This is a genomic window from Streptomyces sp. NPDC005492 (assembly GCF_040605995.1).
GTDB lineage: Bacteria > Actinomycetota > Actinomycetes > Streptomycetales > Streptomycetaceae > Streptomyces.
On record NZ_JBEXDX010000002.1, the window covers coordinates 337,308 to 394,978 of the forward strand.

General features: G+C 71.0%; 48 protein-coding genes and 1 tRNA gene (2 of these 49 cut by a window edge). 29 read left to right on the forward strand and 20 right to left on the reverse strand.

What is annotated here, in order from left to right; genetic code table 11:
- On the reverse strand, positions 1–1,474 hold the 5' portion of the coding sequence (locus tag ABZT04_RS04350; RefSeq protein WP_356052776.1) for a transglycosylase domain-containing protein. Its footprint begins 800 nt before the window's first position; 1,474 of the gene's 2,274 nt are visible here — the first part of the coding sequence; its start codon is at positions 1,472–1,474; its stop codon lies beyond the left edge, outside the window.
- 407 nt (positions 1,475–1,881) lie between these two features.
- Here ABZT04_RS04350 and wblA point away from each other — a divergent pair, with 407 nt between their 5' ends.
- On the forward strand, positions 1,882–2,220 hold the full coding sequence (wblA, locus tag ABZT04_RS04355; RefSeq protein WP_355908043.1) for a transcriptional regulator WblA: 339 nt from the start codon (positions 1,882–1,884) through the stop codon (positions 2,218–2,220).
- A 55-nt stretch (positions 2,221–2,275) separates the two neighbouring features.
- Here wblA and ABZT04_RS04360 read toward each other — a convergent pair whose 3' ends face one another.
- Entirely contained in the window at positions 2,276–3,634 is a 1,359-nt protein-coding gene (locus tag ABZT04_RS04360) for an ArsA family ATPase (protein ID WP_356052778.1), read from the reverse strand.
- Positions 3,631–4,608: an ArsA-related P-loop ATPase gene (locus tag ABZT04_RS04365; RefSeq protein WP_356052780.1), complete on the reverse strand. Its 978-nt coding sequence runs from the start codon at positions 4,606–4,608 to the stop codon at positions 3,631–3,633. Before ABZT04_RS04365 ends, ABZT04_RS04360 begins: the two co-directional genes overlap by 4 nt.
- Positions 4,609–4,703: 95 nt before the next feature.
- Here ABZT04_RS04365 and ABZT04_RS04370 point away from each other — a divergent pair, with 95 nt between their 5' ends.
- From ABZT04_RS04370 to ABZT04_RS04385, 4 genes are all read left to right on the forward strand, one after another.
- A complete protein-coding gene (locus ABZT04_RS04370; RefSeq protein ID WP_019063748.1) occupies positions 4,704–4,862 on the forward strand; it encodes a DUF4177 domain-containing protein in 159 nt (52 codons plus the stop codon).
- A complete protein-coding gene (locus ABZT04_RS04375; protein WP_356052782.1) occupies positions 4,859–5,326 on the forward strand; it encodes a RidA family protein in 468 nt (155 codons plus the stop codon). The genes ABZT04_RS04370 and ABZT04_RS04375 overlap by 4 nt, the downstream gene beginning before the upstream one ends.
- A 96-nt stretch (positions 5,327–5,422) precedes the next feature.
- Positions 5,423–6,292, forward strand: coding sequence for an NUDIX hydrolase (locus ABZT04_RS04380; RefSeq protein ID WP_356052784.1), 870 nt, complete (start codon positions 5,423–5,425; stop codon positions 6,290–6,292).
- 169 nt (positions 6,293–6,461) lie between these two features.
- Positions 6,462–7,292, forward strand: a complete 831-nt coding sequence (locus ABZT04_RS04385) for an MBL fold metallo-hydrolase (RefSeq protein ID WP_356052786.1) — start codon at positions 6,462–6,464, stop codon at positions 7,290–7,292.
- Positions 7,293–7,299: 7 nt separating this feature from the next.
- Here ABZT04_RS04385 and ABZT04_RS04390 read toward each other — a convergent pair whose 3' ends face one another.
- Positions 7,300–8,130, reverse strand: a complete 831-nt coding sequence (locus tag ABZT04_RS04390; protein WP_356052788.1) for a nucleotidyltransferase domain-containing protein — start codon at positions 8,128–8,130, stop codon at positions 7,300–7,302.
- 200 nt (positions 8,131–8,330) lie between these two features.
- Positions 8,331–9,005, reverse strand: a complete 675-nt coding sequence (locus ABZT04_RS04395) for a Crp/Fnr family transcriptional regulator (protein ID WP_019063754.1) — start codon at positions 9,003–9,005, stop codon at positions 8,331–8,333.
- 339 nt (positions 9,006–9,344) lie between these two features.
- Between ABZT04_RS04395 and nth the strand changes: the two genes are divergently transcribed.
- From nth to ABZT04_RS04410, 3 genes are read left to right on the forward strand one after another with little or no spacing between them, the layout of a single operon-like run.
- A complete protein-coding gene (gene nth, locus ABZT04_RS04400; RefSeq protein ID WP_356053066.1) occupies positions 9,345–10,124 on the forward strand; it encodes an endonuclease III in 780 nt (259 codons plus the stop codon).
- A gap of 52 nt (positions 10,125–10,176) precedes the next feature.
- On the forward strand, positions 10,177–10,866 hold the full coding sequence (locus tag ABZT04_RS04405; protein ID WP_356052791.1) for a CoA pyrophosphatase: 690 nt from the start codon (positions 10,177–10,179) through the stop codon (positions 10,864–10,866).
- A gap of 13 nt (positions 10,867–10,879) precedes the next feature.
- The gene (locus ABZT04_RS04410; protein WP_356052793.1) at positions 10,880–12,079 is read left to right on the forward strand and encodes a MarP family serine protease; all 1,200 of its coding nucleotides are present in this window, start codon (positions 10,880–10,882) and stop codon (positions 12,077–12,079) included.
- A gap of 14 nt (positions 12,080–12,093) precedes the next feature.
- On the opposite strand, the gene ABZT04_RS04415 is transcribed toward ABZT04_RS04410, so the two are convergent.
- The 6 genes from ABZT04_RS04415 to ABZT04_RS04440 form a co-directional block, all read right to left on the reverse strand.
- Complete coding sequence (locus ABZT04_RS04415; RefSeq protein ID WP_355907576.1) at positions 12,094–12,273, reverse strand: hypothetical protein; 180 nt, start codon at positions 12,271–12,273, stop codon at positions 12,094–12,096.
- 127 nt (positions 12,274–12,400) lie between these two features.
- Positions 12,401–13,351 (reverse strand): alpha/beta hydrolase, encoded by a 951-nt coding sequence (locus tag ABZT04_RS04420; RefSeq protein WP_356052795.1) that lies wholly within the window; start codon positions 13,349–13,351, stop codon positions 12,401–12,403.
- On the reverse strand, positions 13,348–13,836 hold the full coding sequence (locus ABZT04_RS04425; protein ID WP_356052797.1) for a phage holin family protein: 489 nt from the start codon (positions 13,834–13,836) through the stop codon (positions 13,348–13,350). Before ABZT04_RS04425 ends, ABZT04_RS04420 begins: the two co-directional genes overlap by 4 nt.
- Before the next feature lie 57 nt (positions 13,837–13,893).
- Entirely contained in the window at positions 13,894–15,330 is a 1,437-nt protein-coding gene (nhaA, locus tag ABZT04_RS04430) for a Na+/H+ antiporter NhaA (RefSeq protein ID WP_356052799.1), read from the reverse strand.
- Positions 15,331–15,486: 156 nt separating this feature from the next.
- Entirely contained in the window at positions 15,487–17,490 is a 2,004-nt protein-coding gene (gene acs / locus ABZT04_RS04435; protein ID WP_356053068.1) for an acetate--CoA ligase, read from the reverse strand.
- A 92-nt stretch (positions 17,491–17,582) separates the two neighbouring features.
- On the reverse strand, positions 17,583–19,991 hold the full coding sequence (locus ABZT04_RS04440) for a SulP family inorganic anion transporter (RefSeq protein WP_356052801.1): 2,409 nt from the start codon (positions 19,989–19,991) through the stop codon (positions 17,583–17,585).
- Between the two features lie 335 nt (positions 19,992–20,326).
- Between ABZT04_RS04440 and ABZT04_RS04445 the strand changes: the two genes are divergently transcribed.
- Positions 20,327–21,598 carry a hypothetical protein gene (locus ABZT04_RS04445; protein ID WP_356052803.1) on the forward strand — a complete coding sequence of 424 codons (1,272 nt, stop codon included), beginning with the start codon at positions 20,327–20,329 and terminating at the stop codon, positions 21,596–21,598.
- A gap of 21 nt (positions 21,599–21,619) precedes the next feature.
- On the opposite strand, the gene ABZT04_RS04450 is transcribed toward ABZT04_RS04445, so the two are convergent.
- Entirely contained in the window at positions 21,620–22,600 is a 981-nt protein-coding gene (locus ABZT04_RS04450; RefSeq protein ID WP_356052806.1) for an ATP-binding protein, read from the reverse strand.
- Between the two features lie 101 nt (positions 22,601–22,701).
- On the opposite strand from ABZT04_RS04450, the gene ABZT04_RS04455 reads away from it, so the two are divergent.
- Positions 22,702–23,526, forward strand: coding sequence for an oxidoreductase (locus ABZT04_RS04455; protein WP_356052808.1), 825 nt, complete (start codon positions 22,702–22,704; stop codon positions 23,524–23,526).
- 338 nt (positions 23,527–23,864) lie between these two features.
- On the opposite strand, the gene ABZT04_RS04460 is transcribed toward ABZT04_RS04455, so the two are convergent.
- Positions 23,865–24,707: an HAD-IB family hydrolase gene (locus ABZT04_RS04460; protein WP_356052810.1), complete on the reverse strand. Its 843-nt coding sequence runs from the start codon at positions 24,705–24,707 to the stop codon at positions 23,865–23,867.
- A 582-nt stretch (positions 24,708–25,289) separates the two neighbouring features.
- Here ABZT04_RS04460 and ssd point away from each other — a divergent pair.
- The 7 genes from ssd (at position 25,290) to ABZT04_RS04495 (ending at position 30,587) form a co-directional block, all read left to right on the forward strand.
- The gene (gene ssd / locus ABZT04_RS04465) at positions 25,290–26,393 is read left to right on the forward strand and encodes a septum site-determining protein Ssd (protein ID WP_356052812.1); all 1,104 of its coding nucleotides are present in this window, start codon (positions 25,290–25,292) and stop codon (positions 26,391–26,393) included.
- Positions 26,390–27,772: a TadA family conjugal transfer-associated ATPase gene (locus ABZT04_RS04470; RefSeq protein ID WP_356052814.1), complete on the forward strand. Its 1,383-nt coding sequence runs from the start codon at positions 26,390–26,392 to the stop codon at positions 27,770–27,772. Before ssd ends, ABZT04_RS04470 begins: the two co-directional genes overlap by 4 nt.
- A gap of 18 nt (positions 27,773–27,790) precedes the next feature.
- Positions 27,791–28,663, forward strand: a complete 873-nt coding sequence (locus tag ABZT04_RS04475) for a type II secretion system F family protein (RefSeq protein WP_356052816.1) — start codon at positions 27,791–27,793, stop codon at positions 28,661–28,663.
- Positions 28,660–29,472: a type II secretion system F family protein gene (locus tag ABZT04_RS04480; protein WP_356052818.1), complete on the forward strand. Its 813-nt coding sequence runs from the start codon at positions 28,660–28,662 to the stop codon at positions 29,470–29,472. Before ABZT04_RS04475 ends, ABZT04_RS04480 begins: the two co-directional genes overlap by 4 nt.
- A gap of 83 nt (positions 29,473–29,555) precedes the next feature.
- Positions 29,556–29,786 carry a DUF4244 domain-containing protein gene (locus ABZT04_RS04485; protein ID WP_356052820.1) on the forward strand — a complete coding sequence of 77 codons (231 nt, stop codon included), beginning with the start codon at positions 29,556–29,558 and terminating at the stop codon, positions 29,784–29,786.
- Positions 29,773–30,150 carry a TadE family type IV pilus minor pilin gene (locus ABZT04_RS04490; RefSeq protein ID WP_355907617.1) on the forward strand — a complete coding sequence of 126 codons (378 nt, stop codon included), beginning with the start codon at positions 29,773–29,775 and terminating at the stop codon, positions 30,148–30,150. Before ABZT04_RS04485 ends, ABZT04_RS04490 begins: the two co-directional genes overlap by 14 nt.
- An 8-nt stretch (positions 30,151–30,158) precedes the next feature.
- Positions 30,159–30,587, forward strand: a complete 429-nt coding sequence (locus tag ABZT04_RS04495) for an Rv3654c family TadE-like protein (protein ID WP_356053070.1) — start codon at positions 30,159–30,161, stop codon at positions 30,585–30,587.
- Here ABZT04_RS04495 and ABZT04_RS04500 read toward each other — a convergent pair.
- Complete coding sequence (locus ABZT04_RS04500; protein ID WP_356052822.1) at positions 30,487–33,006, reverse strand: DEAD/DEAH box helicase; 2,520 nt, start codon at positions 33,004–33,006, stop codon at positions 30,487–30,489. The genes ABZT04_RS04495 and ABZT04_RS04500 overlap by 101 nt on opposite strands.
- Positions 33,007–33,086: 80 nt before the next feature.
- Between ABZT04_RS04500 and bldG the strand changes: the two genes are divergently transcribed.
- From bldG to ABZT04_RS04560, 12 genes are all read left to right on the forward strand, one after another.
- The gene (gene bldG / locus ABZT04_RS04505; protein ID WP_003975386.1) at positions 33,087–33,428 is read left to right on the forward strand and encodes an anti-sigma factor antagonist BldG; all 342 of its coding nucleotides are present in this window, start codon (positions 33,087–33,089) and stop codon (positions 33,426–33,428) included.
- Positions 33,429–33,547: 119 nt separating this feature from the next.
- Positions 33,548–33,985 carry an ATP-binding protein gene (locus ABZT04_RS04510; RefSeq protein ID WP_356052824.1) on the forward strand — a complete coding sequence of 146 codons (438 nt, stop codon included), beginning with the start codon at positions 33,548–33,550 and terminating at the stop codon, positions 33,983–33,985.
- A 286-nt stretch (positions 33,986–34,271) separates the two neighbouring features.
- Positions 34,272–36,677: a sodium-translocating pyrophosphatase gene (locus ABZT04_RS04515; RefSeq protein ID WP_356052826.1), complete on the forward strand. Its 2,406-nt coding sequence runs from the start codon at positions 34,272–34,274 to the stop codon at positions 36,675–36,677.
- Between the two features lie 195 nt (positions 36,678–36,872).
- A complete protein-coding gene (locus ABZT04_RS04520; RefSeq protein WP_356052829.1) occupies positions 36,873–37,469 on the forward strand; it encodes a small secreted protein in 597 nt (198 codons plus the stop codon).
- Positions 37,470–37,598: 129 nt separating this feature from the next.
- A complete protein-coding gene (locus ABZT04_RS04525) occupies positions 37,599–39,119 on the forward strand; it encodes a class I SAM-dependent methyltransferase (protein WP_356052831.1) in 1,521 nt (506 codons plus the stop codon).
- Positions 39,120–39,301: 182 nt separating this feature from the next.
- The gene (locus ABZT04_RS04530) at positions 39,302–41,743 is read left to right on the forward strand and encodes a protein kinase (RefSeq protein ID WP_356052833.1); all 2,442 of its coding nucleotides are present in this window, start codon (positions 39,302–39,304) and stop codon (positions 41,741–41,743) included.
- 96 nt (positions 41,744–41,839) lie between these two features.
- Entirely contained in the window at positions 41,840–42,037 is a 198-nt protein-coding gene (locus tag ABZT04_RS04535; protein WP_356052835.1) for a hypothetical protein, read from the forward strand.
- Between the two features lie 249 nt (positions 42,038–42,286).
- Positions 42,287–45,109 (forward strand): type I DNA topoisomerase, encoded by a 2,823-nt coding sequence (topA, locus tag ABZT04_RS04540; protein WP_356052837.1) that lies wholly within the window; start codon positions 42,287–42,289, stop codon positions 45,107–45,109.
- A gap of 168 nt (positions 45,110–45,277) precedes the next feature.
- The gene (tmk, locus tag ABZT04_RS04545) at positions 45,278–48,565 is read left to right on the forward strand and encodes a dTMP kinase (RefSeq protein ID WP_356052839.1); all 3,288 of its coding nucleotides are present in this window, start codon (positions 45,278–45,280) and stop codon (positions 48,563–48,565) included.
- A gap of 106 nt (positions 48,566–48,671) precedes the next feature.
- Entirely contained in the window at positions 48,672–49,877 is a 1,206-nt protein-coding gene (locus ABZT04_RS04550; protein ID WP_356052841.1) for a DNA polymerase III subunit delta', read from the forward strand.
- Between the two features lie 118 nt (positions 49,878–49,995).
- A complete protein-coding gene (locus ABZT04_RS04555; RefSeq protein WP_356052843.1) occupies positions 49,996–51,636 on the forward strand; it encodes an alpha/beta hydrolase in 1,641 nt (546 codons plus the stop codon).
- Between the two features lie 128 nt (positions 51,637–51,764).
- A tRNA-Thr gene (locus tag ABZT04_RS04560) sits at positions 51,765–51,838 on the forward strand.
- A gap of 410 nt (positions 51,839–52,248) precedes the next feature.
- On the opposite strand, the gene ABZT04_RS04565 is transcribed toward ABZT04_RS04560, so the two are convergent.
- The 6 genes in view from ABZT04_RS04565 to ABZT04_RS04590 are tightly spaced (at most 19 nt apart) and all read right to left on the reverse strand, a layout consistent with a single transcriptional unit that may run on beyond the window.
- Positions 52,249–53,472, reverse strand: coding sequence for a hypothetical protein (locus tag ABZT04_RS04565; RefSeq protein WP_356052844.1), 1,224 nt, complete (start codon positions 53,470–53,472; stop codon positions 52,249–52,251).
- Between the two features lie 19 nt (positions 53,473–53,491).
- Positions 53,492–54,307: an IclR family transcriptional regulator gene (locus ABZT04_RS04570; protein ID WP_356052845.1), complete on the reverse strand. Its 816-nt coding sequence runs from the start codon at positions 54,305–54,307 to the stop codon at positions 53,492–53,494.
- Positions 54,304–55,017: an MBL fold metallo-hydrolase gene (locus ABZT04_RS04575; RefSeq protein WP_356052848.1), complete on the reverse strand. Its 714-nt coding sequence runs from the start codon at positions 55,015–55,017 to the stop codon at positions 54,304–54,306. Before ABZT04_RS04575 ends, ABZT04_RS04570 begins: the two co-directional genes overlap by 4 nt.
- A complete protein-coding gene (locus ABZT04_RS04580; RefSeq protein WP_356052850.1) occupies positions 55,008–56,156 on the reverse strand; it encodes a M20/M25/M40 family metallo-hydrolase in 1,149 nt (382 codons plus the stop codon). The genes ABZT04_RS04575 and ABZT04_RS04580 overlap by 10 nt, the downstream gene beginning before the upstream one ends.
- Positions 56,153–57,142 (reverse strand): ABC transporter permease, encoded by a 990-nt coding sequence (locus tag ABZT04_RS04585; protein WP_356052852.1) that lies wholly within the window; start codon positions 57,140–57,142, stop codon positions 56,153–56,155. Before ABZT04_RS04585 ends, ABZT04_RS04580 begins: the two co-directional genes overlap by 4 nt.
- Positions 57,139–57,671, reverse strand: the 3' portion of a protein-coding gene (locus ABZT04_RS04590; RefSeq protein WP_356052855.1) for an ABC transporter permease. 421 nt of this gene lie beyond the right edge of the window; the window shows 533 of its 954 coding nt (coding positions 422–954); the start codon falls outside the window, past its right edge; its stop codon occupies positions 57,139–57,141. Before ABZT04_RS04590 ends, ABZT04_RS04585 begins: the two co-directional genes overlap by 4 nt.

Genomic DNA, 57,671 nt, shown 5'->3' on the forward strand with positions numbered 1-57,671 from the left:
CGATGTCGGAGATCATCTGCACGAAGTAGGTGTTGACCGACTTGGCCATCGCCTCCTTCAGCGCGTACGGGCCGTGCTCCGACTCGCTCTCGTTCTCCACCGTCGCGCCGTCCTGGTTGACCCAGTTCTTGCCGCTGCACGTGGAGACGGGGCTCGGGTAGTCCATCGAGTACGGCGCGGGGTACTGCTGGGTGGCCGGCAGGCCCTGCTCCAGTGCGGCGGCCGCGACGAACGGCTTGAACGTCGAACCGGTCGGGAAGCCGAAGTTGGAGCCGCCCATGTCGGCGTTGACCGAGTAGTTGTACTCCGTCTCGTTCTTCCCGTAGCCGTACGGCTTCGACTGGCCCATGCCGAGGATCTTGCCGGTGCCGGGTTCGACGAGGGTGGCCGCCGCGGCGACCGAGTCCGACTTGTAGATGTGCTCCTTGAGCGAGGCCTGCACCGAGTCCTGGGCCTGCGGGTCCAGGGTCGTACGGATCGTCAGGCCGCCCTGGTTCCAGATCTTCGCCCGGGCCTCCTTGGTCTTGCCGAAGACCGGGTCACTCAGGAAGACCTTCTCGACGTACTTGCAGAAGAAGCTGGCGCCCTTGACCGCGGTGATGCAGCCGTTCTTCGGCTGGCTGGGCTTCAGGCCGAGGTCGGTCTGCTCGGCCTTCTGGGCGTCGGCCTTGGAGATGTCGCCGACCTCGGCCATGCGGGCCAGCACGGTGTTGCGGCGCTTCTTGGCCTCGGCCTCGTCGTTGATCGGGTCGTAGCGCGTGGGCGACTGGACGATGCCCGCGAGGAGCGCCGACTGCTGGAGGTTCAGGTCCTTGGCGTGCTTCGAGAAGTAGCGCTCGGACGCAGCCTCGACGCCGTAGGCCTGCTCGCCGAAGAAGGTGATGTTCAGGTAGTTCTCGAGGATCTTCTTCTTGCCGAGCTTCTCCTCGATCTGGATCGCGTACTTCAGCTCGCGGACCTTGCGGCCCAGCGTCTGCTGGGTGGCCTGGGCGACCTTCGTCGGGTCGTCGCCGGCTTCCTCGACGAAGTAGTTCTTCACGAGCTGCTGGGTGAGCGTGGAGGCGCCCTGGGAGACTCCGCCGCTCTGCGCGTTCTTGTTGAGGGCGCGCAGGACGCCCTTGAGGTCGATCGCGCCGTGCTGGTAGAAGCGCGAGTCCTCGATCGCGACGATCGCCTTCTGCATGTACGGCGAGATGTCCTTGAGCTCCACCACCGTGCGGTCACGGGAGTAGACCGAGGCGATCTGGTTGCCCTTGCTGTCCAGGATCGTGGTGCGCTGGCTGAGCTGAGGGCTCTTCAGACTGTCCGGGATGTCGTCGAACCCCTGGACCGAACCCTTGGCGGCGAGCCCCAGCGCGCCGGCCGCGGGCAACGCGATTCCGGCCATGACGGCACCGGCGAGCACACTGACACCGAGGAACTTGGTGGCCTGCTGCAGAGGGGACAGACCACCACCCGAGCGCTTTTTTGGCATGGGGGCAGCCTACGTTCTCATTCGCCGGACACGTGTATAGGCCTTGGCCTAAGCTGCTCTCAACTGTCACAGCAGAGCGGTCACGTATCAATACGTCCGGCGACCCCGAATCGTTCCGGTCGTTCCCTGTTTTTTTGTGGGGGGCGTGTCCGAATCCGCCTCCTGTGTCACCTGGTGCCCGTTGTGGCGCATGACAACTGTCCCGCTTTGCCGGGAAGGTCACGCATGTCGCCACCTCACTCCCCCGGGTGATCTGCCGCTTACCCATAGTCCGTTCGGGCCATTCAAGATTGGGCCCGAAGGGGGTGTTGCGCTGTGCCCACCTTCCGTAACGTCCTCAACTGGCGGCGGTGAATATGCCGCTGCCGCCGTGGGGGAGCCTCGATTCGGGAGAGGACGGCGCCGGTATGGGCTGGGTAACCGACTGGAGTGCGCAGGCGGCCTGCCGCACTACCGATCCGGATGAACTGTTCGTTCAAGGAGCAGCGCAGAACAGGGCGAAGGCAGTGTGCACCGGATGTCCGGTACGCACGGAGTGCCTCGCCGACGCGCTCGACAACCGCGTCGAATTCGGCGTGTGGGGAGGAATGACGGAGCGGGAGCGCCGCGCACTGCTGCGCAGGCGGCCCACTGTCACTTCATGGCGCCGGCTACTGGAGACCGCGCGTATCGAGTACGAGCGAGGGGTCGGCATCATCCCCCTCGACGACGACGAGATCTACGAGAACTACGCGGCGGTGAGCTGACGCCGGTCCCCTTCTGGGGGCCGACCGACCCCGGGCGATCCCCGGGGGATGCGCGTCAGACCTTCGTCTCGGGCAGCTCCGGCCGACCGGCCGCGAGCCGGTTCCCGATGTCCCGCAGCCCCGCGAGGTCGTGTACATCGCCGGGCAGCGCGGCCACTTCGGCCACGGCCACCTCGGGGTGGCGTGCGGTGAAGCGGTCACGCGTGCGCTGCTCGCGGGAGAGCAGCCGCATCCGCTCGGCGTGCAGCTTGAGCAGGCCTGCGGTGAGTTGGTCCACGGATCGCTCGTCGGCGGCGGGCTCGTCGTCCGTGGCGGCGGGGGAGCCTTCGTCACGAGCTGCTGCCTGTGGATCGGGAGACGGGGAACCGGGAGATTCTGAACTGCCGTACGTGTCGGGAGAGTTACGAAGTCCAACCTTCCCGCCCACCTGATCGACAATGCGGGGCTCCTCAAGATTTTCCGCGGCGGCGAGTGCCCGCTCGGCCGACAGCCGGGCGGCTCCGCTGCCGTGGACCCTGTTGAGCACCAGACCGGCCAGCGGCATCTCCTCGGCCGCCAGCCGCTCCACGAAGTACGCGGCCTCGCGCAACGCGTCCCGCTCGGGGGCCGCGACCACCAGGAACGCCGTACCGGGCGCCTGAAGCAGCTTGTACGTCGCGTCCGCGCGGGTGCGGAACCCGCCGAACGTGGTGTCCATCGCGGCCACGAACGTCTGGACGTCCTTGAGGAGTTGACCCCCGAGGAGCTTGCCGAGGGTGCCGGTCATCATCGACATGCCGACATTGAGGAACTTCATCCCGGCCCGTCCGCCCAGCTTCGCCGGCGCGGTCAGCAGCCGGATCAGCCGGCCGTCCAGGAACGAGCCGAGTCGTTTCGGCGCGTCCAGGAAGTCGAGGGCCGAGCGGGACGGCGGGGTGTCCACCACGATCAGGTCCCAGTCGTGCTGGGCCCGCAGCTGGCCCAGCTTCTCCATCGCCATGTACTCCTGCGTGCCCGCGAAGCCCGCCGAGAGCGACTGGTAGAAGGGGTTGCTCAGGATCGCGGCCGCCCGCTCGCGGTCCGCGTGCGCCTCGACGATCTCGTCGAAGGTGCGCTTCATGTCGAGCATCATGGCGTGCAGTTCGCCGTCCCCGTCGACGCCCTTCACCCGGCGCGGGGTGTTGTCCAGCGAGTCGATGCCCATGGACTGGGCGAGCCGGCGGGCCGGGTCGATGGTCAGGACGACCACCCTGCGGCCCCGCTCGGCGGCGCGCAGCCCGAGGGCCGCCGCGGTGGTCGTCTTGCCGACCCCGCCCGAGCCGCAGCACACCACGATCCGGGTCTCCGGATCGTCCAGCAGCGGGTCGACGTCGAGCGCGCGCGCCGGGGACAGTCGACGCGCGCTGTCGTGCCCCTGAGCCGGGTCCGGACTCATGAAATCCCCTGCTTCCGCAGCTCGGTGGCGAGTTCGTACAGGCCCGCGAGGTCCATGCCCTCGGCGAGCAACGGCAGTTCGTGCAGCGGCAGGCCCTGCTCGGCGAGCACGGCCCGCTGCTCGTGCTCCAACGTGTACCGCTCGGCGTACTCCGAGGCCTGTGCGAGCAGCGGATCCACCAGCTTCTCGGCATTGCCGCCGCGCCGCGCCCCGCCGAGGCCCGCGGCGGACAGCGACTGCGCCACCGCCGTGCGCGGCACGTCCCGTACGAGATCCAGGTCGGTCGCGTCCAGCACCTCGGGGCGCACCATGTTCACGATGATCCGGCCCACCGGCAGCCGCGCCGCCCGCAGTTCGGCGATGCCGTCCGCGGTCTCCTGGACGGGCATCTCCTCAAGGAGCGTCACCAGGTGCACGGCCGTCTCCGGCGACTTCAGGACCCGCATCACGGCCTGCGCCTGATTGTGTATCGGCCCGATCTTCGCGAGGCCGGCGACCTCGTCGTTGACGTTCAGGAAGCGGGTGATGCGCCCGGTCGGCGGCGCGTCCATCACGACATAGTCGTAGACGAACCGCCCGCTCTTGTCCTTCCGGCGTACGGCTTCGCACGCCTTGCCGGTCAGGAGTACGTCTCTGAGGCCGGGCGCGACCGTGGTGGCGAAGTCGATCGCGCCGAGTTTCTTCAGGGCGCGGCCCGCGCCGCCGAGTTTGTAGAACATCTGGAGGTAGTCCAGCAGGGCCAGTTCGGGGTCGATGGCCAGGGCGTACACCTCCCCGCCCCCGCGAGCGACGGCGATCTTCCGCTCCTCATAGGGCAGCGTCTCCGTTTCGAAGAGCTGCGCGATGCCCTGGCGACCCTCGACCTCGACGAGAAGCGTCCGCTTCCCCTCGGTGGCCAGGGCCAGCGCGAGGGCCGCGGCCACCGTGGTCTTGCCGGTACCGCCCTTGCCACTGACGACCTGGAGCCTGCTCACGTCTTCGAGCCTAACCAAACCGCGCCGGAACCAAGCCAGAGGCTGTGGACAACGCGAGGGCGGACGGTCGGTGGGCAGCGGCTAAAGTCGGCCGCATGACCAAGTGGGAATACTCGACTGTGCCGCTGCTCGTCCACGCCACGAAGCAGATTCTGGACACCTGGGGCGAGGACGGCTGGGAGCTCGTCCAGGTCGTGCCCGGGCCGAACAACCCCGAGCAGTTGGTGGCCTACCTCAAGCGGGAGAAGGCATGAGTGCCGTCGAGGCCAGGCTCGCCGAACTCGGCCTGACCCTGCCGGCGGTCGTCCCGCCGCTCGCCGCGTACCAGCCCGCCGTACAGAGCGGTGTCTACGTCTACACCTCGGGCCAACTGCCCATGGTGGACGGCAAGCTTCCGGTCACCGGCAAGGTGGGCGGTGAGGTCACCGCGGAGGAGGCCAAGGAACTGGCCCGCATCTGCGCGCTGAACGCCCTCGCCGCCGTGAAGTCGGTCACCGGTGACCTGGACCGCATCGCGCGCGTGGTGAAGGTGGTCGGTTTCGTCGCCTCGGCCGCCGACTTCACCGGCCAGCCCGGTGTCGTCAACGGCGCCAGCGAGCTGCTCGGCGAGGTCCTCGGCGACAAGGGCGTGCACGCGCGGAGCGCGGTCGGCGTGGCGGTGCTGCCACTGGACGCGCCGGTCGAGGTCGAGATCCAGGTGGAGCTGACGCAGGCGTAGTCGCTGTCCTGGGGTGTGCGACCGGGCTTAATCGCCCTCCTGGGGTGCACGTTGTTGCCTCTCGAACATCCGCGCGCTACGGGATAGCCTCCGCCCATGGCGAATGGGCAGTGGTACCCGGCGGAGTGGCCCGAGCGCATCCGCGCGCTCGCGGAGGGCGCGCTCACGCCGGTCGCCCCCCGGCGGGCGGCCACCGTCATGCTCCTCAGGGACACCGACACCGGCCCCGCCGTCCACATGCTGCGCAGACGCGCCTCCATGGCCTTCGCCGGGGGCGCGTACGCGTACCCGGGCGGCGGTGTCGATCCGCGCGACGACGACCACCAGGTCCGCTGGGCGGGCCCCACGCGCGCGTGGTGGGCCAACCGGCTCGGCGTCGACGAGACGGCGGCCCAGGCGATCGTGTGCGCGGCCGTCCGCGAGACCTACGAGGAGGCGGGCGTCCTGCTCGCCGGCCTCACCCCCGACTCCGTGGTCGGCGACACCACGGGCGCGGACTGGGAGACGGACCGCGCCGCCCTGGTCGCCCGTGACCTGTCCTTCGCCGAGTTCCTCGACCGGCGGGGTCTGGTCCTGCGCTCCGACCTGCTGGGCGCGTGGGCCCGCTGGATCACCCCGGAGTTCGAGACCCGCCGCTACGACACCTGGTTCTTCGTGGCCGTCCTCCCCGAGGGGCAGCGCACCCGCAACGCCTCCACGGAGGCCGACCGCACGGTGTGGATCACCCCCGGCGAGGCGGCGGCCGGCTACGACAAGGGTGACCTGACGATGATGCCGCCCACCATCGCGACCCTGCGCGGCCTGATCCCGTACGAGAGCGCGGCCGAGGCTCTGTCGTCGGCCCAGACCCGAGACCTGACACCCGTCCTGGCCCGGGCCCGCCTGGAGGCCGACGAGATCGTCCTGTCCTGGCCGGGCCACGAGGAGTTCACGAAGCACATTCCTGTGGGCGGGGCGCCCGCATGAGGGGTGCGGTGAGGGGCACCTGCGGTGTGACTGCCTCTCGCGTGGCCGGACAGGCGGAAGAAGCCTCCCGCCCGGCCGCCCCGCCGAAGAACACCCCGTCCATGCCGTCCCACAGCCACCCTCACCGAACGTCACCCCCACAGCCCACCCCGAAGGAAGGCGCCCCCGCATGACCGACGCAGCCGCCCTCCCCGGCCAGCCGCGGGGCGGGGTTCTCACCGGCCCCGCCACCGCGCGTGCCGTCAACGTGCTCGCGCCCAACGCGTCCACGATGACCCTGGACGGGACGAACACGTGGATCGTCGCGGAGCCGGACTCCGAGCTGGCCGTGGTGATCGACCCGGGTCCGTTGGACGAGGGGCATCTGCGCAATGTCGTCGACACGGCCGAGAAGGCGGGCAAGCGGATCGCGCTGACCCTGCTGACGCACGGGCACCCCGACCACGCGGCAGGCGCCGCCCGCTTCGCCGAGCTGACGCACACCAAGGTGCGCGCCCTGGATCCGGCGCTGCGGCTCGGGGACGAGGGGCTGGCCGCCGGGGAGGTGATCAGGGTCGGCGGGGTCGAGCTGGTCGTCGTGTCGACGCCCGGACACACCGCGGACTCCCTGTGCTTCCATCTCCCGGCCGATCAGGCCGTCCTGACGGGTGACACCGTCCTCGGGCGCGGTACGACCGTCGTGGCCCATCCTGACGGCCGCCTGGGCGACTATCTGGACTCGCTGCGGCGGCTGCGCTCCCTCACGGTCGACGACGGCGTCCACACCGTCCTGCCGGGCCACGGGCCGGTCCTGGAGGACGCCCAGGGTGCCGTCGAGTTCTATCTCGCCCACCGCGCCCACCGGCTCGCCCAGATCGAGACGGCCGTCGAGAACGGCCACCGGAGCCCGGCCGAGGTCGTCGCCCACGTGTACGCGGACGTCGACCGGTCCCTGTGGCCGGCGGCGGAGCTGTCGGTACGGGCCCAACTGGACTACCTGAAGGAACACGGCCTGATCTAGGCCGCCCCTAGGAGACGACGTCCGGACGCGGTGCCTTGACGCCGTGCACGCGCGCGTACTCCTCGGCGAGCCACGGCCCGAGATCGTCGACGTACGACCGCAGGACGCCCGCGTCGCCCGTCGGCTCGTATCCGAGGACGGCCGCCGTGCGCAGGTGCTGCGCCCGCTCGGGGTAGTACGCGGCGAAGGCCTCGGCCATCTCCCCGAGATCGCTGGTCCAGCCGTTCCAGCGGGGCATGACCAGGGTGAACCCGGTGCGTACCAAGTGCCGGGACATGAAGCGCACCAGGGGGCGCCGGGCCTCGTCCGTGTCCTCGGCCGACGCGATCCGCTCGCGCCAGCGGGGGAGCAGCAGCGCCAGGTCGCCGTTGGTCTCCCGGGCCAGGAGCGAGTTTGGGCGGTAGCGGGGCAGGTACTCGGCCAGGTCCTCCCCGAGCAGCGGTGTGCACAGGCACGCCACGAACCACCCCATGTCGTACGTCTCCGACGTGCTGAGCAGCCGCGTACGGCCGTACAGCAGCGTGCCGACCCCGTCGATCTCCGGGAACTCCTTGTCGAGCGCCTCGCCCAGGCTCGACGCCTCGGAGCGGTCCTCGTCGGTCGGCTCCTGCCGGGTCACCACGAGGAGGTCCAGATCGCTGTGCCCCACGCGCGCGGTGCCGCGCGGGATCGACCCGTAGAGGTACGCGCTGTTGAGGCGTCCCCCGTAGACATGGAGCAGCCGGTCCCGCGCGGTGACGACGACCGGACGGAAGGCGTGCGGAATGCGCCCCAGCGAGCCCTCGCGCTCGATGTATCCCTGGGCGTCGAGTCCTCTTCGGTGCACCGTTTCGGCCATGGGATCACTGTGCCGGGAGACGAGCCCCGGGGCAGCGTTTTCACCGACGCCGAACGGGGTCGTCGCCGGCGGAACACGCCCCCACCCACCGATACGCGAAGGGCCCCGCCGTAGAAGCAGGGCCCTTCGAAGTCGTACGGAAGAAGCCGTACGGAAGAAGCCGTACGAAAGAAGTCGTACGCAACGCGGTGTGCCAGCGTCTAGCGCGAGCGCTTCGCCAGCCGCTCCACGTCCAGCAGGATCACCGCGCGGGCCTCCAGGCGCAGCCAGCCGCGGCCCGCGAAGTCCGCCAGTGCCTTGTTGACCGTCTCGCGGGACGCGCCGACCAGTTGGGCCAGCTCCTCCTGCGTCAGGTCGTGCACCACGTGGATGCCCTCCTCGGACTGCACGCCGAAGCGGCGGGAGAGGTCCAGCAGGGCGCGGGCCACGCGGCCGGGGACGTCCGAGAAGACCAGGTCGGACATCGCGTCGTTGGTCTTGCGCAGACGGCGGGCGACCGCGCGCAGCAGCGCGGAGGCCACCTCGGGGCGCGCGCTCAGCCAGGGCTGGAGGTCGCCGTGGCCGAGGCCGAGCAGCTTGACCTCGGTCAGCGCGCTGGCGGTGGCCGTGCGCGGGCCCGGGTCGAACAGCGACAGCTCGCCGATCAGCTCGCCGGGGCCGAGGACGGCCAGCATGTTCTCGCGGCCGTCCGGGGAGGTGCGGTGCAGCTTCACCTTGCCCTCGGTGACGACGTAGAGCCGGTCGCCCGGGTCGCCCTCGTGAAAGAGCGAGTCCCCGCGCGCGAGGGTCACCTCACTCATGGAGGCGCGCAGCTCAGCGGCCTGATCGTCATCGAGCGCCGCGAAGAGCGGGGCGCGCCGCAGAACGTCGTCCACGAGTTCTCTCCTTGTCGACCTGCTCAGGGGATGGTGCTCCCCCTTGGTACCAGGGGACCGTGCTCCCCATTTTGCCGGACCGTCCAAACAGTGTGATCTGTCACAAGGATGCCGCACAGGTGTCCCGAGGTAAGCGGCAGGGGTCCAATTGGGGGCTGATCTTCGGGGTCCGGGACGGATGTCAGTGGCGGGCTCTAGGCTGGCCGGGTGTCCAAATCGCCGGTGAGAGCACAGGCCAAGGGGGCTGGGCGGATGGTTGCACCTCGCGATTCCGCTGTGGGCGAACAGGGCCCAGGCGGTGACGGGAAAGTGGCAAAGGAGGCAAAAAGGGTGGCTGCTGTGAAGGCCGAGTCGCACACGGCGCTCGTCCGCCGTGCCCGCCGCATCAACCGCGAGCTGGCCGAGATCTATCCGTACGCCCACCCGGAGCTCGACTTCGAGAACCCCTTCCAGCTCGTGGTCGCCACGGTCCTCTCCGCCCAGACCACCGACCTGAGGGTCAATCAGACGACGCCGGCCCTGTTCGCGAAGTACCCGACCCCCGAGGACCTGGCCGCCGCCGACCCGGAGCAGGTCGAGGAGATCCTCCGACCGACCGGGTTCTTCCGGGCCAAGACCAAGTCGGTGATAGGGCTCTCCAAGGCCCTCGTCGAGGACTTCGGCGGTGAGGTCCCGGGGCGGCTCGAAGACCTCGTCAAGCTGCCCGGTGTCGGTCGCAAGACCGCCTTCGTGGTGCTCGGCAACGCCTTCGGGCGTCCCGGCCTCACCGTGGACACGCATTTCCAGCGGCTCGTACGGCGCTGGAAGTGGACCGAGGCCACCGAGCCCGACAAGATCGAGGCCGCCGTGGGAGCGCTCTTCCCGAAGAGCGACTGGACGATGCTCTCGCACCACGTGATCTTCCACGGCCGCCGGATCTGCCACGCCCGCAAGCCCGCCTGTGGCGCCTGCCCCATCGCCCCGATCTGCCCGGCGTACGGCGAGGGCGAGACCGACCCGGAGAAGGCCAAGAAGCTGCTCAAGTACGAGAAGGGCGGCTTTCCCGGCCAGCGTCTCAACCCCCCGCAGGCCTATCTGGACGCGGGCGGCAAACCGGCGCCGCCGCTGGGGGCCGGATGACGGAACGATCTCGGGGGCACCAGGCGTTGAGCAGTGGGGAACGGGGGCGGGGATGACACACGTGAGCGATACCCAGGGTGTGGGGCTCAGCAAGGAGGGGCTGCCGGGCTGGCTCGATCCGGTGGTGCGTGCCGCGGAGACGGTCGAGCCGCTCCAGCTCAGCCGCTTCCTGCCGCCCAAGGACGGGGCCGGCCGCCAGTCCGCGGTGCTGATCCTGTTCGGGGAGGGCGATCAGGGGCCCGAGCTGCTGCTCATGGAGCGGTCGACCTCGCTGCGGTCCCACGCCGGGCAGCCGTCCTTCCCCGGCGGTGCCCTCGACCCCGAGGACGGCGACCCGGAGGGCGACGGGCCGTTGCGGGCCGCGCTGCGCGAGGCCGAGGAGGAGACCGGGCTCGACCCCGCCGGAGTGCAGCTCTTCGGGGTGCTGCCCAAGCTGTACATCCCGGTGAGCGGCTTCGTGGTGACCCCGGTGCTGGGCTGGTGGCGGGAGCCGACACCGGTGGGCGTGGTCGATCCGAACGAGACGGCGCGCGTGTTCACGGTCCCCGTGGCGGATCTCACGGACCCGGCCAACAGAGCCACCGCCACCCACCCCAGCGGCTTCCTGGGTCCGGCATTTCTGGTCGAATCGGCCCTCGTCTGGGGTTTCACGGCCGGAGTCATCGACCGCCTGCTGCACTACTCCGGCTGGGAGCGCCCCTGGGACCGCGAGAAGCGGGTCCCGCTCGACTGGCGGTCATGACAGGGTGTCGCTCGTGAATGTGCTGGACATCCTGTTGCTGGTCGCCGCCGTGTGGTTCGCGATCGTGGGCTATCGCCAGGGGTTCGTCGTCGGCATCCTGTCGGTGATCGGGTTCCTCGGTGGTGGCCTCGTCGCCGTCTACACGCTGCCCGTCATCTGGGACGCGCTGACCGACAACGCGGAGGTCAGCACCACCGCGGCCGTCGTCGCGGTCGTCGTCGTCATCGTCTGCGCCTCGGTCGGCCAGGCCCTGACCACCCACCTCGGCAACAAACTGCGCCGGTACATCACCTGGTCCCCGGCCCGCGCCCTGGACGCGACCGGCGGCGCCCTCGTCAACGTCCTCGCGATGCTCCTGGTCGCCTGGCTGATCGGCTCGGCACTGGCCGGCACCACCCTGCCGACGCTCGGCAAGGAGGTCCGCAACTCCAAGGTGCTGCTGGGGGTCTCCCGGGCGCTGCCCGCGCAGGCCGACACCTGGTTCGCGGACTTCTCCTCCGTCCTCGCGCAGAACGGCTTCCCGCAGGTCTTCAGCCCGTTCGCGAACGAGCCGATCAACGACGTCCAGCCGCCCGACCCCGCCCTCGCCTCCAGCGCGGTCGCCGTCCGCGCCCAGCAGTCCATCGTCAAGGTCATGGGCACCGCCCAGAGCTGCGGCAAGGTCCTGGAGGGCAGCGGCTTCGTCTTCGGCGACCGCCGCGTCATGACCAACGCGCACGTGGTGGGCGGCGTCGACGAACCCACCGTCCAGATAGGCGGCCAGGGCCGGAAGTACGACGCCAAGGTCGTCCTCTACGACTGGCACCGCGACATCGCCGTACTCGACGTACCGGATCTGCGGGCGCGCTCCCTGCAGTTCGCGACCAAGGACGCCGCGAGCGGCAACAGCGCGATCGTCGCCGGCTTCCCGGAGAACGGGTCGTACGACGTCAGGGCCGCACGCGTGCGTGGCCGCATCACGGCCAACGGTCCGGACATCTACCACCGCGGCACGGTCCGCCGCGATGTGTACTCGCTCTACGCGACCGTCCGTCAGGGCAACTCCGGCGGCCCGCTGCTCACGCCCGAGGGCAAGGTGTACGGCGTGGTCTTCGCGAAGTCCCTCGACGACCCCGACACCGGGTACGCGCTCACCGCGGACGAGATCCGGGCGGACATCGTCAAGGGGCGCGATGCCAACGAGCAGGTGGACAGCGACAGCTGCGCACTCTGACGTGGAGTGCGGGGCTAGCCCCGGGGGTGGCGCAGACGTACCGAGACCCAGCGGGCCCGGCGGCGCAGAATGCGCGGGATCCCCACCCTGAGGTCCGTCCCCTGCAGTTGCGGGGCGCCTCCCCGGTGGGAGCCCGAACCGTGGTCCGAGCGGCGATTGCGTGCTGCGTCACTGTAGTCGTGCGTCCAGCCCATACCCCGACGTCTGCCCCTGCCCCAAGGTCGATAACCGCCCCTCGGGGCCCCAATTGGCCTATGCGCCGGGCAAGTAACCGTTCGTAGTACAGATGTTCAGATCCGGATACCGGGCGCATCGGAACGGTCACCGATCGGGTTCGGGATCCTTCAGCCAGTTGACCAGTTCGGTCGAGAAGACCACCGGGTCCTCCTCGTGCGGGAAGTGCCCGAGACCGTCGAACAGCCGCCAGCGGTACGGCGCTTCGACGTACTCCCCGGAACCCGCCGCGCTGCGGGTGCGCAGCACCGGGTCGAGCGAGCCGTGCAGATGCAGGGTCGGCACCCGCACCGGGCGCTTCATGCGCCGGTTGAACTGGATGCCGTCCGGGCGCGCCATCGACCGCACCATCCAGCGGTACGGCTCGATCGAGCAGTGCGCGGTGGAGGGGATCAGCATCGCCCGCCGGTACGCGTCGATCGACCCGTCGTCCGGCAGCCTCGGCCCGGACCAGTCCCGGATCAGCCGGCCCACCAGCTCGGCGTCGTCGGCGAGGAGCTGCCGCTCGGGGATCCAGGGGCGCTGGAATCCCCAGATGTAGGAACTCGCCGTCGACTGCTTGACGTCGGACAGCATCGCGTTGCGCCAGCGCCGGGGATGCGGCATCGAGGACACCGCGAGCCGGCGCACCAGCTTGGGGCGCATCGCGGCGGCCGTCCACGCCAGATATCCGCCCAGGTCATGGCCGACCAGCGCGGCGTCCGGCTCGCCGAGCGAGCGGATCACGCCGGTGATGTCGAGGGCGAGGTTGGCGGGGTCGTAGCCGCGCGGGGTGCGGTCGCTGCCGCCGACGCCCCGCAGGTCCATGGCGACCGCCCGGAACCCGGCGTCGGCCAGCGCGCCCAACTGGTGCCGCCAGGTCCACCAGAACTGGGGGAAGCCATGCAGCAGCAGCACCAGCGGCCCGTCGCCCACCTCCGCGATATGGAAGCGCGCGCCGTTGGCCGCGACGTCCCGGTGGGTCACCTCGCGCCCGCCGGGGATGTCGAGCCGTACGACCGAAGCAGGTTGCGCCCAAGGATTGGCGGGGTCCGTCATGAGGATGAGCGTGCCACAGCCTCGATGGCTTCGGGTGCACGGTCCTCGATCGCCGGGCGCGGATGCGGCTTCGCGTTGCCCAGGACACCCGCGGTCTCCTTGACCGACGCGGCCACCTTCTGCGGGCCCTTGCTCTTCGAGGCCTTCTTGAAGAAGAACACGCCGATCAGCACGAGGACGCCTACGACGAGCAGGTTCGCCAAGAAGGACAGCAGGAAGCACCACCCGAGGCTCCAGCCGCCGCTCCAGGCCTGAATGCCGTATGCCAGCGCGAAGTTGAGCATCGGCAGGGAGAACAGCAGGACCACCGCGGCGACCGCGAACGCGCCGCCGCTGACCGCACCGCGCTTGACGTCCTGCTTGAGCTGGGCCTTGGCCAGTGCGATCTCGTCGTGCACCAGCGCGGACATCTCGGTCGTCGCCGAGGCGAACAGTTGGCCGATGCTGCGTTCGGCGCCGACCGGGCTGCCGTCGGGTGCGCTCATCGCGTACTCCCTCTTCCGCATGCGTGTGAACCGTTGTGTCTGTACCGTCTGGTCAGATCATGCCGGACCGTCGTTGTCCTCGCCTGCCCCGCCCGCCACTTCGGCAAGCCCGTGCCGCTCGGCGGCCTTCACCTCGGCGAGTCTGCGGTGCTCGGCGGCCTTGCGGTCGTGGAGTTCGGCCATGCGCAGGTGGTACGCAGGGTCGTCCTGCTCGTAGATGTCGGGGACGCCGTCGAGATCCTCGTCGCGCTCCTCGTCCTCGTACATCCTGCGGTACCTGGCGTTGCGCAGCTTGAGCAACACGGTCGCGCACACGGCCGCGATCAGGGAGCCGGTCAGGACGGCCGCCTTGACCTCGCCGGTGAGTATCTGGTCGCCGTCGAACGCGAGTTCCCCGATGAGCAGCGATACGGTGAAGCCGATGCCGGCCAGTGAGGCGACCGCGAACACGTCCGGCCAGGCGAGGTCGTCGCTGAGCGAGGCCCGGGTGAAACGGGCCGTCAGCCAGGTCCCGCCGAAGATGCCGAGCGCCTTGCCGACCACGAGTCCGAGGACCACGCCGAGCGTCTCCGGCTTGGTGAACACGTCGCCCAGCGCGCCGCCGGAGATCGCCACCCCGGCGCTGAACAGGGCGAACAGCGGTACCGCGAGGCCCGCCGACAGGGGCCGTACGAGATGTTCGACGTGCTCGCCGGGGGAGTGCTTTTCGTCCTCGTGGGTGGTGCAGCGCAGCATCAGGCCCATCGCCACACCGGCGATCGTGGCGTGGACGCCGCTGTTGTACATCAGCGCCCAGTTGACGAGCGCGAGCGGGACGTACACGTACCAGCCGCGCACCCCCCGGCGCAGCAGCAGCCAGAAGACGGCCAGTCCTACGAACGCCCCGGCGAGCGCCGCGAAGTGGATCCGGTCGGTGAAGAAGATCGCGATGATCAGGATCGCGAACAGGTCGTCGACGACGGCGAGGGTGAGCAGGAAGGCGCGCAGGGCGCTCGGCAGAGAGGTGCCGATCACCGCGAGGACGGCGAGCGCGAAGGCGATGTCGGTGGCGGTCGGCACTGCCCAGCCCTGGAGGGAGCCGCCGCCCGTGAGGTTCGTCAGGGTGTAGACGAGTGCCGGTACGGCCATTCCGCACAGCGCCGCTACGACGGGCAGGGCGGCGGCCCTGGGGTCGCGCAGGTCGCCGGCGACGAGTTCGCGCTTGAGCTCGATCCCGGCGACGAAGAAGAAGACGGCGAGGAGCCCGTCGGCGGCCCAGTGCGTGATCGACAGGTGCAGGCCCAGGGCGGCCGGGCCGAGATGGAAGTGGCTGACGCTCTCGTAACTGTCGTGCAGTGCGGGGATGTTGGCCCAGATCAGCGCGGTGACCGCGGCGATCAGGAGGAGGACACCGCCGACCGTCTCGGTGCGCAGCGCGTCCGCGACGAAGTTCCGCTCGGGCAGGGACAGGCGTCCGAACACCTTGCGGGAGCTGGGGGTACGGGGCGCGGCCACAGTGGGGACCTCCGGTCGGTGGGCAGGACGGAACTGTTCGCCGACCAGACTTCCCGGCACACCTTGAGGGTCACGTTTTTGCTTAGTTTACCTAAAAGGGGTGCCCGGCGCGCGCTGCGCCGGGCACCCCTCGGATCCGTACCGCTCAGGGCTGGATCAGTCCTCGCTGGGCGCCGCCGGGAGCTTCGTCTGGATCAGGTCCATGACGGTGGAGTCCGTCAGGGTGGTGACATCGCCCAGCTCGCGGTTCTCCGCCACGTCACGCAGCAGGCGGCGCATGATCTTGCCGGAGCGGGTCTTCGGCAGCTCGGCCACCGGCAGGACCCGCTTGGGCTTGGCGATCGGGCCGAGGACGCTGCCGACGTGGTTGCGGAGTTCGGCGACCAGGCCCTCGTCCTCCGCGTTCGCGGTGCCGCGCAGGATGACGAACGCGACGATCGCCTGACCGGTCGTCTCGTCGGCCGCGCCCACCACGGCCGCCTCGGCGACGGCGGGGTGCGAGACGAGCGCGGACTCGACCTCGGTGGTGGAGATGTTGTGCCCGGACACGAGCATCACGTCGTCCACCCGGCCGAGCAGCCAGATGTCGCCGTCGTCGTCCTTCTTCGCGCCGTCACCGGCGAAGTACTTGCCCTTGAAACGCGACCAGTACGTGTCCAGGAACCGCTGGTCGTCGCCCCAGATCGTGCGCAGCATCGACGGCCACGGCTCGGTCAGGACCAGATAACCGCCGCCGCCGTTCGGAACTTCGTTCGCCTCGTCGTCGACGACCGTCGCCGAGATGCCGGGCAGCGGGGTCTGCGCGGAGCCGGGCTTGGTCTGCGTCACCCCCGGCAGCGGCGAGATCATCATCGCGCCGGTCTCGGTCTGCCACCAGGTGTCCACGATGGGGGTCCTGTCGGCGCCGATGTGCTTGCGGTACCAGATCCACGCCTCGGGGTTGATCGGCTCACCGACCGAGCCCAGCACCCGAAGGCTGCTGAGATCGAACTTCGCGGGGATGTCGTCGCCCCACTTCATGAACGTACGGATCGCGGTCGGCGCCGTGTACAGGATCGTCACCCCGTACTTCTGCACGATCTCCCAGAAGCGGCCCTGGTGCGGGGTGTCCGGGGTGCCCTCGTACATGACCTGCGTCGCGCCGTTCGCCAGCGGGCCGTAGACGATGTACGAGTGGCCGGTGACCCAGCCGACGTCGGCCGTGCACCAGTAGACGTCGGTCTCCGGCTTGAGGTCGAAGACGGCGTGGTGGGTGTACGCGGCCTGGGTGAGATAGCCGCCGGAGGTGTGCAGGATGCCCTTGGGCTTACCCGTCGTACCGGACGTGTAGAGGATGAACAGCGGCTGCTCCGCCTCGAACGCCTCGGGGGTGTGCTCCGCCGACTGCCGATCGACGATCTCGTGCCACCACACGTCCCGCTCGTCGTTCCAGGCGACGTCCTGGCCCGTACGGCGGACCACGAGCACATGCTCGACGCCGCTGTCCGCGCGGCCGACCGCGTCGTCCACGGCCGGCTTCAGCGCGGACGGCTTGCCGCGCCGCCAGCCGCCGTCCGTCGTGATGACGACCTTGGCGTCCGCGTCCTGGATACGGGTCGCGAGCGCGTCCGCCGAGAAACCGCCGAACACCACCGAGTGCGCGGCACCGATGCGCGCGCAGGCCAGCATCGCGACCGCCGTCTCCGGGATCATCGGCATGTAGACGGCGACCCGGTCGCCCTTCCGAACTCCCAGCTCCAGCAGGGCGTTCGCGGCCTTGGAGACCTCGTCCTTCAACTCGGCGTAGGTGATCGCACGGCTGTCGCCGGGCTCTCCCTCGAAGTGGATGGCGACCCGGTCGCCGTTGCCCGCCTCGACGTGCCGGTCCACGCAGTTGTACGCCACGTTGAGCGTGCCGTCCTTGAACCACTTGGCGAACGGCGGGTTCGACCAGTCCAGCGTCTCGGTCGGTTCCTCGGCCCAGCTCAGCCGGCGGGCCTGCGCGGCCCAGAAGCCGAGCCGGTCAGCCTTGGCCTCTTCATACGCCTCCGCGGTGACATTGGCGTGCGCCGCCAGGTCCGCGGGAGGTGCGAACCTGCGCTCCTCGCGCAACAGGTTGGCCAGGCTTTCGTTGCTCACGGCATCTGCCTTTCCCAGGGTGTCCGTTGTGTCCCGGGCCAGCTCATCAGACCCGGGGGTCCGATGACAAGGGTCGTCGAAATATTGGTTTAGACCTGTCATCGGACCCACGACCGACGAGCTTCGGCCGAGCTTCAGACGGACAGCTCCGCCACCCCCACCCCGTCGAACAACTCCTCCCCGCCCTCCCCGCTCAGCAGATACGCCTGCGCCTCGCCGACATGGAAGTACATCCCGTGCAGCTCCAACACCCCTGCCCGCATGGCCCGCGCCACCGACCCGTGCCCCCGCAGATGCTCCAACTGCTGCACCACATTGGTCAGACACAACTGTTCTACGGCGTCGGCGGGCGCCCTTTCGGCCAACCGCGCCCACGGCCGGTCGTCGTCGGCCATCCGCTCAAGGCTCGGCCGCCCGTGCCGCAGCCAGCGCTGGAGCGGTGTCCGGGCGTCCCCGGGCTCGGAGTTGAGCAGCGCCTGCATGGCCCCGCACCCCGAGTGTCCGCACACGGTGATCGATCTCACCCGCAGCACGTCCACCGCGTACTCGATCGCGGCGGCCACCGAGTCGTCCCCGCTCTCCTCGCCCGGCGGCGGCACGAGGTTGCCCACGTTCCGCACGACGAACAGATCGCCGGGACCACTGGAGGTGATCATCGACGTGACCAGCCGCGAGTCGGCGCAGGTCAAAAAGAGCTGCGAAGGCTGCTGCCCCTCCCTGGCCAGCCGGGCCAGCTCGCCCCGCACGAGCGGCGCGGTGTTGCGCTGGAACGCGCTGATGCCACGGGCGAGTTGATGCCCACCGGCGCTCTCCGGCTGAGAGATGCCGGGTACGGGAAGATGGTCCGGCTCGTCCGGGTGTCCGCTCGGCGGTGCGGACCGCGGGCCTTCGCACTGGTGGTTGCGCCAGGGCGTCCAGGGACGGCAGCGGCAGCCGGCCGAGGCGGTCGGGGTGCCGGCCGGATCCGCTTCGCGCCCGGTGGGGTCGGGCTCGGCGCCCCGAACTCCCGCACGGCGGCCGGTCAGTTCGGCGGAACCGCCCCGCGCGGTGTGCGCGTTCTGCCAGTCCTGCAGTGACTCGTACGCCGCGTGGTCCATGAACGAACCGTCCAACTCCACGACGACATGGGCGCCTTGGGGCACGTGATGCAGGATGCGACTGAGCCGCGGGACCGCGAGGAACGTCAACTGCCCTCGGACGTGTACGTGATGGACTCCTTCCTGCTCGTCGTGCGTGATGCGGGTGTGGGCAAGGCGGTTGAGGGCGACGGCGACGGCCGCGGTGACCCCGAGCAGCACGCCCCCCAGGACACCGAGGAACACCACGCCGAGTGTGGTGACGGCGTACACCAGCACTTCCCGGTGGCGGGTCACCGTGCGGATGTGGTGCAGGGACACCATCTGGATACCGACGGCCATCACCAGTGCGGCGAGCGAAGCGAGGGGAATCAGCTCCAGCACCGGGACCATCAGCAGCGCGGCGATCACTACGAGAACGCCGTGCAGCATCGTGGAGTTCCGGCTCACGGCACCGGCTCGGACATTCGCCGAACTCCGTACGGCCACGCCCGCGACCGGCAGTCCGCCGAGCGCGCCGGAGACGATGTTGGCGGCGCCCTGGCCCAGCAGTTCGCGGTTCAGGTCGGAGCGGCCGACGCGCGCGGAGAGCCCGGGCTTCCCGGCGACCAGCTTGTCCACGGCGACCGCGCCGAGCAGTGACTGCACGCTGCACACCAGCGTGGTGGTGAGGACGGCGGCGGCGATGCCGAGCACCGGGCCCTCGGGCAGTCCGGCCAGCGCGTGGCTGCTCCAGGACGGCAGGTCGACCTTGGCCAGGCTCAGTCCGGCGAGGGAGGCGGTGAGGGTGGCCCCGGCGACGGCGATCAACGCGGCCGGGATCTTCCGCATCAGGTGCCCCAGGCGGCCGGGGACGCGCGGCCACAGCAGCAGAAGGGCCAGCGTGAGCACGCTCATCGCCACGTCGGCGGGGTGCAGGCCCGCCAACTGGGCGGGCAGCGCACGGAGGTTGGCGAGGACCGAGCTCTGCGGGGTGCCGCCGAGGACGATGTGCAGTTGGGCGACGGCGATGGTGACGCCGATGCCGGCGAGCATGCCGTGCACGATCGCGGGGCTGACGGCGAGCGCGGTGCGGGCCACGCGCACGCAACCCAGGGCGAGTTGGGCCAGTCCGGCGAGGACGGTGACCGCGCAGGTCGTCCGCCAGCCGTAACGGTGGATCAGGTCGGCGGTGACCACGGTGAGTCCGGCGGCCGGGCCGCTGACCTGGAGGGGACAGCCGCCGAGCAGTCCGGCGACGAGTCCGCCCGCGGCCGCGGCGACCAGCCCGGCCTGGAGAGGTGCGCCGGTGGCCAGGGCGATGCCGAGGGACAGGGGCAGGGCGATCAGGAAGACCGCGATGGAGGCCGACACATCGGCGCCCGCGATGCGGAAGCGCCGGTGCGGGGGCGGTGGCGGGCTGTGCGGCTGGGGGGTGCGCTTCGTCCGACTCGGGTCGGTGGCGCGGGTGGGTACGCAGGCTGACATGTCTTCCCGTCTCCTCCGGGGCAGCGCGGTCGCGGATCAGGTGGTCCCCGTCGATGGCGGGGGTCGGTCGCGGCCGTGGGTCACGGCGTGCAGCGGCGGGATTTCTCAACGCTCGGTAAATGGATCGTAATGCAGAGTAAAGGTCAAGCATAGGTTTTGCAGGCAAATGGGCTAATAAGTCACCACCAAGAGTGAAGTGAGAATTTCATCGGCTTGTCGTATTAATCCCACCTCTGGCCCTGTGCGACCTTGGCGGCGCTGTCGGGATTCCCGGCACATCGCCAGAAAACGCCCTGATCGGCGTCGGTCGAAACGAAGGAAGAAGGTGGGCGGACATGGCCGCCACCCAGAGGATCACCGCGGGTGCCGTGATCGCCGCGGCCTGTGCCGCGTCGCTCGCCGGTTGCGCCCTCGGTGACAACGGTTCCCCGAACGGAGCGCACGGTCCGCGGAAGGCGGCGCCCGCCCCGGCACCCAGGAGCGGAGTCCGCCTGATCGGGGACGGCTCCACGTCGTACACCGGCGCGCAGCCGCACCTGCCCAGACCCGAGCGGCTCAAGCCCGGCCAGAAGCCCCCGCAGTTCGTGGTCTTCTCCTTCGACGGAGCCGGCGAGGACAGCCAGAAGCTGTTCTCCCACTTCCGCAAGCTCTCCAAGGCCAACCACGCCAACATGACGTACTTCCTCAGCGGCGTGTACATGCTGCCGGAGGACAAGCGCGACCTCTACAAGCCCCCGGAGCACTCGCCGGGCAGCTCCGACATCGGCTTCAACGACGAGCAGGGCATCTCCGACACCGTGAAGCAGTTGCGCCTGGCGTGGCTGGAGGGCAACGAGATCGGCACCCACTTCAACGGTCACTTCTGCGGCAAGAACGGCGGGGTCGGCGAGTGGTCGGTCGCCGAGTGGAAGAGCGAGATCGCCCAGGCCAAGCAGTTCGTGAAGAGCTGGAAGACCAACTCCGGAATGACGAAGGCGGCTCCGCTGCCCTTCGACTACGACAAGGAACTCGTCGGCGCCCGCACCCCCTGCCTGGAGGGCCAGGCCAACTTCATGAAGGCGGCCAGCCAGTTGGGCTTCCGCTACGACACCAGCGGGGTCAACGACCAGGTCTGGCCCAAGAAGAAGGAGGGGCTGTGGGACCTGTCGATGCAGCTCGTCCCCTTCCCCGGGCACGCCTACGAGCAACTGACCATGGACTACAACTTCATGGTCAACCAGTCCGGCACCCAGACCCAGGGCGACCCCGACAAGTTCGGCCAGTGGGGCGACGAGATGCGTGACGGCCTGCTCAAGGGCTTCGACCGGGCCTACGACGGCAACCGCGCGCCCCTGGTCATCGGCAACCACTTCGAGTCCTGGAACGGCGGCACCTATATGCGTGCCCTCGACGAGGTCATCGAGAAGGTCTGCAACAAGCCCGAGGTGCGCTGCGTCTCCTTCCGGCAGTTGGCCGACTGGCTGGACGCCCAGGACCCGCAGACCGTGGCGAAGCTGCGCTCCCTGAACGTCGGCGAGGCACCGAAGCAGGGCTGGGCTTCCTTCCTGACCGGCCGCCCCGCGCCGGCCCCGAAGGGTGTGCCCGGGGCGCCGGCGGTCAAGCAGTAGGCAGTCGGGAGCGGACCCGCCTCACACGGAGGCGCTGACGCTCTCGTCGAGCACGAACCCGGGGTCGACCTGCGCCGCCAGGTCGGCCCCGGTGCGCTCGTTGCCCCAACTCCGCGCGTTCTTCAGGTGGAAGTGCGCCATCTGCTGCGTGTAGCGCTCCCAGTCGCGCAGCTCGTACGTCGCGTCGGCGGCGATCTCCAACTGGCGCAGGGCACGCCGGTTGGCGTCCTCCAGGAGCTCGAACCGGGGCGGCCGGCCCTTCTCCATGGCGCGCACCCAGTCCGAGTGCCCCACCGTCACGAGCAGGTCGTCCCCGACTTCGGCGCGGAGGAAGTCGAGGTCGTCCTGCCCCTGCACCTTGTTGCCGACGACCTTCAGGGCGACTTTGAAGTCGCGGGCGTACTCCTTGTACTGGCGATAGACGGAGACCCCCTTCCGGGTCGGCTCGGCCACCAGGAATGTGATGTCGAAGCGGGTGAACATGCCGGAGGCGAAGGAGTCCGAGCCCGCCGTCATGTCCACCACGACGAACTCGTCGCGCCCGTCCACCAGGTGGTTCAGGCACAGCTCCACCGCTCCCGTCTTGGAGTGGTAGCAGGAGACCCCCAGGTCGGCGTCCGTGAAGGGGCCCGTGACCATCAAACGGACGGTGCCGCCGTCGAGTTCCACCGGTCGCGCGCAGGCGTCGTAGACCGGATTGTTCTCACGCACCCGCAGCAGCCGGGAGCCCTCGCCGGGCGGGGTGGTCTTGATCATCGTGTCGGCGGAGGCGATGCGCGGGTTGGTGCCGCGCAGGTAGTCCTTGATCAGGGGGAGGTGCTCGCCGAGCGCGGGCAGGGCGGCGGCCTCCGCCTCGTCCAGGCCCAGCGCGGGGCCCAGGTGCTGGTTGATGTCCGCGTCGACGGCGACGACCGGTTGGGCGGTGGCCGCGAGGTGGCGGACGAACAGGGAGGACAGGGTGGTCTTGCCACTGCCGCCCTTCCCGACGAAAGCAATTTTCATGTTCACGAAGCGTAGTCGGGAGGTAGCTGTATGTGGCAGGTGTGCGTGAAGAAGACCACTCAATCGTGGGGTGTGCGCCCGGGATGGCTACTGTCGTACTCATGAGTACGACAGGTGCGACCGCCGATCCGCTCGCGACCCTGGGCACGCTGCCCGGAGTGGCCGAGTCCGTCGAGTCCATGCGCAAGGCCGTGGATCGGGTCTACGGCCACCGGGTCATGCGGCGCCGCAGCAACGAGATCACCGCCGAGGCGGCCCTGCGCGGCGCCCGCGGTTCCGCCGCGCTGTCCGGGGCCGACTGGGCACTGGAAGAGGTGCGCCGGCGTACCGACTTCAGCGGTGACGGGGAGGCCCGCACGATGGGTGCGGCCCTCCGGCTGACCGCCGAGGCGGGCCAACTCCTGTCCATCTGGCGGCAGTCGCCCCTGCGGGTGCTCGCCCGGCTGCACCTGGTGGCGGCCGCGAGCGACGAGGACGTGGTCGGACGGCCGCGACAGCAGGGGGAGCCGGTCGACGAGCCGCTCGTCGAACTGCCGCTGCCGAGCCCGGCCGAGGTGTCGGGGCGCCTGGACGGGCTCTCGGACCTGATCATCGCGGGCGGCTCGGCGCCGGCGCTGGTGACCGCCGCCGTCGTGCACGGCGAACTGCTCGCACTGCGCCCCTTCGCCTCCCACAACGGCCTGATCGCGCGCACGGCCGAGCGCATCGTCCTCATCGGCGGCGGCCTCGACCCGAAGTCCGTCTGCCCGGCCGAGGTCGGCCACGCCGATCTGGGGCGTGCGGCCTATCTGGCGGCACTGGACGCTTATGTCTCCGGCACCCCGGAGGGCATGGCCGCCTGGATCGCGCACTGCGGCAGGGCGGTCGAGCTCGGCGCGCGCGAGTCGACGGCGGTGTGCGAGGCGCTCCAGCGCGGGGCCGCCTGACATGGAAAAGGCCCCCTAGGGAGGGGGCCTTCACAGGGTTGCGGCGGTACGAGGATTCGTACCGCCGCTGGCATGTCCACCGGGTTACCAAGCGTCCTCGAAATATTGCCCATCAGGTCGGGAACCTTGCCCGTCACCTGGTGCGGCTGGCCCGTAATCGACGGGTCGACGTCGCGTGGGTGCTCGGTGTTCATGCGCGGTCCGTGGGGCCAACTGCGTTCTTAAGGTGATCCTCTCGGATGTCCTTGGTCTCGCGGGCCGTTGAATCCTTTGTACTCCAGCCCTGGAGGAAGCGGAACCCCTCACCGCGCTTCTTTACTTTTGCGTCCAAAGAGTCATTAACCGGCGTAAACGGTCGCCGCTTTGCGTCGGCTCGCGTACCAGACGAGCCCCGCGGTGGCCGCCGCGGCGCCCACCGCCGCGGCCATGACGAGCGCCGGGCGAGGCGGTACGGAGAGTCCGGGCAGCCGCTGCTTGAGCCGGACCGGGCGGTTGAAGTCGAGAATCGGCCACCCGCGCGCGACGGCCTCACGGCGCAGCGCGCGGTCCGGGTTCACCGCGTAGGGGTGGCCCACGGACTGGAGCATCGGCACGTCGGTCGCGGAGTCGCTGTACGCGTAGCAGCGATCGAGGTCGTAGCCCTCGGACCGGGCCAACTCCTTGACCGCCTCGGCCTTCGTCGGGCCGTACGCGTAGTACTCCACCTCGCCCGTGAAGCAGCCGTCGTCGCCCACGACCATGCGGGTCGCCACCACCCGGTCCGCGCCCAGGAGTTCACCGATCGGCTCGACCACCTCGGCGCCGGACGTGGACACGATCACCACATCGCGGCCGGCCGAGTGGTGCTCCTCGATGAGGGAGGCCGCCTCGTCGTAGATGATCGGGTCGATCAGGTCGTGCAGCGTCTCGGCGACGATCTCCTTGACCTGCTGGACGTTCCAGCCGCGGCAGAGCGCGGACAGGTACTTGCGCATCCGCTCCATCTGGTCGTGGTCGGCGCCGCCGGTGAGGAAGACGAACTGCGCATAGGCGGTCCGCAGTGCGGCCCTGCGGTTGATCAGTCCGCCTTGGTAGAAGGACTTGCCGAAGGTGAGCGTGCTCGACTTCGCAATGACCGTCTTGTCCAGGTCAAAGAAGGCTGCTGTGCGGGGCAAGGAGTGGTTTTCCACAACCCTGAGCATAGGCGCAGCCCATTCGGCGTAAGGTGAGGCGCGTGGGTTTGCCTGAGAGGGCTCTCGGGTACACCATGGAAGTCACGGATCGTTCGCGACCGTGCTAACGCGGCCCGGCTCCTCCCCCCCCGAGTCGGCCGTGAAGACGACCCCCACTCTCCCCCCCGGTGGGGGTCGTCGCATGTCCGGACGCGTTTTCCCGTTCTGATCGTGGTCGTGAGGCCATCGCGAGGCGGCTGGTGCCGCCTTTTTTCATGCCCCGAACCCGTCACTGTGCGTAGCCGCTGGACTGCGCTGCGGAACTCGCACAGGGGGCAGTACAGGGGTCACCGGTATGGGTGACGGCGATATTCACAGGCCCTGAGTCGTCCACAGTTTTCGACCAAGATCCACACGATTTCCGTGATGCCCGCACCGTGATTCCAACGCGTCCGGCTCGCGGCGAGTTCTTGGCCGGTTCCGTTTGTCGGACGCGCTCGGCCGGTTCCTATCGGCCGTGCATATGGAGGGCCGGTGACCGGTTCTCCACACGTTTGGGAATCGCGGGGCCGCAGGGTCACGCGGAAGACACCGCTACGGGGGATGGAAAACATGGCCGGAACTGTCACACACGAACCACAGCCCGCCGCCGGAGGGCGACAGGGCGGACCGCTGATCGTCACCGAGGACGCCGAACTCCTCGACGATCTGCTGCGCCTGTGCGCGGCGGCCGGAGCGACACCCGAGGTCCATCACGGCGTGCCGGAGCGCCAGGGCGGCTGGGAGACGGCGCCGCTCGTCCTGGTCGGCGACGACGCGGCACGACGGGTGCGCGGGGCCGCCCGCCGACGCGGGGTGGTGCTGGTCGGCCGGGACCAGGACGACTCCGGGGTCTGGCGGCGGGCCGTCGAGATCGGCGCCGACCACGTCCTGGTGCTGCCCGACGGCGAACAGTGGCTGGTCGACCGCATCGCCGACGTGGCCGAGGGCGTCGGCCGCCCCGCGCTCACCGTCGGCGTCATCGGCGGCCGCGGCGGGGCCGGGGCGTCCACGCTGGCCTGCGCGCTCGCCGTCACCTCCGCGCGTGAGGGACTGCGCACGCTCCTGGTGGACGCGGATCCCCTGGGCGGCGGACTCGACGTGCTCCTCGGTGGCGAGAGCGCCGAAGGCCTGCGCTGGCCCGCGTTCGCCGCCTCCCGCGGGCGGGTCGGCGGCGGCGCACTCGAGGAATCCCTTCCCGAACTGCACTCGCTCCGGGTGCTCAGCTGGGACCGCGGCGACTGCGTCGCGATCCCGCCCCAGGCCGTCCGCGCGGTGCTCGCCGCGGCCAGGAGGCGCGGCGGCACGGTCGTCGTCGACCTGCCCCGTCGCATCGACGACGGTGTCGCCGAGGCCCTCGCCCAGCTCGACGTGGGTCTCCTGGTGGTCCCGGCCGAACTGCGCGCCGTGGCGGCGGCCGGACGGGTGGCCTCCGCCGTCGGCATGGTCCTGCGAGACCTGCGTGTGGCCGTACGCGGGCCGTACGCCCCCGGCCTCGACGACAGGGAGGTGTCCCGGCTGCTCGGCCTGCCCCTGGTGGGTGAGGTGCCGGTCGAATCCGGGCTGTCGCGGCCGCACGAGGGCAAGGCACCGCCGGGGGCGGCCGGGAGGGGGCCGTTGGCGCGGTTCTGTCGGGAGTTCCTGGAGCGGGCGCTGGTCGAGGCGGGTGGCGTATGAGGCGGCTGGTGAGAGGCGCGGGGAATTCCGGGCGGAGCGGCTCGGGTGGGGCCCTGGGGAGCGGGGTGTCCGGGCTTACGGGGATGGGCGGTTCGGTGGGCGCGGCGAGGGGTGCGTCCTTTGGTGACGGCGGTTCGGCGGGTGGGCCGGTGAGTGCGGCGGCCGGGTTCGAGTCGGTGGGCGCTTCGGGCCGCTGGGCCTGGGACGCGGCCGGGGCGAGTGGTGAGCCGGGGTTGCTCGACGGTGTGCGGCGGTGGCTGGCCGAGAGCGGGGGTGAGCCGACGCCCGCGCGGGTGGCGCAGGCGCTGCGGGAGCAGGGGCGGGTGCTGGGGGATGCCGAAGTACTGGGCGCGGCCGAGCAGTTGCGGTCCGAACTGGTGGGCAGCGGGCCGTTGGAGTCACTCCTCGCCGACCCCTCGGTCACCGACGTCCTCGTGTCGGCCCCGGACCGGGTGTGGGTCGACCGGGGCGGTGGCCTGGAACTGACCGCCGTCTCCTTCCCGGACGCGGCAGCCGTACGACGCCTCGCGCAGCGCCTGGCCGCGGTGGCCGGACGCCGACTGGACGACGCCCGGCCCTGGGCCGACGCCCGGCTGCCCGACGGGACCCGTCTGCACGCCGTACTGCCCCCGGTCGCCGTCGGCTGCACCTGCCTCTCGCTCCGGGTCGTACGACCGCGCGCGTTCACGCTCGGCGAGCTGGTCAGGGCGGGCACCGTGCCGCCGGGTGGGGACCGTGTCCTGCGGGCCCTGATCGAGGCGCGGCTGTCTTTTCTCATCAGCGGCGGTACGGGCAGCGGCAAGACGACCCTGCTGAGCGCGCTGCTAGGCCTTGTCGGATCGGGCGAGCGGATCGTCCTCGCCGAGGACTCCGCGGAGCTGAAACCGGACCACCCGCACGTCGTACGGCTCGAGAGCAGACCCGCCAACCAGGAGGGTGCCGGGCTCGTCACGCTCCAGGACCTGGTCCGCCAAGCCCTGAGGATGCGGCCGGACCGGCTGGTCGTGGGCGAGGTGCGCGGCCCCGAGGTCGTCCACCTGCTCGCCGCGCTCAACACGGGCCACGAGGGCGGCTGCGGGACCGTGCACGCGAACGCGGCGGCCGATGTCCCCGCCCGCCTGGAGGCCCTGGGGACGGCCGCAGGCCTCGACCGGGCCGCGCTGCACAGCCAGTTGGCGGCGGCCCTCTCGGTGGTCCTGCATCTCGTGCGGGACCGGGCAGGGCGGCGCCGGATCGCCGAGGTGCACGTCCTGGAGCGGGACCCGTCGGGGCTGGTGCGGACCGTACCGGCGCTGCGCTGGGGAGCGGAGGCGTTCGCGTACGAGCGGGGGTGGGAGCGGTTGCGGGAGTTGATCCGGGGCGGCGGTGAAGAGGGCTAGGGGTGACTGGGAGAGGTGATGGCTGTGGGAACGGGTGAGATGTCGGTCGGGATGGCCGCGATGTGTGTCGGGGCCCTTGTCCTCCTGATGGGCGGGCGGCGATCCGGGGCACGACGGGCGCAGTTGCTGTTCGCGGGCGCCGGGGTGGTGGGCGTAGGCCCGCCCTCGTGGGAGCGGGCCGCCGGTGAACTGCGGCGGATCAGGGGCCGGTTGCGGGCCGAATGGTGGTCGCTGGCTGTCGGAGCGGTCCTCGCGCTGCTGGGCGCCTCGGTGGTTCCACTCGTCGCGGGGGCGGTCGGAGTGCCGTTGCTACGGCGGGTGCGTCTGGCCGGGGAGGCCCGGCGGGCGCGGGAGGCGTGCGAGGACGCGGTGATCGCGCTGTGCTCGACGCTCGCCGGGGAGGTGCGCGCCGGGCGGCAGCCGGGGGAGGCCCTGCTGCGGGCGGCGCTCGACTCGGGTGGGCTCGGGGAGGCGCAGGCCGCGGTGTTGGCGGCGGCGCGGTTCGGCGGGGATGTACCAGGTGCGCTGACCTCGGCGGCGCGACAGCCGGGCGCGGACGGGCTGTTGGGGCTGGCGGCGTGCTGGCGGGTCGCGGTGGACCAGGGAGCCGGGCTCGCGGCGGGACTCGACCGGCTCGAAGGGGCGTTGCGCGCCGACCGGGACCAACGGGCCGATCTCCGCGCCCAGTTGGCGGGGGCACGGGCCACCGCGGTGATGCTCGCCGGCCTGCCGGTGCTCGGCCTGCTGCTCGGCACGGCCATGGGCGCCGATCCGCTGCACGTGCTGCTGCACAGCGGGCCGGGGCTGGGATGCCTGGTGGTCGGGGGGTCACTGGAGGGCCTCGGTCTGTGGTGGGCGTGGCGGATCGTGCGAGGGGTGGAGGCGGCATGAGTACGGAAGTTGTCCACAGGCTGGGGGTGGCCCTGGGGGCGGTGCTGGTCGTGGGGTGTCTGGTGCGGTGGCTGGACGCGGCGCGGCGGGAGCGGAGGGCTCGGCGACGGCTGGCCATCCTGCTCCTTCGGGAAGCGCGGGATGTGCGGGATATGCGCGAAGTACCTTCCGCCGGGCGGTGGTTCGGGGCTCGGGGCGTCGCGCTGCGGTGGTTGCCCGTGGTGGGTGTCGTGGGTGCCGGCTGGGTGTTGGTCGGTGGGGTCGCCGGCGTCGTGGTGGGCGCGGTGGCCGGCCTCGGACTCTGGCGGTGGCGCCGTACGCAGGCGGCCGAGGACACCGTCGCCGAACGCGACGCGGCCACCGCCGCGCGCCAACTTCCGCTGGCCGCCGATCTGCTGGCCGCCTGCATCGCCGCCGGAGCCTCGCCGGTGATCGCCTCCCAGGCCGTGGGCGAGGCCCTCGCGGGGCCCGTTGGGGAGCGGCTGGCGCGGGCGGCGGCGGAGGTCCGGCTCGGCGGCGAACCCGCCGACGCCTGGCGGAGGTTGGCCGCGCTGCCGGGGGCCGGCCCGCTGGCCCGGCTGCTCGAACGGGCCGACGAGTCGGGGCTCCCCGCCGCCGGACCGGTCGCACGGCTCGCGGCGGAGGCCCGCGCCGACTGGACCCGCACCGCGACGGCGCGGGCTCGACGGGCGGCCGTCCTGATCACCGCACCGGTGGGGCTGTGCTTCCTGCCCGCGTTCATCGCGGTCGGCGTACTGCCCGTGGTGATCGGGCTCGCGGGCGGCGCGGCGGGAGGGGGCGGCGGCTGACGGGAGGGGTGAGCGGTGACCCACGTATGACGAACGACGACTGATCGAGCGACTGAACCGACAGGAACCTCACGGGGGTTGAGATGTACAAGGCAGTGAAGACGGCGGCGGTACGCGTGGTGCGGGCGGTCCGGGCACGGGCCCGACTGGGCGCCGTGGGGCGAGCGGACGCGGGCATGGCCACGGCCGAATATGCGATGGGGCTGATCGCGGCGGTGGCGTTCGCGGTGGTGCTCTACAAGGTGGTGACCAGTGGAGCGGTCAGCGCGGAACTCCAGAGCATCGTGAAGCGGGCCCTCGATGCGCAGATGTGAACGCCGGGGCGGGGACGCGGGGTTCGTGACGGCGGAGGCCGCCGTGGTCCTGCCGGTGCTGGTGATGTTCGCGATGGCGCTGGTGTGGGGGCTGCTGGTGGTGGCCGCGCAGATCCAGTGCGTGGACGCGGCACGCGCGGGCGCCCGAGCGGCGGCTCGGCAGGACCCGGCCGGCGCGGTCGTCGAGGTGACCCGGGAGACGGCGCCACGGGGAGCGAAGGTCACGGTGGGCAGAGAGGGCGACCAGGTCCATGTGGTCGTGATCGCGAAGCCGCCGGTGCTGGGCGGGCTGCCCTTCGAGGTGCGGGAGGAGGCCGTGGCGGTGGCGGAGGAGACGGTCGGAGAGGGGAGGGCGGGGCCGTGAGGTGTCGTATCCCTGCTGCGGGGCGTGGGAGATCCCGTCACTCGGACCGGGGGTCCGCCACCGTGTGGACCCTCACCGCGATGGCTGTGCTGGGTGTCGTGTTCGGGGTGGTGCTCGCCCTGGGGCAGGCCGTCGTGGCCCGGCATCGCGCGGCCGGCGGAGCGGATCTCGCGGCGCTCGCGGCGGCCGACCACTGGGCGGAGGGCGGTGCGGGGGCCTGTGCCCTGGCCGAGCGGGTGGCGCGGGCGCAGGGGACGCGGCTGGTGCGGTGCGCGGTCGTGGGGGAGACGTCGGACGTGACGGCGGCCGCGGGCCTGGGACCGTTCGCGGCGGAGGTCAGGGCACGGGCGGGGCCTGCGGGACCGGTGCCTCCACCGTTGCCGCCCGGTGACCCTCGTCCGCCTTCTTCTCCGGCGCCTCCCGCAACAGCTCCGTGAGCAGCCGCACCGCGCCCCGCTTGTGCAACGGCTCGTTGCCGTTGCCGCACTTGGGGGACTGGATGCAGGACGGGCAGCCGGCCTCGCACTCGCAGGATGCGATGGCCTGGAGGGTGGCGGTGAGCCAGGCGCGGGCGGTGTGGAAGGCGCGCTCGGCGAAGCCCGCGCCGCCGGGATGGCCGTCGTAGACGAAGACCGTGGGGAGCAGGGTGTCCGGGTGCAGGGGGACGGAGACCCCGCCGATGTCCCAGCGGTCGCAGGTGGCGAAGAGGGGGAGCATGCCGATCGAGGCGTGTTCGGCGGCGTGCAGGGCGCCGCCGAGGATCTCGGGGTTGACCCGGGCGGCGTCGAGTTGGTCCTCGGTGACCGTCCACCACACGGCACGGGTGCGGAGCGTACGAGGAGGGAGGTCGAGTTTCGACTCGCCGAGGACTTCACCTGTGATGACACGTCGACGGAGGAAGGAGACGACCTGGTTGGTGACTTCGACCGAGCCGTAGCACAACCGGCCCTGGCCCCACGGGAGTTCGACGTCCGTGTCCAGGACGGAGATCGCCGTGGTGTCGCGGGCGACCGTCGAGTACGGCGGGCTCGCCTCCTCGACCAGGGCGACCGAGTCCTCCAGATCCAGGGAGCGGACCAGGTAGGTGCGGCCCTGGTGGAGGTGGACCGCGCCCTCGTGGACGGTCGTGTGGGAGGCGGACTCGTCGACCGTGCCCAGCAGGCGGCCGGTGCCGTTCTCGACGATCTGGACCGGCTTTCCGCCCCCGCCACGGATGTCGGTGAGGTCGGCGGCGCGTTCCCGGCGCGTCCAGTGCCAGGCCTTGGCCCGGCGGCGGAGCAGCTTCGCGGCCTCCAACTGCGGCAGCAGGTCCGCCGTGGCCGGGCCGAACAGCTCCAAGTCGTCCTCGGTCAGCGGTAGTTCGGCCGCCGCCGCGCACAGGTGGGGGGCCAGGACGTAGGGGTTGTCCGGGTCCAGGACCGTGGACTCCACCGGCTGGTCGAACAGGGCCTCCGGGTGGTGGACCAGGAAGGTGTCCAGGGGGTCGTCGCGGGCCACCAGGACGGCCAGGGCTCCCTGGCCGGTACGTCCGGCGCGGCCGGCCTGCTGCCACAGGGAGGCGCGGGTGCCGGGGTAGCCGGCGATGAGGACGGCGTCCAACCCCGAGACGTCGATGCCGAGTTCGAGGGCGGTGGTGGCGGCGAGGCCGAGCAGCTCGCCGGAGTGGAGGGCGCGTTCGAGGGCGCGGCGCTCCTCGGGGAGGTAGCCGCCGCGGTAGGCGGCGACCCGTCGGGCCAGCGAGCGGTCGACCTCGGCGAGGCGTTCCTGGGCGATCAGCGCGATCAGCTCGGCGCCGCGCCGGGATCGTACGAAGGCCACCGAGCGGACGCCCTGGACGGCGAGGTCGGTCAGCAGGTCGGCGGTCTCGGCGGTGGCCGTACGGCGGACCGGGGCGCCCTTCTCGCCGTGCAGTTCGGTGAGCGGGGGCTCCCAGAGGGCGAAGACCAGTTCACCGCGCGGTGAGGCGTCGTCGGCGACCTCGACCACGGGGAGGCCGGTGAGGCGGCGGGCGGCGACCGAGGGCTCGGCGGCGGTCGCGGAGGCGAGCAGGAAGACGGGGGAGGAGCCGTAGCGGGCGCAGAGGCGGCGCAGTCGGCGCAGTACCTGGGCGACGTGGGAGCCGAAGACGCCCCGGTAGGTGTGGCACTCGTCGATGACGACGTACTTCAGCGACTTCAGGAAGGAGGACCAGCGGGGGTGCGAGGGCAATATGCCCCGGTGGAGCATGTCGGGGTTGGTCAGGACGTAGTTGGCGTACTGGCGTACCCACTCACGCTCCTCGAACGGAGTATCGCCGTCGTACACGGCTGGGCGAACGGCATTGCCCAGAGGTTGTGAAAGTTCCTTCACAGAGCGGAGTTGGTCGGCCGCCAGGGCCTTCGTGGGGGCCAGGTAGAGGGCGGTGGTGCCGCGGCCGTTCGGGGCCTCGGAGCCGTCCAGGAGCGCCGAGAGGACGGGGACGAGATACGCCAGCGACTTGCCCGAGGCGGTCCCTGTGGCGACGATCACCGACTCGCCGTCCAGAGCGTGCTCGGCGGCCTGTGCCTGGTGGGCCCAGGGGTGTTCGATACCGGCCTCCTGGACGGTGGCGATCACCTCCGCGCGAATCCGATCAGGCCAGACGGCATGGCGGCCCTCACGTGGGGGCAAGTGCTCCGTATGAGTGATGCGCGAAGCCCGGCTCGGTCCGGACGCGAGCCGGTCCAGAACCGTGCCCGGCGAGAGCCCGGACACGGGGCTCGCCGAGGGTCGATCGGATCGCTGATTCTTGGCCATCGGCACCGAGTGTGTCACCGGCGTGACGGACAATGGAGCCAAGGCGTCGTGCACGCCCTGCGGTAAGTGATTGAATGCCATCGCGGCTGGCGAACCGTCCTGGGGGCTCTGCCGAGGTGTCCCATGGGATGACCGCTCGATAGCAAGGTGCTGGAGGATCCGTGGACCTGTCCCTGTCGACCCGTACCGTCGGCGATCGTACGGTCGTCGAGGTCGGTGGCGAAATCGACGTATATACCGCGCCCAAGTTGCGCGAACAGCTTGTCGAGCTGGTGAACGACGGGAGTTTCCACCTCGTCGTCGACATGGAGGGCGTCGACTTTCTCGACTCCACCGGGCTCGGTGTGCTGGTCGGCGGCCTGAAGCGGGTGCGTGCCCACGAGGGCTCGCTGCGCCTGGTCTGCAACCAGGAGCGCATTCTGAAGATCTTCCGTATCACCGGCCTCACCAAGGTGTTCCCGATTCACACCTCGGTCGAGGAAGCGGTGGCGGCCACCGACTGACCCGACCGTTCCGGGAGCGGCTCCTGGCCGCTCCCGGCCGGCAGCAGTAGACGACCGGTGGGCCGGGCTTTCGGCGGCCCGGCCCATCGACAGCACGCCCGTAGTCCCGAGGGGGATGCATGGCCACCGTTGAACTCCGCTTCAGCGCGCTGCCCGAGCACGTCAGGACCGCCCGACTGGTGGCGGCGGCGGTGGCGCGCAGGTCCGGAGTGGACGAGGCCGTACTCGACGAGGTGCGACTCGCCGTCGGCGAGGCATGCACCCGTGCCGTCGGGCTGCACCAGAGCAGCGGGATCACCGCCCCGGTGAAGGTGCTGCTGATCGAGGAGGAGAAGCAGTTCTCCATCGAGGTCGGCGACGAGGCGCCACGCTCGGCCCCCGGCGACAAGGCGCCCGGGGCGCCCGGCGACGATCCGGACGCGGAGACCGAGGAGGACGAGATGGGTCTCGCTGTCATCAGCGGGCTCGTCGACGACGTCGAGGTCACCGCCGGCGAGCACGGCGGGCTGATCCGTATGACCTGGCCGACGACACCGCCGGCCGCGATGCTTTCCTGAAAACCGCCGCACACCACAGCCGAAGGGCCCTGCTGAGCAGGGCCCTTCGGCATTTCCGGGAGAGCACGGGAGAACGCGGGAGCGTGCGGCGGAATTCGTGAAACTATTCACGATCAATGTGCGCGATCACGCGTTCGCCTCGCGCCGATGATTCGATCAAGCGACAATGCTTTCAACGCATTACTATGCGAAGGCCAATTCCGTTTGCCGCGCACTGTTTTGATCAGGTTCCGGTACCTACAATCCGTCCACATCTTGAGCTCAGCACAGGCGTCAAGGAGGACGAATGGCGGGGCTTTCTACCCCTCAGCAGTTTGACCACCCCACAACCTTCGCAGCCGCAGTCCTGACCGACGACAACCGCATCCTCGTGATGGTGATCGGTGTCGTCGCTCTGGCAGCGCTCGTGGTCGCGGGCGTCCTGGTGCGCCAGGTGCTCGCGGCCGGCGAGGGCACGGACAGCATGAAGAAGATCGCGGCAGCGGTCCAGGAGGGCGCCAACGCCTATCTGGGACGGCAGTTGCGCACGGTCGGCGTATTCGCCGTGATCGTTTTCTTCCTGCTTCTGCTGCTGCCCGCGGACGACTGGAATCAGCGCGCCGGACGATCGATCTTCTTCCTGATCGGCGCGGTGTTCTCGGCGACCACCGGCTATATCGGCATGTGGCTCGCCGTACGCAGTAATGTCCGTGTCGCCGCGGCGGCCCGGGAAGCGACCCCGGCGGAGGGTGAGCCGGAAAAGGATCTCACCGCCGTCTCGCACAAAGCCATGAAGATCGCTTTCCGTACGGGCGGCGTCGTCGGCATGTTCACGGTGGGGCTCGGTCTGCTGGGCGCCTCCTGCGTGGTGCTGGTGTACGCGGCCGACGCGCCGAAGGTGCTGGAGGGATTCGGCCTAGGTGCCGCCCTCATCGCCATGTTCATGCGTGTCGGCGGCGGCATCTTCACCAAGGCCGCCGACGTCGGCGCCGACCTGGTCGGCAAGGTCGAGCAGGGCATTCCGGAGGACGACCCGCGCAACGCCGCGACCATCGCCGACAACGTGGGTGACAACGTCGGCGACTGCGCGGGCATGGCGGCCGACCTCTTCGAGTCGTACGCCGTGACGCTGGTCGCCGCGCTGATCCTCGGCACGGCCACCTTCGGCGACTCCGGGCTCGCCTTCCCGCTGCTCGTGCCGGCGATCGGTGTGATCACCGCCATGATCGGCATCTTCGCGGTGGCGCCACGCCGGTCCGACCGCAGCGGTATGTCCGCGATCAACCGGGGTTTCTTCATCTCCGCGGTGATCTCGCTCGTGCTGGTGGCGGTCGCGGTCTTCGTCTATCTGCCGTCGTCCTACGGCGACCTCGACGGCGTCACCGACGCGGCGATCAAGGCCAAGGACGGCGATCCGCGGATCCTCGCGCTCGTCGCCGTGGCCATCGGCATCGTGCTCGCCGCACTGATCCAGCAACTGACCGGCTACTTCACGGAGACCAACCGCCGGCCCGTGATGGACATCGGCAAGACCTCGCTCACCGGTCCGGCCACCGTCATCCTCGCCGGTATCTCCCTCGGCCTCGAATCGGCCGTCTACACCGCCCTGTTGATCGGCCTCGCGGTCTACGGGGCGTTCCTGCTCGGCGGTGCCTCGATCATGCTGGCGCTGTTCGCGGTGGCGCTGGCCGGCACCGGTCTGCTCACCACGGTCGGTGTGATCGTCGCCATGGACACCTTCGGGCCGGTCTCCGACAACGCGCAGGGCATCGCGGAGATGTCCGGCGACGTCGAGGGCGCGGGCGCGCAGGTGCTCACCAACCTGGACGCGGTGGGCAACACCACCAAGGCCATCACGAAGGGCATCGCCATCGCCACCGCCGTCCTGGCGGCGTCGGCGCTCTTCGGGTCGTACCGGGACGCGATCGTCACCGCCGCCAACGACGTCGGCGAGAAGGTCTCCGGCGCGGGCGCGCCGCTGAACCTGATGATGGACATCTCCCAGCCCAACAACCTGGTGGGGCTCATCGCGGGCGCCGCGGTCGTCTTCCTCTTCTCCGGTCTCGCGATCAACGCGGTGTCGCGGTCTGCCGGGGCCGTGGTCTACGAGGTGCGGCGGCAGTTCCGCGAGCACCCCGGGATCATGGACTACACCGAGACACCGGAGTACGGGCGCGTGGTCGACATCTGCACCAAGGACGCGCTGCGCGAGCTGGCCACGCCCGGTCTGCTCGCCGTGCTCACGCCGATCGCGGTCGGGTTCACGCTCGGGGTCGGCGCGCTGGGCTCGTTCCTCGCGGGCGCGATCGGCACCGGCACGCTGATGGCGGTCTTCCTCGCGAACTCGGGCGGTGCCTGGGACAACGCGAAGAAACTCGTCGAGGACGGCAACCACGGCGGCAAGGGCAGCGAGGCGCATGAGGCCACGGTGATCGGCGACACGGTCGGCGACCCCTTCAAGGACACCGCCGGACCGGCGATCAACCCGCTGCTGAAGGTGATGAACCTCGTCGCGCTGCTCATCGCGCCCGCGGTCATCAAGTTCAGCTACGGCGCCGACAAGAACATCGGGGTGCGCATCACGATCGCGGTGCTCGCGTTCCTGGTGATCGTCGTCGCGGTGTACATCTCCAAGCGGCGCGGCATCGCCGTGGGGGACGAGGACGACGCCGAGCGGTCGGCCAAGTCGCCTGATCCCGCGGTGGTTTCGTAGGCCGTCTTACGGAGCCCTGCTCAACGGGCGGGCGGGTGGCGCGAGTTGGGGGCGCCGCCCGCCCGTTTCGTATGTGTTCAGGCCCTCGCCGTGAGCCTTCTCTCGCTTGGTGCAAATGGATTCAAAAGGCCTTCTATCGGACCTTAGGCCCGGGGGTGTCGCCCGTTCGGCGTGTATGTTCCGGGGCCGAGAGCCATGGAAGGGACCAATCCGGTGAACAAGAAGCTCGCGGCCGCACTGTCCGGCGGTGCGGTACTGGTACTGGGGCTGTCGGGATGCGGCGGCAGCGGCGACGACAGCGACGCCAAGCTGGACGCCTGGGCCAAGCAGGTGTGCGTCGCGGTGCAGCCGCAGGCGAAGAAGATCGCGGCCGCCAACACGGCGATCCAGAAGGAGACCTCGGACAACAGCACCCCGGAAGAGGTCCAGAAGACCGACTCGCAGGCCTTCCAGGACATGTCCGACGCCTACAAGGCGATCGGGGCGGCCGTGAACACCGCAGGGGCTCCGAACGTCGACAACGGCGCCAAGAAGCAGCAGGACGCCGTCACGGAGCTCAACGGCATCTCCACGTCGTACGCCACCCTGAAGAAGCAGGTCGACGCGCTCGACACCAAGGACCAGGCGAAGTTCGCGGACGGCCTCAAGGGCATCGCGACCTCGCTGGACAAGCTCAGCACGAGCGGGAACGACGCCCTGAAGACCCTCGAAGAGGGCGATGTCGGCACGGCGATGGCCAAGCAGGAGGCCTGCAAGTCGGCGTCCGCGTCACCCTCGGCGTCGGCGGCCTGAGCCCGCCGGGGAAACCGCCTCCCCTGTAGTGGGCGATCTTTCAGTCACTGAAAGATGCCCCGGTACGCGTGCGTGCCGGGGCCTTCGCATGCCGGGCATGTTGTCCGTCCGAGCGGCCACAATGGGGGTGTGAGTAACTCCACCCTGCCCACGCTGCCCGCATCCGACCGCCCGGAGATCGCCGCCCGGCTCCGGGACGCCCTGCTCGGCGCCTCCTTCACCGCCGACGGACTCCTCGACCTGCTCGGCGCCCCCGCGTACGCGGCGCTGGCCCGCAGCGAGACCGTGCCGGCCCTCCGGGCGACCCGGGGCGACACCCCGCTGGAGACCCTGGTCCGGCTGTTCCTGCTCCAGCAGCCCGTGCCGCACGCACGCGTGGCGGACGTGCTGCCCGTCGCCGCGTGCCTGGAGAGCGGCTGGCTGACGTCCGTGGGCGGCGACGAGGTGGCCGCCACCGTGGACGTACGGCCCTACGGCGGCCCCGAGGGCGAGGACTGGTTCATCGTGTCCGACCTCGGGTGCGCGGTCGGCGGGGCCGGCGGGATCGGCAGCCGCGACGAAGGCGTCGTCCTCGGGGTGGGCGGCGCGTCCACGACCCTCGCGGGCATCACCGTACGGACGCCGGTCGCCGCCGCGCTCGACCTCGGCACCGGTTCCGGCATCCAGGCGCTGCACGCGGCCCGGCACGCCACGCGCGTGACGGCCACCGACCTCAACCCGCGCGCCCTGCACATCACCGCGCTCACCCTGGCGCTCTCCGGGGCACCGGCGGCCGACCTGCGCGAGGGTTCGCTCTTCGAGCCGGTCCGGGACGACGAGACGTACGACCTGATCGTCTCGAACCCGCCCTTCGTGATCTCGCCGGGTGCCCGGCTCACCTACCGCGACGGCGGGATGGGCGGGGACGATCTGTGCCGGTCGCTCGTTCAGGAGGCGGGGGAGAGGCTGCGCGAGGGCGGATTCGCGCAGTTCCTCGCCAACTGGCAGCACGTGGAGGGGGAGGACTGGCAGGACAGGCTCAGGTCGTGGGTGCCGCGCGGGTGCGACGCGTGGATCGTGCAGCGCGAGGTCCAGGACGTCACGCAGTACGCCGAGTTGTGGCTCAGGGACGCCGGCGACCACCGGGGTGACACGACCGCGTACGAGGCGCTCTACGACGCATGGCTCGACGAGTTCGAGGCGCGCAAGGTCAAGGCCGTGGGCTTCGGCTGGATCACGTTGCGCAGGACGGGGTCCGAGGTGCCCTCGATCACCGTCGAGGAGTGGCCGCACCCGGTCGAGCAGCCGCTCGGCGACACCGTGCGGGTGCACTTCGACCGCGTGGACTATCTGCGCGCCCACGACGACGCGGCGCTGCTCGCCGCCCACTTCAGGCTTGCCCCCGAGGTCATCCAGGAACAGGTCGGGCTGCCCGGCGCCGAGGACCCCGAGCACGTCGTGCTGCGCCAGAACCGCGGCATGCGCCGGGCGACCAAGGTCGACACGGTCGGCGCGGGCTTCGCAGGCGTCTGCGACGGCACGCTGAGCGCGGGCCGCATCCTCGACGCCATCGCCCAACTCGTCGGCGAGGACCCGGTCCTGCTCCGCGACCGCACACCGGCGCAGATCCGGCTGCTGGTGGAGCAGGGGTTCCTGGAGCCCGCCGGCTGACCGCCCTTTCCGCCCGTCACATCTGAGGCCCGTCCGCATCACTGGGGCGCAGGTGTCCCCATCCGGCGGGATCGATCGGATTGGTGCGGAAAAGCCCTGATGTCAGTGGCGGGTGCGAGGCTACCTTCGGAGACAGGTTCCACGCGTCCTCGGGGGAGGCGCGCCGTCTCGGGGGAGGCGTGATGGCTGGGGATACGCCGGATCAGGGCGAGGGCAGGGTCATCCACGGGCGCTACCGACTGCTGCGCACACTCGGCGCGGGTGGCATGGGCCGCGTATGGCTCGCTTACGACGAGGAGTTGGCCTGCGAGGTCGCCGTCAAGGAGATCTCACTGCCGGACGTCCCCAGGGACGCGAGCGAGCCCGCGCACCGCATCGCGCGGGCCCGCAGCGAGGCCCGGCACGCCGCCCGGCTGCGCGGCCACCCGCATGTGGCGACCGTGCACGACGTGGTGATCCACGAAGGCCTGCCCTGGATCGTCATGGAGTACGTCCCGGACGGCGTCGACCTCCAGGCGGTCGTACGGCGTTCGGGGCCGTTGTCGCCCGCCCAGGTGGCACGCATCGGGCTCGCCGTCCTCGACGCGCTCACCGCCGGGCACCGCATCGGCATCCTGCACAGGGATGTGAAACCGGCCAACATCCTTCTGGCACCGAACGCTTCGGGCGATCCGTACGCGCGCGTGCTGCTCACCGACTACGGCATCGCCCTCCAGCCCGAGTCCCACGAACCCCGGCTCACCGCCACCGCCGGCATCCTCGGCACACCCGGCTATCTCGCCCCCGAGCGGGCCCGTGGCGAGCCGCCCACCCCGGCCGCCGACCTGTTCTCCCTGGGCGCCACGCTGTACGCCGCCGTCGAGGGCCGCGGCCCCTTCGACCGCCACGGCGACTACGCGACCCTCACGGCCCTGCTCGGCGAGGAGCCCGCGCCCGCCGTCCGCGCGGGCGAACTGGCGCCCGTACTCCAGGGGTTGCTGGTCAAGGACCCGGTCCTGAGGTCGACACCGGAGACGGCGGCACACGGCCTGGAGCGGGTCGCGCTGTCGGCAGGTCCGGTAGCGGGGCACACACCGATGCCGGGCGGTTTCGGCCGGACACCGGAGGGCTTCGCCCCCGCTGCGGACGGGTTCGCCCCTGCGGCGGGTGGGTTCGGCCCGGCACGGGACAGCGGTTTCGGCGCGCCGCCGGACGGCTTCGGCGCCGCGGCCGGTGGTCGGTCCACGCCCGATCAGTCGGCCGGGCCTGGCGGCGACGGTTCCCCCGGCCAGGTCGCGAGCGGGCCTCCGGGCCACCTCTCGGGTGGGCCGCCCGGATACGCGGTGGGCGGGCCCTACGCGGGCGGCCCCTACGCCCCGCTGCCGCTGGGAGGACCCGAGGCCACCCGCCAGGGCCCCGCGCCGTACGGCGACTCGCCCGCGGCCGGTCTCGGGGGTTCCACGCCTGCGGGACGACCGACGCCGTACACACCCCACACGCCGAACACCCCGCAGACTCCTGGCAGCCCACCCACCCCCAACACGCCGAACACCCCGCAGGGGCACGCCGGTTCGGGTGGGGCGTACGGCCAGTGGAATCCGTACGCGAACAGCCCCACGATGTCCTACCAGGGCGCCTACCAGGGGTCCCGACAGGAGTCCTACCAGGGGGGCGTACTCCCGCCGCCGTATGCGGGCGGTCAGGGACCGACGTATCCGGGCGGCCCGGGGGCGGCCGGGGGTCCGCCGGGTGGGGGTCCGGGGCGGCGGAAGCCGGTCGCCGCGATCGTCGCTCTCGTGGTGGCCGTCGCGCTGGTGATCGCCGGTGGGGTGTGGGCGGCGACCACGCTGACCGGCGACAAGGACACGGCGGCGACGAAGAAGGCGTCCCCGTCCGTGTCGTCGTCGCCGACGGGCTCCGAGTATCCGTACGGTGCGGACGTCGGTCTCAAGAAGGCGCTGCAGACCGGCGATTGCGTGCACGCGGTGTGGACCGGGACGGCGTTCAGGTCGCGGCCCAACCTCGGGGTCGTGAGCTGTGCGCACGACGATCCGGACGGCCAGGTGATGGCGGTCGACACGGCGACCGACTTCACCGACGCCCGCGACCACGGAGCCGAGCGGTGCGCCGGCAGGGCGAAGGCGACGGCCGACTCCCTTCCCGACGCGGACGTGTACGCGCTCACGCCGACCCAGGCGGGCTTCGGCGCGGCCGGGGGCGGTACGGCGTGTCTCGTACTCGGCCGCCATGTGCCGATCGGCGGCGAGATAGGACGCTTCCGGAGCACCGGGTCGAACGTGTGGACCACCGAGATGAGCACCGGCGACTGCTGGCTGTACGTCGACCACAAGACCTACTTCACCGCGATCCTGGCCGACTGTGCCGATGAGCACACCGACCAGGTGATCGGTTTCGTGTCGGCCCCGAGGAACATGGCGTTCGAGGACGCGCTGCAGCAGGGGAACAAGCTGTGCGGCAACAAGTTCGAGTCGACCTGGGCGCCCGGAGCGGACCGTTCCGTCTTCGGGTATCTGTCCGACGAGAGCAACTGGAAGGCCGGATTCAACTCGGTCGTGTGCACGGTGGGGGAGGCCGATCGGTCCCGGACGACCGGGGCGATATCGTCCTCCGGCACGGCCGCCTGAGGGCCGTCCGCCGCGAATTCACCGGGGGTTGGCCTGCCTGTCGCCCACGGGTGCCAGCCTCCCGGACCTGAGTATCCGGGTCGGGAGGGGACACGCATGGAGAGCGGGCCAGCGATCTTCGCGGGGTTGGTGTTCGCCCTGTTCGGAGGCGCGCTGCTGCTGTGGACCGCGGTCAGGGTGCGGCACCGTGAACCCGTCGCCCAGGGTGTGAACCCGGTCGCATCGGCGACCCTCGCGAGCGTCGTCGCGGTAGTCGCCCTGCTCCTGGGAACCTGGTGCTTCCTGCACGTCTGAGCACCGCGCCCGGGCTGGGGCGCGGGTAAACGGCGGATCACCCTCCGGATGGCTCGGAAAAGGCCGGTGGGGACACCGGGCGGCAGGAATGGCGGTAGTCGGGTTACCGTTCGAGTGGCCGTTGCGGGCTTTTCCCGTTTGACACGGGGGCGGGATGTACCGTCACACTCCGCAGCGTCACCAACACCCGACCCCGGGACTTAGCGCCCCCAGGGGAGGCCCCAGCGTCGACCGGAGAGAAGAGCGAAGTTGTCCCCGACCAGCGAGACCGCACACGGCGGCCGCCGACTCGTCATCGTCGAGTCCCCTGCCAAGGCGAAGACGATCAAGGGCTACCTCGGCCCCGGATATGTCGTCGAGGCGAGCGTCGGGCACATCCGTGACCTTCCCAACGGCGCCGCGGAGGTGCCCGAGAAGTACACCGGCGAGGTCCGCCGCCTCGGCGTGGACGTCGAGCACGACTTCGAGCCGATCTATGTGGTCAACGCCGACAAGCGGGCCCAGGTCAAGAAGCTCAAGGACCTGCTCAAGGACTCCGACGAACTCTTCCTCGCCACCGATGAGGACCGCGAGGGCGAGGCCATCGCGTGGCACCTTCTCGAGGTCCTGAAGCCCAAGGTCCCGGTCAAGCGCATGGTGTTCCACGAGATCACCAAGGACGCGATCCGCGCCGCCGTCGCCAACCCGCGCGACCTCAACCAGCCCCTGGTCGACGCCCAGGAGACCCGCCGTATCCTCGACCGCCTCTACGGCTACGAGGTCTCGCCGGTCCTGTGGAAGAAGGTCATGCCGCGCCTGTCGGCCGGCCGTGTCCAGTCCGTCGCCACCCGGCTCGTGGTGGAGCGCGAGCGCGAGCGCATCGCCTTCCGCTCCGCCGAGTACTGGGACCTGACCGGTACCTTCGGGACCGGCCGGACCGGCGACGCGAGCGACCCCTCGACCCTCGTCGCCCGCCTCCAGGCCGTCGACGGCAAGCGCGTCGCCCAGGGCCGCGACTTCGACTCCCTGGGACAGATCAAGAGCCCGAACACCCTCCACCTCGACGAGGCCAACGCCCGCGCGCTGGCCGCCGCCCTGGAGGACACGAGGTTCGCCGTACGGTCCGTCGAGTCGAAGCCGTACCGACGCTCGCCGTACGCCCCGTTCCGTACGACGACGCTCCAGCAGGAGGCCAGCCGCAAGCTCGGCTTCGGCGCCAAGGCCACCATGCAGGTCGCGCAGAAGCTGTACGAGAACGGCTACATCACCTACATGCGTACGGACTCCACGACCCTGAGCGAGACGGCCGTCAGCGCCGCCCGCGCCCAGGTGACGCAGTTGTACGGCGCCGACTACCTGCCGGCCCAGCCGCGCGTGTACGCCGGAAAGGTCAAGAACGCCCAGGAGGCGCACGAGGCGATCCGCCCCTCGGGTGATCGTTTCCGCACCCCCGCCGAAACCGGCCTGACCGGTGACCAGTTCCGGCTCTACGAGCTGATCTGGAAGCGGACCGTCGCCTCCCAGATGAAGGACGCGGTCGGCAACTCAGTCACCGTGAAGATCGCGGGCACCTCGTCCGACGGCCGGGACGTCGAGTTCAGCGCCTCCGGCAAGACGATCACCTTCCACGGCTTCCTGAAGGCCTACGTGGAGGGCGCCGACGACCCGAACGCAGAGCTGGACGACCGCGAGCGCCGGCTGCCCCAGGTCGCCGAGGGCGACGCGCTGACCGCCGAGGAGCTCACGGTCGACGGGCACGCCACCAAGCCCCCGGCCCGCTACACCGAGGCCAGCCTCGTCAAGGAGCTCGAAGAGCGCGAGATCGGCCGCCCGTCGACGTACGCGTCGATCATCGGCACGATCCTCGACCGCGGCTACGTCTTCAAGAAGGGCACGGCCCTGGTGCCGTCCTTCCTGTCCTTCGCCGTGGTCAACCTCCTGGAGAAGCACTTCGGGCGGCTCGTCGACTACGACTTCACCGCCAAGATGGAGGACGACCTCGACCGCATCGCCAGCGGCGAGGCGCAGGCCGTGCCGTGGCTGCGGCGCTTCTACTTCGGCGAGGGCGAGGCGAGGGGCGCCGCCGAGGCGGGCAACGGAGACGGCGACCACCTGGGCGGCCTCAAGGAACTCGTCACCGACCTGGGCGCGATCGACGCCCGCGAGGTGTCGTCCTTCCCGGTCGGCAACGACATCATGCTCCGCGTCGGCCGCTACGGCCCCTACGTCGAGCGCGGCGAGAAGGACTCCGAGAACCACCAGCGCGCCGACGTGCCCGAGGACCTCGCGCCGGACGAGCTGAGCGTCGAGCACGCCGAGGAACTGCTCGCCAAGCCGAGCGGCGACTTCGAGCTGGGCGCCGACCCCGAGACGGGCCACCAGATCATCGCCCGCGACGGCCGCTACGGCCCGTACGTCACCGAGGTGCTCCCCGAGGGCACCCCGAAGACCGGCAAGAACGCCGTCAAGCCGCGTACGGCCTCACTGTTCAAGTCGATGAGCCTCGACACGGTGACGCTCGCCGACGCCCTCAAGCTGATGTCGCTGCCGCGTGTCGTCGGCAAGGACGCCGAGGGCGTGGAGATCACCGCGCAGAACGGGCGCTACGGGCCGTACCTCAAGAAGGGCACGGACTCCCGCTCGCTGCAGACAGAGGACCAGCTCTTCACGATCACCCTCGAAGAGGCGCTGGAGATCTACTCCCAGCCCAAGCAGCGCGGCCGGGCCGCCGCCAAGCCGCCGCTGAAGGAACTGGGCGTGGACCCGGTCAGCGAGAAGCCCGTCGTCGTCAAGGACGGCCGCTTCGGGCCGTACGTCACCGACGGCGAGACCAACGCGACCCTGCGCTCCGGCGACAGCGTCGAGGAGATCAGCCCGGAGCGCGGCTACGAACTCCTCGCCGAGAAGCGGGCCAAGGCGCCCGCCAAGAAGACGGCGAAGAAGGCCCCGGCGAAGAAGACCGCGGCCAAGAAGGCGCCCGCCAAGAAGGCGACGACGGCCAAGAAGACCGTCGCGAAGAAGACGACCACGGCGGCCGCCAAAAAGACGGCGGCCAAGAAGGCGGCCACCTCCCAGGTGACGTCCGAGGACTGACACCTCGTCGGGTCGCCGGGGCGCCGGGTCGTCGTGTCGTCGTGAGAGGGCACGCTTCCTGCACCGCAAGGTCGTGAAACGAACGCCTCGGCATCACTTTGGTGTCGGGGCGTGTGCAGGTCCGGGCGTGCGCGGCTGGTTGTCGGTGGCTGCCGATAGGCTGAAAGCATGACGCCAGCCGAGCAGCCAACGGCCCACCAGCCGGCCCCAGACGACGCCCTTGTCGCGGACTCCCGCGAGCGTGCCGTCCGCGCCCTGCTGCGCCAACCGCAGCTCAAGCGATTGTGGAGCGCACAGTTCGTGGCGGGGGTCGGCGACACCCTCGCCCTGCTGGTCCTGGTCGTGCTCGCGCTCCAGGCGGCCATCCTCCAGGGCTCGTTCGGGGGCGGCTATCGGGGTGTGGCGTTCGCGGTGGCGATCGTCTTCGGGGCGCGCATCCTGGCGACGCTGCTCTTCGGAGCGGTGCTGCTCGGCCCGCTCAGCTCGCTCACCTCCCAGGAGGGGCCCCTCGACCGGCGCTGGACCATGGTCGGCGCGGACGGTCTGCGGGCCGCGCTGCTGATCGTCGCCCCGCTGTGGATCGACTGGACTCCGGACAACGCACTGGCCGTGCTCCTGGTGACCGCCTTCGTGACCGGAGTCGCCGAGCGCTTCTGGACGGTGTGCCGCGAGAGCGCGGCGCCCGCCCTGCTGCCCGCCCCGCCGCTGGAGGGCGCCACGGTCCGGCCGCTGCCCGACCACATGGACGCCCTACGACGGCTGTCGCTGCGCACGGGCTTCGTGGCGATCCCCCTCGCCGCCGCGGCCCTCGTCGTGGCGGCCCTGCTCAACAACCTGCTGGGCACGGGCGTCGCCTGGTTCGCCCAGCACCAGGCGGCACTCGCCTCGTACGTCGCGGCCGGGCTGTTCGCCGCGTCCCTCTCCGTGCTGACCGCCCTGGAACTGCCCGCCACCCGCACACCGCGCGCGCGGTCGCCGCTCGAAGGACTGCGCCGTCCCAGGACGGGCACCGGCGTCGACAAGGGCCGTACGGGCGCGATCGCGCTGCTCGTGGTCGCCTGCGCGGCCGTCGCCGGTGCGGTCTCCGCCGCCGTCGCCGTGTCCGTGCTCCAGGCCAAGGATCTGCACGGCGGCCCGGTGACCTTCGGACTGCTGGTGCTCGGACTGACCGGCGGGGTCGTGGTCGGCATCCGTACGGCGCCCGTCCTGCTGCCGGCGCTCTCGCGCCGCCGCCTGCTGACGCTGGCGATCGCCTTCACCGGCATCGCGCTGCTCGCCGCAGGCCTGGTCCCGGACGTCACCACCGTGCTGCTGATCGTCGCCCTGGCCGGCATCGGCGCGGGCGTGGCCGCCAACACCGGGCACACCCTCCTCGACCAGGAGGCCGAGGACTACCGCAGGGCCCGCACCACCGAGCACCTGCACGCGGTCGTACGGGTCTCCGTGGCACTCGGCGCGCTGATCGCCCCCCTGGTGGCGGCGCTCATCGGCCCGCACCGCCTGGAGAACGGCAAGTTCGTGTTCGCGCACGGCGGTGCCGCGTTCACGCTGATGCTCGTCGGCGCGCTGCTGCTGCCGGTCGCCGCGCTGGTGCTGGCCAAGGTCGACGACCGCTCCGGAGTGCCGCTGCGGCACGATCTGCGCGACGCGCTGCTCGGCGGCGACGACCCCGACACGGTGCCCGCGACCACCGGCTTCTTCATCGCCCTGGAGGGTGGCGACGGCGCCGGGAAGTCCACCCAGGCCGAGGCCCTCGCCGAGTGGATAAGGGGCAAGGGGCACGAGGTCGTGCTGACCCGCGAGCCCGGGGCGACACCGGTCGGCAAGCGGCTGCGGTCGATCCTGCTCGACGTGTCGTCGGCGGGACTGTCCCACCGCGCGGAGGCCCTGCTGTACGCGGCCGACCGCGCGGAGCACGTCGACACCGTCGTACGACCCGCCCTGGAGCGGGGCGCGATCGTCATCTCCGACCGCTACATCGACTCGTCGGTGGCCTACCAGGGCGCGGGCCGTGACCTCTCCCCGACCGAGATCGCCCGCATCAATCGGTGGGCGACCGACGGACTCGTCCCGCACATGACCGTTCTGCTGGACGTGGCCCCGGAGACCGCCCGCGAGCGGTTCACGGAGGCGCCGGACCGACTGGAGTCGGAGCCCGCCGAGTTCCACGCGCGCGTACGGTCCGGTTTCCTCACGCTGGCCGCCGCCGACCCCGGCCGCTACCTGGTGGTGGACGCGGGCCAGGAGCCCGAGGCCGTCACCACCGTGATCAGGCACCGCCTCGACACCGTTCTGCCGCTCTCCGAGGCCGAGATCAAGGCCCAGGAGGAGGCGCGCAAGGCCGCCGAGGAGGAGGCCCGCCGCAAGGCCGAGGAAGAGGCAGCCCGCAAGGCCGAGGAGGAGCGCCTGGAGCGCGAGCGCCAGGAGCGGCTCGCCCAACTGCGCGCCGAGGAGGAGGAGCGCAAGCGGCGCGAGCTGGAGGAGGCCCAGCGCCGCGAGGCCGAGCGCCAGGCCGAGGAGGCCCGGCAGCGCGCCGAGGACGCACGCAGGCGTGCCGAGGAGGAGAAGGCCCGCCTCCTCGCCGAGGAGGAGGCCCGCGCCGCCGAGGAGTCCCGTCGTAGGGCCGAGGCCGACCGGCTGCGCAAGCAGGCCGAGGAGGAGGCCCGGCTGCGCGCCGAGGCCGAGGAGCGGCGCCGGGAGAAGCAGCGCAAGGCTGAGGCGGCACTGCTCGCGGCCGAGGAGGCCCGCCGGTTGGCGGCCGAGGCCGCTGCCGCGGCGGAGGCGGCGGCCCGGCAGCCGACGGCGCCCGTGGTCCCGGCCGCTCCGGAGGTCAGGCCCGAGGAGTCGACCGTGCAGACGCCGGTGGTGAAGCCGTCGGGTGCGGAGGGGCGATCGGCGGACGACACGGCTGTGCTGCGCCCGGTGGGCTCGGGCGACCGTGACGAGACCACTGTGCTGCGGTCGGTGTCCGGGGACTCCGAGGCACCCGAGCGCGACTCCGAGACGACGGCCGAGCTGCCGCAGCCGCCCGCTCCCGCGGGGGCCGCCGACGAGACGGCGGTCCTGCCGCCGGTGTCCTCCACCGAGGAGACGGCCGTACTGCCGCCGGTCGGTGCGGCGGACGAGACGGCCGTGCTGCCGCCTGTCGGGGCCTCGGACGAGACCGCGGTGCTGCCGCCGGTGCGCGAGGAGGGCTCGTCGGACCGGATGCCCGAAGGCTTCTTCCGGGACGAGCGCCAGGCCGACCGGGCCGAGGACCGCACCCGCGAGCTGCCCCAGGTCGACGAGCAGGGCACCCCCCGGCGCCGGCCGCGACCCGACTGGGCGGAGGAGACTCCGCTGGACGACCTGCCCTCCCTGGCCGACGAACTGCTCGGCCCGCGTGACACCGGCGACTTCGACCACGACGACGACACGGGTCGTGGGCGGGGTCGCGGTCGAGGGCGCCGGGGCTGACGCAGGCGGGGCGGGGGCGCTCCGCACCGGTGCCGGACCCCGTTGTCAGTGGCGGCCCGCACAATGGATCGCGTAACCCGAAGCGTGACGAAAGGGCCGGTGACCCATGACCGTGTGGGATGACCTGGTGGGGCAGGAGAAGGTCAGCGAGCAGCTCGACGCCGCCGCTCGCGACGCCGACGCCTTCGTCACCGCGGCGACCACCGGCACGGCCCCGCCGGAGGCGTCGAAGATGACGCACGCCTGGCTGTTCACCGGACCGCCCGGCGCGGGACGCAACCAGACGGCGCGGGCCTTCGCCGCCGCCCTCCAGTGCGTGAGCCCCGACCGCGCACTGGGCGGCAGCCCCGGCTGCGGCTTCTGCGACGGCTGTCATACGGCGCTGATCGGCACCCACGCCGACGTCACCACGGTCGCCGCCGTGGGCACCCAGATCCTCGCCGACGACATGCGGGACACGGTCCGCAAGTCCTTCACCTCACCGGCCACCGGCCGCTGGCAGATCATCCTCGTCGAGGACGCCGAGCGGCTGAACGAGAAGTCGGCCAACGCCGTCCTCAAGGCCGTGGAGGAGCCCGCCCCCCGCACGGTCTGGCTCCTGTGCGCCCCCTCGATCGAGGACGTCCTGCCCACGATCCGCTCCCGCTGCCGCCACCTGAACCTGAGCACGCCCTCGGTGGACGCCGTCGCCGACATGCTCGTACGCCGGGAGGGCATCGAACCGGACGTGGCCGCGGCCGCCGCGCGTGCCACACAGGGCCACGTCGACCGGGCCCGCCGACTGGCCACCGACCCGGCCGCGCGTGCCCGCCGGGCGTCCGTACTGAAGTTGCCGTTGCGCGTCGACGATGTCGGCGGCTGCCTCAAGGCCGCGCAGGAGCTGGTCGACGCCGCCACCGAGGACGCCAAGCAGTTGGCCGAGGAGATGGACGGCAAGGAGACCGAGGAGATGAAGGCGGCGATGGGCGGCGGCCAGGGCAGCCGCATGCCGAGGGGCACGGCGGGGGTGATGAAGGACCTGGAGGACAAGCAGAAGCGCCGGAGAACACGCACCCAGCGCGACAGCCTCGACCTCGCGCTGACCGACCTCACCGCCTTCTACCGCGATGTCCTCGCGCTCCAGCTCGGTTCCCGGGTGGCGATCGCCAACGCGGACGCGGAGGACGCCCTGGAGCGGCTCGCCCGCGCCGGTTCCCCGGAGTCCACGTTGCGCCGTATCGAGGCGATCGGCGCGTGCAGAGACGCGCTCGACCGCAATGTGGCGCCGCTGCTGGCGGTGGAGGCGATGACATTGGCGCTCAGAGCGGGCTGAGCACGGGACCGGTGTTCGGTGGGCTGATCTTTTGGGCGTCAGATTGACGGTGTAACTCGTCCGGGGTGGATCGCACACTCAGGGCATTCAAATGATCGCGCAGGGTTACGCTCGGTCGATGCAGATCAGGCGCCCCCTCCGCCGGCCGACTCAGCCTCAGTCCAACCAGGACCGTCGAAGTCACCAGAGTCACCGAAGCCACCGAAGTCGTCGGACCGGGTCCGCGCTGCTCGCTGCCGCCGCGCTGCTCGTGTCGGCGTGCTCCTCGGGGGCTTCGACCACGGCGGCGAGCCCGGCCGCGGACGTCGCGCTGGCGCCGCTGGCGCGATCGACGCCGTCCACCCTCGCCTCGTACTACGGGCAGAAGCTGACGTGGCACACCTGCGGTGTCCCCGGCTTCGAGTGCGCCACGATGAGGGCGCCGCTGGACTACGCCAAGCCGGCCGCGGAGGACATCAGGCTCGCGGTCGCCCGCAAGAGGGCCACCGGCAAGGGCAAGCCGCTCGGTTCGCTGATGGTGAATCCGGGTGGGCCGGGCGGTTCGGCGGTCGGCTATCTGCAGCAGTTCGCCGGGGTCGGCTACCCGGCCCAGGTCCGCGCCCGCTACGACATGGTCGCGATGGACCCCCGGGGCGTCGCCCGCAGCGAGCCCGTCGAGTGCCTCGGCGGGCGGGCGATGGACACGTTCACCCAGACCGACACCACCCCCGACAGCCGGCGTGAGACCACCCAACTCGTCGACGAGTACAAGAAGTTCGCGGAGGGCTGCGGCGCCCACTCGCCCGACGTGCTGCGCCATGTCTCCACGGTCGAGGCGGCCCGGGACATGGACATTCTGCGGGCCGCGCTGGGCGACCGGAAACTGACGTATGTGGGGGCGTCGTACGGGACGTTCCTCGGGGCGACGTACGCGGGGCTGTTCCCCGACCGGGTCGGTCGCGTGGTCCTGGACGGCGCGATGGACCCCTCCCTCCCCGCGCGCCGGATGAACCTCGACCAGACGGCGGGCTTCGAGACGGCGTTCCAGTCCTTCGCGAAGGACTGCGTACGGCAGACCGACTGCCCGCTCGGCGGCAAGGGCACGACGCCCGCCAAGGTGGGCACGAACCTCAAGGCCTTCTTCAAGAAGCTCGACGCCCACCCCGTTCCCACCGGCGACACGGACGGCCGCAAGCTCGGCGAGGCGCTCGCCACCACCGGCGTGATCGCCGCGATGTACGACGAGGCGGCCTGGCCGCAGTTGCGCGAGGCTCTCACCTCCGCGATGAAGGAGAACGACGGCGCGGGACTGCTCGTCCTCTCCGACAGCTACTACGAGCGGGACGCCGACGGTCGCTACTCGAACCTGATGTTCGCCAACGCCGCCGTGAACTGCCTCGACCTCCCGGCCGCGTTCTCCACCACCGACCAGGTCGAGAAGGCACTCCCCGCCTTCGAGAAGGCGTCCCCCGTCTTCGGCAAGGGCCTCGCCTGGGCCGCCCTGAACTGCGCGTACTGGCCGGTCAGGGCGACCGGCGAACCCCACCGCATCGAGGCGAAGGGCGCCGCCCCGATCGTGGTCGTCGGCACCACCCGCGACCCGGCGACCCCCTACCGCTGGGCCCAGTCCCTCGCCCACCAACTCTCCTCGGCCCGCCTCCTGACCTACGTCGGCGACGGCCACACCGCCTATGGGCGGGGCAGCGCCTGCATCGACTCCGCGATCAACACGTATCTGCTCCGCGGGACGCCGCCGGCTCGGGGGAAGCGCTGCTCGTAGCTCTGCGTGGCTGTGGTGGGGGATGCGTCCGGGGTGCTGCTGTGGTGCTGCCGGGGGGTGTACGGAGCACCCCCGGAAACTGTGTAGACTTTCCGACGTTGCTGATCGCACCATGGTGCGGACAGCGCGCCGCCTTAGCTCAGATGGCCAGAGCAACGCACTCGTAATGCGTAGGTCTCGGGTTCGAATCCCGAAGGCGGCTCTGCCGAAGCCTCAGGACTCACTCGCCGTGACCTGGGGCTTTTGCTTTTTCCGCCCCGGCGTCGTACGACACAACCTCAGCTCATAGGGTGGTCGCTGTGGCAGATCCCTTGGGTGCCCTCCCGTTCCAATCTCTCGTGACGCAGTCGAGGTGGAAGCGACGTCGGTACAGGGGGTCGCGGCTCACCTCGTTGAAGTCATGGCCCAACAGGTGGGCATGGACCTAGAGGAAGCCGTCTTTCTGGTGACTCCCGAGGCAGTGGCCGAGATCATCATGAAGGCGGGGGCCGAAGCCGACCGGAGTATTTCCAGCCCGCGATGCGGCCGGTCCGGATCGACGACCGTACGGGCCGAGGCCGCGAGGCTGCATGAACACGGCCTCGCCGCGATCTCCTGCACGAGACGGACGCGTCACGCCTTCAGCGCCGCGGTGATGCGTTCCAGTACCGGGAACGGGACCAGCCCGTAGTGGTAGAAGTCCGCGGCGTCGGCTCCGCCGGGACCCCTCGCGGCCTTGGTCTTCGTCGTGAGGTGCTCGGCCGAATCGGTGTCGGGGATGCCCGGCCGCAGTACCGCGCGCAGCGAACAGCCGTCCGCGAGGGCGGCCCGGTAACCGGCGACATCGGCCGCGATCCGCTCCGGGGACCGCGCGTATGCGAGCACCGAGTATCCGGGCACGACCGCGCTCACGGCGCCCGGGTCGACCCCTGTGCGCCAGGTCTCGTCCACCGCGAGCCCGCCCGTGGGGCGCCCGTCGGCGTATCCCTTGATCGCACCGGTGAGATCGAGGAAGAACAACCGGGAGCCCTCGTCGGCCACCGCCTCGGCGACTGTCGCGGCGAGCGATGTGACGGTGGAGGTACGGGTGGCGACGTAGGCCGCGATCGTCTCGGGCAGATGTCCCGGCAGTCGGCCCGAACAGTCGGCACCTGACGTGCCGTCCATCACCCGGCCGACGAGCTGGGCCGCCTCGCTCCGCGCCCTGCCCGCGTCCACGCCGGCGGCCTCGGCGTGGCGTACGCAGCGGGGGCAGAAACACAGGCCGAGCAGGAAGTCCTCCAGCGGGCCGAGCGGGACGAAGCTGCGTTCGTGGTGGTAGCCGTGGCCGAAGGTGCCGTAGTGCAGGGACTCCGCGACCACGGCGTCCACGCCGAGCCGGGCCACCGAGCGGGCCAGCGCCACCGCGTAAGCCTGTACGTCGGGGTGCGCGGGGCACAGGTCGGCGGGGGCGGCCCGGTCGCCGAAGCAGTTCCGCTGGGTGACGTCTGGGTGCGCGAGTCCGAGCGTGGTGTTGTGCAGGAACACGGTCCAGCCGTGCAGCCCCGCGCCCCGCTCGGCCGTCAACCGCCGCACCTCGCGCAGCGGTTCATGCTCGGCGCCGGCCTGCACCGGCGGCGCCAGCCGAAGTCCATCGAAGAGATCGGCGGGCGGGACGAAGTGCGTGCCGTCCCGGCGCAGGGTGACGCGGGCCGGCCCGTGCGGGGTGACGTCCCGGGCGCGGTGGTAGGCGGCGGCGACGGTGAGCGTGTCGCAGCCGTAGTCGCCGAGAACACGATCGAGTACGGCCGTCGTGCCCTCCGCGCGCAGGTCTTCGACGAAGGCGTACGTCGATGCCGTGGACGATTTCACGGTCATGGTGTGGTTGCTCCAGGAGTCAGTGGCTGCCGGTGTCCAGGACGCGGGAGGAGCCGAGGATGTGGGAGATGTCCATGCCGGTCCGGACGACCATGGGGCCGACCTCGCGGACCCGGGCCGGGGTCATCCGTGTGGTGAGGCCGGAGACGCTGACCGCTCCGACGGCCGCGTCGGTGTGGTCGAAGACGGGGGCGGCGACGCATCGCACCTCCGGCTCGTTCTCACGGTCGTCGATGGCGTAGCCCCGTCGCCGTACCCGGTCGAGTTCGAGGCGCAATCGCTGCGGGTCCGTGGTGGTGTGCGGGGTGATCGGGGGCATTCCCGCGTCGACGACGACTCGGAACTCCTCCTGGCCGAGCCAGGCGAGGATGGCCTTGCCGACGGCGGTGCGGTAGGCGGGGATGCGGCTGCCGACGCGGGAGGCCATGCGCACGTTGGTCTCGTTCTCGACCTTGTCGATGTAGACCACGTCGGGCGGCTCGTACACGACGAGGTGGCAGGTCTCCCCGACGGCGTGTTGGAGCAGCCGTAGTGGCTCCGTCGCCACGGTCCGCAGGTCGAGTGAGGAGAGGTAGGCCTGGCCGAGCCGGAGTGTGCCGTGGCCGAGGCGGAACCAGCCCGTCTCGCGGTCGCGCACCAGCAGGTCCGCCTCCATCAGCGGGGTGGTGAGGCGGAGGACCGTGCTCTTGTTGATGCCGAGTTCGTCCGCGAGCCGGGTGAGCGAGATACCGCGGCCGGGTCCGGCGTGGTCGCGGACGTGTTCGAGGACGGTGAGCGCGCGGCGCAGCGACGAGGACTGATTGCGCCCGACGGGCGAGGGGGAGGGGGCGGTCATGTCGTACTCCTCGGCAGCAGTCCGCGGGCGACCGTGTCGCGGGCGGCGGCCAGATGGCGCCGGGCACGGGCGAGCGAGACCTCGTGATGGCCGGGAAAGAGCGCGTCGACGTCGAGCGCGGCCAGCGAGGTCAGACTGGCCGTGTACTCGGGCACGCGGCAGTCGTGCAGATTCTGCAGCGAGATGCGGCCCTGGGTGAAGATGCAGTCTCCGGAGAACAGTGCTCGGTAGCGCGGAGTGCGCAGGTGGTAGCAGACGTGTCCGTCGGCGTGGCCGGGTGTCGCGACGGCACGCAGCACTACCCCGCCGCCCAGGTCGAACTCCTCTCCGTCCGCCACCGCCCCTACCTCGGGGCAGGGTGCGAAGGCGTAGTCGGCGGGGTAGACACCGGCGGCCTTTCCGCGGTCCACGCTCAGCGCCCGTTCGTCCCCGGCGGCGATCCACGGCACGGCCCGGGCTCCGGCCAGTATCGGCAGTCCGGGCCAGCGCCGGGCGAGCGCGGCGGCCCCGCCCGCGTGATCGGCGTGCCCGTGGGTCAGGAGCACGACGTCGGGCCGTGCGATGTTGAGCGGGGCGCGTCCGGCTCCGGCGTCGATGAGGGCGCGGTGGCGCTCGCCTCGTACGAGATAGACGTGGCAGTCCAGCGGGTCGGAGAGATCGAAGCCTGCGGCCCCGCTGGCGACGAGCGTGACGTGATCGGTCAGTCGCACGGCGTCCCTCGCATCCTTCGTACGGTGTCCACGACGATGCGTGAGGCCAGCGCCACCTCCGCGACGTCCACCGACTCCGCAGCGGCATGCGCGTCCGTCACCGACCCGGGACCGAAGACCACGGACGGAATCCCCGCCCGCGCCAGTTTGCTGGCGTCCGTTCCGAACGGCATTCCGTGGACCATGGACGGCCGACCGTGATCCGCGAGAGCCTCGCACAGGGCGATGACGACGGGAGCGCCGGCCGGGATGTCCAGCGCCGGGTCGACCGTGAACGGAGGATCCACCTCGGCACCCAGCGCGGCGAGTTCGGCCTGGTCCGCCCGCCACACGGAGTCCAGATCCTCGCCGGGAAGCGTGCGACGGTCTATGTCCACCTCGCACCGGTCGGGGATGGTGTTGGGTCCGGTGCCGCCCCGGATACGGGTGATCGAGCGGGTGGCGGGCCCCAGCAGCGGGTGCGGCGGGACCGAGGGTGGGGCCGCCGCAAGACGGGCGATGACCGGAGCCATCAGCGTGATCGCGTTCACGGCCTCCGAAGGACGCGAACTGTGCCCGGCGCGGCCTGTGGTCCGGGCGGTGTAGCGGACGACTCCCTTGTGCGCGACGGCCGGGACCAGCCCGGTGGGTTCCCCGACGAGCGCGCCGACGACCGCCCGCTCGGCCAGGGTGTCCAGCAGGTGCAGCACCCCGCGGTAGGCGTGCTCCTCGTCGCACACCCCGGCCAGCACGACCGAGCACGGCGGGGGATCCCCGGCGGCGAGTTCTGCGAGGGCCAGCAGGAACGCGGCCAGCGGTCCCTTCGCGTCGCAGGCGCCCCGCCCGTACAGACGGCCCGCCCTGACCTCGCCGCCGAAGGGATCGACGGTCATGCCGTCGACCTCGACCGTGTCCAGATGCGTTTCCAGGACGACGGTCCCGGCGCCGAGCCCCGGCACGACCGCCACGACGTTGGGCCGCCCCGGAAGCACCTCCTGCACCTCGGAGGTGATGTCACGTGCGGCAAGCCACTCCCGCACGTACTCCGCGACCGCCGTCTCACCCCCGTCGCCGTCCGCCCGGTCGCGGGGGTTGACGGACGGGATCCCCACGAGGTCGCGCAGTAGGCTCTCCACCTCGGCCGGGCCCTCTTCGATCATGCGCCGCGCTCCCTCGCGTAGACCAGCAACAGCCCGATGATCAAGATGCCTAGCACCACCTGCCGTACGCCTTCCGAGAGGTTCCAGGACGTCAGCAGGGCGGTCAGCAGGGTGAGCAGGAGCGCTCCGCCGACGGTGCCGAGGAGATGGCCGCGCCCGCCGAGGATGGACGTGCCGCCGAGCACGACCGAGGCGATGGACAGCAGTTGGTAGGGGTTGCCCATGGTCAGGGAACTGGTGCCGGTGAAGCCGAGCAGTACCAGTCCGGCCACGCCGGCCAGCAGCGCACAGCCGGTGTACGCGGTGAAGGCCGTGGTCACGACCGGAACCCCGGAGGCCCGGGCGGCGTTCTCTCCGGCGCCGAGGGCGAAGGCGTACCGGCCGGTGCGGGAGCGATGCAGCAGCCAGAACGCGGAGGCCGTGACCGCCAGCCACAGCACGAACGCCCAGGGGATGCCCAGCAGCCGGCCGTTGGCGAGCGAGTCCAGCAGCGGTACCCGCGCCGAACTGGGCGAACCGTTCGTGTACACGAGCAGGGCGCCGGACAGGACCGTGCCGACGGCCAGGGTCATCACCATCGGCGGCACCCGCAGCCACACCACTCCGGCCGCGTTCACGACTCCCACCAGGGCGCTGAGCAGCAGGGCCACCGCGATGCCGGTGGCGTTGCCGCCCGTGCCCGTGGCGACCTTGGCGCACACCACGGCGGACAGGGCGACGACCCCCGCCACCGACAGGTCGATGCCGCTCATCATGACGACGAGGGTCTGCCCGACCGCGACGATGCCCAGGAACGAGGCCGTCTGCACGAGATAGCGGAAACTGGAGACCGTGTCGAAGCCGTCCGCGAACAGGACCGCCGCCAGCCAGGTCACGCCCAGCACGCCGAACGCCCAGGCCGCGCGGTTGCCGCGCAGCGCGGCCAGGGGCAGCAGAGTGCCGATGCGCCCGCTCGTACGGTCCGTTGAGGTGGTGGGGCTGCTCATACGGCGGCCTCCCTCGTGAGATACGTCTTCAGGGTGAGGGCGACGACGAGGATCGCGCCCTGAAGGATCAGCTGGTAGAAGGGCGAGATGCCCGTGAACAGCAGCAGATTGGTCAGCAGCCCGATGACCAGCGCGCCCAGCACAGTGCCACGCATGCGTCCGACCCCGCCGAAGAAGCTGATGCCGCCGAGCACAGACGCGGCGATGGAGTTGAGCGTGTAGGGCGTGCCGATGGTCGGGTCCGCCGAACCGGTCTGAATGGCGAGTCCGATTCCGGCGAGGCCGGTGAACGCGCCGGCCAAGGCGTAGCCCGAGATCTTCACCGTGCGGGTGTGCAGACCGCTGGCGTAGGCGCCGTGCTCGTTGCCGCCGACGGCGTAGAGCGCGAGCCCGTGGCGGGTGGTGCGCAGCAGCTTCCACAGCAGGAGCACGACCACGACGGCCACCGCCGGGACAGCGACTCCGTTCCAGCCGTTGTTGTACGCGTTCACCAGCCCGCCCGGCACCGTTCCGCCAGGCTGGGGCAGCA

Coding starts and splice junctions, on each gene's coding strand:
- ABZT04_RS04480 (WP_356052818.1), top strand. CDS start 28,660: ATGAGTACGGAAGTTGTCCACAGGCTGGGGGTGGCCCTGGGGGCGGTG.
- ssd (WP_356052812.1), top strand. CDS start 25,290: ATGGCCGGAACTGTCACACACGAACCACAGCCCGCCGCCGGAGGGCGA.
- ABZT04_RS04360 (WP_356052778.1), bottom strand. CDS start 3,634: ATGAGTCCGGACCCGGCTCAGGGGCACGACAGCGCGCGTCGACTGTCC.
- ABZT04_RS04520 (WP_356052829.1), top strand. CDS start 36,873: ATGGAAGGGACCAATCCGGTGAACAAGAAGCTCGCGGCCGCACTGTCC.
- ABZT04_RS04550 (WP_356052841.1), top strand. CDS start 48,672: ATGACCGTGTGGGATGACCTGGTGGGGCAGGAGAAGGTCAGCGAGCAG.
- ABZT04_RS04380 (WP_356052784.1), top strand. CDS start 5,423: ATGGCGAATGGGCAGTGGTACCCGGCGGAGTGGCCCGAGCGCATCCGC.
- ABZT04_RS04555 (WP_356052843.1), top strand. CDS start 49,996: ATGCAGATCAGGCGCCCCCTCCGCCGGCCGACTCAGCCTCAGTCCAAC.
- ABZT04_RS04445 (WP_356052803.1), top strand. CDS start 20,327: ATGGCCGCCACCCAGAGGATCACCGCGGGTGCCGTGATCGCCGCGGCC.
- ABZT04_RS04415 (WP_355907576.1), bottom strand. CDS start 12,273: ATGGGCTGGACGCACGACTACAGTGACGCAGCACGCAATCGCCGCTCG.
- tmk (WP_356052839.1), top strand. CDS start 45,278: ATGACGCCAGCCGAGCAGCCAACGGCCCACCAGCCGGCCCCAGACGAC.
- ABZT04_RS04515 (WP_356052826.1), top strand. CDS start 34,272: ATGGCGGGGCTTTCTACCCCTCAGCAGTTTGACCACCCCACAACCTTC.
- ABZT04_RS04475 (WP_356052816.1), top strand. CDS start 27,791: ATGGCTGTGGGAACGGGTGAGATGTCGGTCGGGATGGCCGCGATGTGT.
- ABZT04_RS04460 (WP_356052810.1), bottom strand. CDS start 24,707: ATGCTCAGGGTTGTGGAAAACCACTCCTTGCCCCGCACAGCAGCCTTC.
- ABZT04_RS04490 (WP_355907617.1), top strand. CDS start 29,773: ATGCGCAGATGTGAACGCCGGGGCGGGGACGCGGGGTTCGTGACGGCG.
- ABZT04_RS04570 (WP_356052845.1), bottom strand. CDS start 54,307: ATGACCGCCCCCTCCCCCTCGCCCGTCGGGCGCAATCAGTCCTCGTCG.
- ABZT04_RS04375 (WP_356052782.1), top strand. CDS start 4,859: ATGAGTGCCGTCGAGGCCAGGCTCGCCGAACTCGGCCTGACCCTGCCG.
- ABZT04_RS04580 (WP_356052850.1), bottom strand. CDS start 56,156: ATGATCGAAGAGGGCCCGGCCGAGGTGGAGAGCCTACTGCGCGACCTC.
- ABZT04_RS04585 (WP_356052852.1), bottom strand. CDS start 57,142: ATGAGCAGCCCCACCACCTCAACGGACCGTACGAGCGGGCGCATCGGC.
- wblA (WP_355908043.1), top strand. CDS start 1,882: ATGGGCTGGGTAACCGACTGGAGTGCGCAGGCGGCCTGCCGCACTACC.
- ABZT04_RS04500 (WP_356052822.1), bottom strand. CDS start 33,006: ATGGCATTCAATCACTTACCGCAGGGCGTGCACGACGCCTTGGCTCCA.
- ABZT04_RS04420 (WP_356052795.1), bottom strand. CDS start 13,351: ATGACGGACCCCGCCAATCCTTGGGCGCAACCTGCTTCGGTCGTACGG.
- ABZT04_RS04450 (WP_356052806.1), bottom strand. CDS start 22,600: ATGAAAATTGCTTTCGTCGGGAAGGGCGGCAGTGGCAAGACCACCCTG.
- ABZT04_RS04455 (WP_356052808.1), top strand. CDS start 22,702: ATGAGTACGACAGGTGCGACCGCCGATCCGCTCGCGACCCTGGGCACG.
- ABZT04_RS04385 (WP_356052786.1), top strand. CDS start 6,462: ATGACCGACGCAGCCGCCCTCCCCGGCCAGCCGCGGGGCGGGGTTCTC.
- ABZT04_RS04535 (WP_356052835.1), top strand. CDS start 41,840: ATGGAGAGCGGGCCAGCGATCTTCGCGGGGTTGGTGTTCGCCCTGTTC.
- ABZT04_RS04390 (WP_356052788.1), bottom strand. CDS start 8,130: ATGGCCGAAACGGTGCACCGAAGAGGACTCGACGCCCAGGGATACATC.
- ABZT04_RS04425 (WP_356052797.1), bottom strand. CDS start 13,836: ATGAGCGCACCCGACGGCAGCCCGGTCGGCGCCGAACGCAGCATCGGC.
- ABZT04_RS04565 (WP_356052844.1), bottom strand. CDS start 53,472: ATGACCGTGAAATCGTCCACGGCATCGACGTACGCCTTCGTCGAAGAC.
- ABZT04_RS04405 (WP_356052791.1), top strand. CDS start 10,177: ATGACACACGTGAGCGATACCCAGGGTGTGGGGCTCAGCAAGGAGGGG.
- ABZT04_RS04530 (WP_356052833.1), top strand. CDS start 39,302: ATGGCTGGGGATACGCCGGATCAGGGCGAGGGCAGGGTCATCCACGGG.
- ABZT04_RS04370 (WP_019063748.1), top strand. CDS start 4,704: ATGACCAAGTGGGAATACTCGACTGTGCCGCTGCTCGTCCACGCCACG.
- ABZT04_RS04440 (WP_356052801.1), bottom strand. CDS start 19,991: ATGTCAGCCTGCGTACCCACCCGCGCCACCGACCCGAGTCGGACGAAG.
- ABZT04_RS04470 (WP_356052814.1), top strand. CDS start 26,390: ATGAGGCGGCTGGTGAGAGGCGCGGGGAATTCCGGGCGGAGCGGCTCG.
- ABZT04_RS04510 (WP_356052824.1), top strand. CDS start 33,548: ATGGCCACCGTTGAACTCCGCTTCAGCGCGCTGCCCGAGCACGTCAGG.
- ABZT04_RS04485 (WP_356052820.1), top strand. CDS start 29,556: ATGTACAAGGCAGTGAAGACGGCGGCGGTACGCGTGGTGCGGGCGGTC.